This is a genomic window from Sphingopyxis sp. PET50 (assembly GCF_025244705.1).
In the GTDB taxonomy this organism is placed as follows: domain Bacteria; phylum Pseudomonadota; class Alphaproteobacteria; order Sphingomonadales; family Sphingomonadaceae; genus Sphingopyxis.
The window spans coordinates 2,701,276-2,757,691 of the sequence record NZ_CP104207.1 but is presented as its reverse complement, the minus strand read 5'-3'; the positions used below and the strand labels follow the sequence as shown (position 1 = coordinate 2,757,691).

The following is a 56,416-nucleotide window of genomic DNA, read 5'->3' as shown; positions in this document are numbered from 1 at the left end:
GCTCCATTCGGTGGGCGTATTGACCCACGAACCCTCGATGCCGCTGGTCACGCTGTGCTCGCCGATGCCGCCGCTTTCGTGGCTGCTGACCCAGCCGAAGCCCTGCGCCGCCAGATCGCCGCCCGCGGGCGCCGCGCCGAGCAGCGAGGCGTCGCCGTTGCCGTGCGCCTTGCCAAAGGTGTGGCCGCCCGCGGTCAGCGCGACGGTTTCCTCATGGTTCATCGCCATGCGCTCGAAGGTTTCCTTGATGTCGCGCGCCGACTGCAGCGGGTCGGGGTTGCCCCCCGGTCCTTCCGGATTGACGTAGATCAGGCCCATCTGGATCGCGGCCAGCGGGCCTTCGATCGCATCCAGCCCCTTGTCCGGATCGATGCGCGTCTGGACGCCCTCGTTGACCCATTTGTCTTCCGAACCCCAATAGATGTCGCGTTCGGGCTCGAACACGTCGGCGCGGCCGCCGCCGAAGCCGAACACCGGGCCGCCCATGCTTTCGATCGCGACATTGCCGGTCAGGATGAACAGGTCGGCCCAGCTGATCTTGTTGCCGTATTTCTGCTTGATCGGCCACAGCAGGCGGCGCGCCTTGTCGAGATTGCCGTTGTCGGGCCAGCTGTCGAGCGGCGCGAAACGCTGCTGTCCGCTGTTGGCGCCGCCGCGGCCGTCGGCGGTGCGATAGGTGCCCGCGGCGTGCCAGGCCATGCGGATGAAGAAGGGACCGTAATGGCCGTAATCGGCTCGACCACCAGGGCTGGCTGTCGGTCATCAGCGCGGTCAGGTCATCCTTCAGCGCCTGATAGTCGAGCGATTTGAACGCCGCGGCATAGTCGAAATCGTCACCGAGCGGGTTCGACGATCCGTTGGGGTTCAGGATTTCGGTCGCGAGCATGTCCGGCCACCAATCCTTGTTGGTGCGGCCGAGCAGCGCGCGCACGCCGCCGGGCTGGTGGACCGGGCAGCCGCCCGCGGCATCGATGGGGGTCTGGTCGTTCATGCAGTCTCTCCTTTGATGGCTTTTTTGATGGCTTTTGCCCGATGAGCGTGGCGCCTTGCGATGACCGGCGCATGACGTGCGCCGGGCGCGGTGGACGCGCACAACGGTTCGACAGGGGCTGGCCGCGAGTCGATGGGATCATCCTTTCGCCTTGGGAAGGAAAGGATAGGTCGCCCCCTTCAATCGACATAACCGAATAAGCTGAATTCAGTCATTGAACGAACCGATTACAGATGCAGGGGCTGCCGCAAGGACATGATATTGATCGCGACGCCGCCACGCCCTGACGAAAGACCCCCGGAGCGATGCAACGCCGGGAGGGCGCCGCGGGTTGGCCCGGTGTCACGCGCCCCCGACGTGACGCAAGGAGAGAGAAAGTGGCGAACCAGAATCCCAATGAGCAGCAGCAGCGCGAGGAAGAACAGCGCCGCAAGCAGCAACAGCAACAGCAGGGCGGCCAGGACCGCCAGCAGGGCGGGCAGCGGCCCGACGGCGGCCGCGACGATCCGCAGCAGCGCTGACGGTAGGCTGCACGAAAAGGGGCCGCTCCGGCTGGAGCGGCCCCTTTTCTTTTGACCTCGTTGTTCCCCGGCGAAAGCCGGGGTCCAGATGGCGAGACCTGCCTTCCAGGCTGGGCCCCGGCTTTCGCCGGGGAACAGGTTTAGAAGCTGACCTTGATCGTCCCGCCCCAGGTCCTGGGATCGCCGGGAGTCCCGGCGATCAGGCCCACATTGCCGGGCGCGACTTGCAGCAGTTCGATGTAGTTCACGTCGAAGGCGTTGCGGACCCAGCCGAACACGTCGATGCCGTCGCCGCGGAAGCCGACCCGGAAGTTGGTCAGCGCATAGCCCTTGATATTGGTGTAGATCGACGGCGACGCGTTCGAATTCCAGTTCGAACGATAATTGCCGTCGACGCCCAGATAGACCTGCCCGTCCTTCGCCAGCAGCGTGACCGGCACATTGGTCTCGGCGCCGTAGGAGAAGGCCCATTTCGATACGCCGGGCAGCCGCTGACCGGAAATGTCGCACTGCCGCGGGCTGAGCGCACCGGGGACGCCGGGCTGCGAATAGTCGGGCGCGACATTCCCCGGCTGGAACGTGCCGCCGGAAAGCTCGGGCGGGCACGGCGCGCTGGTGAACTTCTTGTATTTGGCGTCGGTGTAGGCGGCATTGGCATAGGCCGTGAAGCGGTCGCTGGTGCGGATCTTGAAATCCGCCTCGACGCCCTGCGAAACCACCTTCTCGGCGTTGGCCAGATAACCGCGCACCGTGCCGAACTGGCCCCCGTTCACCGTCGCCTGGAAATTCTTGATCTCGGTGCGGAAGGCCGAGAGGTTGAAGGTGGCCAGGCGGTTCAGGAACTGGGTCTTGATGCCGATCTCGTAATGGTTGACCGATTCCGGCTTCACCGTGCTGGCGCTCAGCACCGGCTGGTTGTTCGTATCGAGCGGCAGGCCGTTCTGGTTGATGCCGACGGTCTTGAAGCTCTTGGCATAGGTCGCATAGGCCAGAATGTCCGGCGTGATCTTGTAGTTCACGTTCAGGTCGTAGCTGAAGTTCCAGTCGCTGACCGAAGGCTGGGTGAGCTGCGGCTGGTAGACGCCGCACTGCGCCGTAAGCACGGCATTGCCCTGCTGCGCCGCGGTGCTGCAATCCGTGATGACCTGTCCGGCGCCGGTGGTCACGACGCGCTGGTAGAAACCGTCCTTCTTGTCATAATTGACGCGGATGCCCGGCTGGATCGTCAGTTCCGGCGTCAGCTTGTAGCTGAGCTGACCATAGAGGGCGGCGCTGTCGGCCTTCAGATATTGGGTATTGATCGCGGTCAGGCCGTTCAGCACCTCGGGCCGGTTGTAGACATTGGTCGGATCGGTCGACGGGGCCAGGCTGTAACGCGTGGCGTCGATGCCCTGCTGCTCGGTCCCCTGCGTGTCGATCCGCTGCCGGAATCCGAACAGGCCGACGACGAAGTCGATCTTGTCGCCTTCGTAATTGTAGCGGAATTCCTGGCTGTACTGGTCCTGCTGCGACGGGTTCTGCGACTTGGAAACGACCGAGGCGCCTGTAAAGTCGCGGTCGTTCTCGGGCTGCCAGTCCCAGAAGCGCCAGGCGGTGATCGAGGTGAAGGTGCCGGGGCCGACATCCCACTTCACGCGCAGCGAGGCGCCGCCGATCTTGTTGCCGGCGCTGAGGCTGGCGTCGATGTCGGTCAGGCGGTCATAGACGTTGCGGCTCGGCACGATGTAATTGTAGCCGGGGTTGGCGGCGGCCAGCCGCGCGATGATCGCGTCATACTGGCGGTTGAGCGCCCGCTGCGTCGTCCCGACGCGCACGAAGGCGGTGCCGCAGCATTCGGGATCCTGCTCGCTATAGTCGTCGGCCAGCGTGATCGAGAGGTCGTCGTTGGGCTGGAACAGCAGCTGGCCGCGCAGGCCCAGATTGTCCTGCTCGTTGATCCAGCGGTCGGTTCGCGTGTTGAACAGCGTGCCGCGGCGGCTGGTCGCCGCGATCGCGATGCGCGCCGCGACCTTGTCCGACAGCGGGCCGGAGACCGCCGCCTTGGCTTGCCGGAATTTGAGGTTGCCGACACTCACCTCGGCCCGGCCCTCGAAATCGAAGGTCGGCTGGTTGGTCGTGATGTTGATCGCGCCCGCGGTGGTGTTCTTGCCATAGAGCGTGCCCTGCGGCCCGCGCAGAACCTCGACCTGGTCGACGTCGAGAAAGTCGAAGGTCGCGGCGGCGACGCGCGAATTGTAGACGTCGTCGACATAGATGCCGACGCCCTGTTCGAAACCGTCGCTGGTGAGCCCGAAGGGCACGCCGAGACCGCGGATGTTGACCGAGGTATTGCGCGGATTCGAGGTGTAGACCTGAAGCGTCGGGGCGAGCTGCTGCAGTTTTACGACGTTGAAGTTCCCCGTTGCCTCGATCGAATCGCCGCGGATCACGGAGATGGCGACCGGCACTTCCTGCGCGGTTTCCTGGCGGCGGCGCGCGGTCACGATGATGATGTCGCCGCGGCTGAGATCGTCGTCGGCTTGGGCGGCGCCGGCGTCCGCAGCGGCTGCTGCAGACGCGGCTTCTTCGTCGATCGTTTCGGCCGCGGTGGTCGGCTGCGCCGCGAAGGCAAGGAGGAGCGAGAGGGCGAATGGTGTGGCCCGCGCACGACGGCGGGCGGAAGGATATCGGGCTGTCATGGCAATTTCCTGTTGCAAAAGAAAATTGCCACATCCGGTGGTCCGGTCTGCGGCATGTAGAGCGGGGCAAAGGCTAGCCCCTTTGGGAGATGGCTTAGTTCGGGTAGCGGTGCCGCTCGGTCACATCGACCTGCACCAGCTTCCCCTCGTGAACCGTGAGCTGGATCGCGCCGAAGCGCAGCTTTTCGAGGGCGTCGAGCACCGTCTGGACAGCGCGCGATGTCGCCTCTGGACTGCCGGTCGCCCGGTTGGATGAAGCGGACATTGTTTTCCCTTTCCCTGAACGATTCGCCTCCAGCATATGCCAATCAATTTAGTTGACAATGATTGATTTGCTTTCTGCGCCGAAAGGTTCGGTTCGCGCGCCCAAACGAAACGCGGCTGCTCCGCCGCATTTCCGCGCGTCACGACGCCAGGGATTGCGCGCGAGTCGCAGTGCTGGCAAAGGCGTGGCCATGACAAAAATTAACGATCTGATGGCGCGGGGAACCGCGCTTCTGGGTAGCGAATATGCGATTTTATGCGGTGCGATGAGCTGGGTTTCGGAACGGAACCTGGTCAGCGCGATCAGCAATGCGGGGGGGTTCGGCGTCATCGCCTGCGGCGCCATGACTCCCGAATTGCTCGATGGCGAAATCGCCGCCACCAGGGCGCTGGCGACCAGGCCCTTCGGCGTCAACCTGATCACCATGCATCCGCAATTGTTCGAGTTGATCGACGTTTGTGCGAGGCATGGCGTCGGCCATGTGGTGCTCGCCGGAGGCCTGCCGCCCAAGGGCAGCCTGGAGGCGATCAAGGCGTCGGGGGCGAAGGTCATCTGTTTCGCGCCGACGCTGGCGCTGGGCAGGAAGCTGATCCGCTCCGGCGTCGATGCGCTGGTGATCGAGGGCATGGAGGCGGGCGGCCATATCGGGCCGGTGTCGACGGGCGTGCTGGCGCAGGAAATATTGCCTGGCGCTGGCGGACGAGGTGCCGGTGTTCGTCGCGGGCGGCATCGGCCGCGGCGAGGCGATCGCCGCCTATCTCGAAATGGGCGCGTCGGGGGTGCAACTCGGCACGCGCTTCGTCTGCGCGGCCGAAAGCATCGCGCATCCCCATTTCAAGAAGGCCTTTCTCCGCGCCAGCGCGCGCGATGCGGTGGCCAGCGTGCAGATCGACCCGCGCCTGCCGGTCATCCCGGTGCGCGCGCTGAAGAACGCCGGGACCGAGGAGTTCACCGCGAAGCAGCGCGAGGTCGCCAATTTGCTCGACGAGGGCGGCATCGACATGGTCGAGGCGCAGCTGCAGATCGAACATTATTGGGCGGGCGCGCTGCGCCGCGCGGTGATCGACGGCGACGTCGAGAACGGCTCGTTAATGGCAGGGCAATCGGTGGGTATGGTAACCTCCGAAGAGCCCGTGGGCGAAATTATCGCGTCACTGGTGCAGCAGGCCGAAGCGGCCTTGCACGCGCGGGGTTGATGCCGCATTCTTTGCGGCAGGGGAGTGGAGCATGAAATTGTTGCGGAAAATCATCGTCGTCGGACTGCTCGCGAGCATTGCGGGCTGCACCAAGCCGCCGCCGCCTCCCCCGCCGCCGCCGCCGCCCGTGCCGCCGGTCGTGATCATCGTGCCGCCGCGGCCGCTGCCGCCGGGCAATGCCTCGACGACGCAGATCCTGCCCGGCCGCGCGCTCGACGGCCGCTTCGTCACCGCGAACAGCAACATCACCGGCGACCGCGCTTTCTGGCAGCTCAAGATCGGGCTGAACGTCGCGGCGATCGGGTGCCGCGGGCTGGAGGAAGCGACGATGGTGTCGTCGTACAACGCGATCATCAAGAACCACGCAAAGGCGATCAAGGCGACCGAAAAGACGGTGATCACGCAGCTGGGCAAGGAAAACAAGACCAACGGCATCAAGGAACGCGATCGCCTGTCGACGCAGTTGTTCAACTATTTCGCCCAGCCGCTCGGCGCAGCGCGAATTCTGCGCCCGCGCCAACGAGATCGCGGCGCTGGTATCGACGACGCCCGCCGCCGAAGTCGTCGCGCAGGCGCCGGGCCATCTCGCGCGCCTCGACCAGCCCTTCGTCGATTTTTACGAGGCCTATGCCCGATATCAGGCGGACGCGATGGAATGGGATGCCAAATATGCGCCGCCGCCGCCCGTCATGAGCGCGCTGGCGCCGCTGACCACCAACCCCGACGTGCTTTACGCGCCGGCGACGGCCGCGACGCCGGGCACGGTCTATGGCCCGACGACGGCGACGCCAACCAACCCAGGCGGTTAGGAAAATTGCACGCGCGCCCTTGGCGTCGGGGCGCGGCATCTGGTAGCACCTTCGGGACATGACCAATGCCCCGCCTCCGCCATCGACCGCAGCCCAGTCGGCGCGCACCATCCTGACGCGGCTGCACGAGGTGATGGCGGCGCGCACCCATGCGCAGGGCAAGCTGAACCAGGTCGTGGGCATCATCGGCGAATGCCTCGATAGCGAGGTCTGCTCCATCTATCTGCTGCGCGAAGGCGCGCTCGAACTTTATGCGACCCGCGGCCTGAAACAGGAGGCTGTGCACGTCACCCGCCTCGCCCTCGGCGAAGGCCTCGTCGGCACGATCGCCGAGCAGATCGAGACGCTGAACCTTGATGAGGCGGCGGCGCATCCCGACTTTTCCTATCGGCCCGAAACGGGCGAGGAATTGTTCCACAGCTTTGCCGACGTGCCGATCATCCGCCGCGAACGCGCGGTCGGCGTGCTCTGCGTCCAGCACTCCGATCCGCGCCGCTATGAAGAAATCGAGATCGAGACGCTGCAGACGGTGGCGATGGTGCTGTCCGAACTGATCGCCAATGCCGACCTGGTCGACACCACCGCGCGCATCGATGCCGCCGAGGCCGACCAGTCGAGCCAGCGGCTGGCGGGGCAGAAACTGGTCGACGGCATGGGACAGGGCATCGCCGTCTATCACCAGCCGCGCATCACCATCGAACATACCGTTGCCGAAGATACGGAGGCCGAGCGCCACCGCGTCTATGCCGCCTTCGACAAGATGCGCGAACAGATCGACCGCATGGCGAGCCAGGCCGAATTCGGCGTCGGCGGCGAGCACGAGGAGGTCATCGAGACCTACAAGATGTTCGCCTATGACGAGGGCTGGTCGCGGCGGATCAACGAGGCGATCGACAGCGGCCTGACCGCCGAGGCGGCAATCGAGCGCGTCCAGCAACGCACGCGGATGCGGATGCGCCAGATCGACGACCCGCTGCTGCGCGACCGCATGCACGACCTGGAGGATCTGTCGAACCGGCTGCTGCGGATCGTGTCGGGCCAGATGGGGACCGCCGCGCAGATGGGCCTGCGGCAGGATTCGATCCTGATCGCGCGCAACCTGGGTCCCGCCGAGCTGCTGGAATATGACAAGCGCCGGTTGAAGGGCGTGGTGCTCGAGGAAGGGTCGCTGACCGCCCATGTCATCATCGTCGCGCGCGCCATGGGCGTGCCGGTGATCGGCCGCGTCCGCGACGTCCGCACCTCGATCCGCGAAGGCGACCTGCTGCTGCTCGATGCCAGTGCCGGGGCGCTGCACGTCCGCCCGACGCCCGCGGTGCAGGAGGCGTTCGACGCCAAGCTGGAAATATCGCAAAAGCGCCGCTCCAACCTTGCGGCCCTGCGCGACCTGCCCGCGGTGACCAGGGACGGCGTGCCGATCGACCTGATGATCAACGCCGGGCTGCGCGAGGATGTCGCGGCGCTCGACCTGACCGGCGCCCGCGGCATCGGCCTGTTCCGTACCGAATTCCAGTTCCTGGTGTCGGCGACGCTGCCCGCGCGCGAACGCCAGCAGCGCCTCTATCGCGACGTGCTCGACGCGGCGGGCGACCGGCCGGTGATCTTTCGCACCGTCGATATCGGCGGCGACAAGGCGCTGCCCTATATGAACACCGACACCATGCTGGAGGAAAATCCGGCGATGGGGTGGCGCGCGCTGCGCCTCGCGCTCGAACGCGACGGGCTGCTGAAGGTGCAGGCCCGCGCGCTGATGGAGGCGGCCGCCGGACGGACGCTGAACGTGATGTTCCCGATGGTGTCCGAACCCTGGGAATATGAAGCCGCGCGCGACATCTTCATCGCGCAGCGCGCCTGGCTGGCGAGCCACAACAAGAAATTGCCCGCCGCGATCCGTTACGGCGCCATGCTCGAAGTGCCGGGACTGGTCGAAACGCTCGACCTGATGCTGCCGCATCTCGATTTCCTGTCGATCGGCACCAACGACCTGACGCAATTCCTGTTCGCCGCCGACCGCGCCCACCCGCGGCTCGCCGAACGCTACGACTGGCTGTCGCCGACGGTGATGCGCTTCCTGTCGCGGGTGGTGAAGGCCGTCGCGGGATCGAAGGTGACGCTGGGCGTGTGCGGCGAAATGGGCGGGCGGCCGCTGGAGGCCATGGCGCTGCTCGGCATCGGGATCGAGCGGCTGTCGATCACCCCGGCCGGCGTCGGGCCGGTGAAGGCGATGATCCGCTCGCTCGACCTCGCCGCGCTGCGCCGCGACATCCCGGCGATCCTCGCGCAGCCAACGGCGAACCCGCGCGGACAATATGCGGATTGGGCGAAGGCCCACCAGGTCGATCTTGGCGACTGAACTTCGGTTCGAAACCCGCGTGATCCCGGCCCCTTCTAAGGGGTTGTTAACCAATTACGACTAGCTCCCGGAAAGGAATTCGGTGGGGCTAGACGGGGATTTTCCGACAGATGTTCATGCGCGTGGGCCAGTTCGATGTAGCGAACGACGTTCCCGGGAACGAGGCGACGATCCGGGTCGCGGTGCTGCTTCCCTGTTACAACGAGGGCTTGGTACTGCGAACGGTGATCGAACGATTCCGCGCCGCACTGCCCGATGCGACCATCTATGTTTATGATAACAACAGCTGCGACGATTCGATCGCGGTGGCCCAAAGCGCCGGCGCCGTGGTTCGTTCGGAAAAGCGGCAGGGCAAGGGCTTTGTGGTCCGCCGCATGTTCGCCGACATCGACGCCGACATCTACATCATGTGCGACGCCGACGAGACCTATGACGCGTCGGCCGTGCCTTCGCTTGTCGCCGCACTGATCGACGACGGGCTCGATATGGTCGTCGGCACCCGCGTCGATCCGAGCGGTACGGCCTATCGCCCGGCGCATCGTTTCGGCAACTGGATGCTGACCTCGCTGGTCCGGACGATGTTCGGCGGCGGTTTCAGCGACATGCTGAGCGGCTATCGCGTCTTTTCGCGCCGCTTCGTGAAGTCGTTTCCACTCATGTCACAAGGCTTCGAGATCGAAACGGAACTCACCATCCACGCGCTGCAACTGGAAATGCCGGTCGCCGAAATGCCGACGCGGTTCAAGGACCGGATCGAGGGGTCCGAAAGCAAGCTGCAGACGGTATCCGACGGCATCCGCATCCTGTGGACGATCGTCACGCTGCTGAAGCAGGAGCGCCCCTTTTTCCTGTTCGGCATCGTCGCACTCGCGATGATGGGGCTGTCGCTGCTGCTCGGCTATCCGGTGATCACCGAATATATGCGCAGCGGCACCGTGCCGCGTTTGCCCACGGCGATCCTGGCGACGGGAACGATGATCCTCGGCTTCCTCAGCCTGTTCTGCGGCCTGATCCTCGACACGGTGACGCGTGGCCGCAAGGAAGCGAAGCTGCTGCGGTATCTGCAGTGCCATAGCGTCCACGCAATGCGCGACCGGCTATCGCATATCGGCAGTAGCGGAGCGATTGAATAGGCCGAACGCGCTGAACAGCATGACCGCCAGAGTGGCGGGAATGTTGACGATACGCAGGACGAGGATAGCCAGGATCACCGATCCGCCGGGAACATCGAGCAATTCGGCAACCGCCGCCCAGCCCCATTCCGTGATTCCAAGATTGCCTGGGGTCAGCGCCGCAAGTGCAGACCCCTGGACCACAGCGAACCCCCAGGAAGCCGAGGTCACCGTCAGTCCGGTTCCGATCAACAGCACTGCGGCAACGGAGCGGAGACCAATGAACAGGTATCGCACGATGCTGAGCGAGAGGAGGCGGACCGTCGTTTCTGGCGCATCCAGCCCCTTGTCGCGAGCGAACTGCAAAGCCTGACGAACCCTGTCCAATCCTGGCACGCCGAGCAGGCAGGAATCTGAGCATGGCGGACAAAGGCGGTATCGACCGGAACAGCAGAGGGGAAATCAACAGGGTGCAAGCCAATGCAAGCGCGACGATGGCGATTACAGTGGCTAAGCTGTACCCCGAGCAGAAACAGCGACAGACAGGCAGTGGTGCAAAGAGCCAACACCGCCACGTCGAACAGTTGGTCATAGATGGTGATGCCTGCACCCTGAAGGAAACTTCCCTCCAGATGAAAGCGGGTGACGGCGCCACGGATCATTCCGCTCGCCAGAAATGTGGGGATCACTTGCCCGACAAGCGCGGTCAGAGCCGAATAGAAAACGAGCATTCTTGGCGAAGAAGCCTCGCTTTCGCCATTTGCAAGACGCCGTTGCAGCAAGCGCCATTTCAGCGCGCCGACAATCGACTGCCCCCCGATCGAGACGATGCCGATCACGAACAATATCACGCCATGCTCGCGAACCGGCTTGGCGATGTCATGCCAACGCAGATCGCCGAAACGCATCGCGAGGCCGACCAGAAGGATCGCCAGCAGGATAGCTGCTGCGGCCGCGCCCCAGCGCCCCGCACGCATTCCTTCCCATTTTCCCGGCTGCCGCGTCATTTGTAGAGCCCGGACACTTTCACAACAATCGCTTTCCATTTTTCGCAGCAGCGCCAATAGAGGCATATGCCCGAATTGCTGATGATCTCCAGCCATTTCATCGACCATGGCGGCGGTCTCGAACGTGTCGCGGATGACCTCGCAAGGCAGTTGGCAGAGGATGATCGCTTTGTCGTGACGCTGGCCGCGCACGGTCCCGCCCCCGCCAGGCTGGGCTATGGAACGCTATGCTTGCGTGCGAGCGGCATGGCCGAGCGCGTGACCGGCCTTCCCCTTCTCTTTCCTCATCCCACGGACCTGGGCGCGCTGGCGAAAGCGGTACGGAAAGCCGATGTCGTTGTCCTTCACGACAATCTCTATCTCGCAAATCTGATCGCCCAATGGGTCGCGCAACGGCGAGGCATACCGACGATCTTGATCAAGCACAGCGGCTGGGTTCACAGCCCGTCGGCACTCATGCGGATCGCTCAATCCATCGCGAACCGGTTGGTTCTCGGCCCATCGTTGCGTTCGGCAACCCGCTGCGTAGCCGTCACGGCGGCAAAGCGCGACAGCCTGTCGCATCTGGCAAGAGGCCGGAACATCGAAATCATCGAGAATGGCATCGACACTTCTCTCTTTTCCATCCGGAACATGGAGCGGGATATTGACGTCCTTTTCGTCGGCCGCTTCGTTGACAAAAAGGGGATCGGGCTCGTTGAACGTCTCGCCGCACAAATGCCCGAATGCCGCTTCTTGTGCGCGGGCTTCGGCCCCGCAGCGCCGGATCGAGGGAAGCATGGCAATATCGATGTCGTGGAACGCCCCGACCCGGCCGAGATCGCGCGCCTGTATGCCCGTGCACGGGTCGTCATCGTTCCCGCCCACAGCGAAGGCACGCCCCTTGTCGTTCCTGAGAGTCTGGCCTGCGGCACCCCCGTCATCGCGAGCAGGCAAGCCGCCCATCCAGATCTGCCCGTGGCAATCGCCTTGCCGATTGATCTGGACTGGCCGGATGCCATCGTGTTGCAATGGAAGGCGGCGATTGCCGTCACATTGGCCGAAAAGACCGACCCCCGCTCCCTTCACGAAGCGGTCAACGCTCATTTCAGCCTGGCTGCGACAACCCGGCGTTATACCGCATTGATCGAAGAGATCATCGACGCTCCGCACAACCACTCTCCGCAGCGGGCAATGCACCCGGAGGCGTCAGCCGACAATTTCGCATCCGGCGCGTCGTAGCATCTGCTCCAGTTTCCGATTGGCAGCGTCGCCTTCCTTGTCGCCGCCGAAGCCATAATAAGCCAGGACCGGTTCGACCACGTCGCTGCCGATCAACGCGACTGAGGATCGCTCGGCGCACATCGCCCGCGCAGTCGCAGGGTCGATTTTTTCCCGCAACAGGCGAAGCGGTCGCCGGTCCAGATATGGCGAATTGATCACCAGGTCAGACGAAAAGTGGGCGTCGCTTCCACCGATAACGGCATAGTCGGCGTTTACCCGATCGATCTGCTTTGAAATGCGGGCCGGGGCGGCATAAAATGCATGTGCCATCCACATCTGCACGGGTAGCAGAACCACTAGGCCCGCGAGGGTCGTGCGAATGAGCAGCGGCCGCCAGCGAGGCAGATCCGCGCTCAACGACCTCCAGCCGAACAGGGCGATGAGGATGAAATTGCCTATGAACCCGTGCAGATAACGATAGCCGAAGCCATGCCCCTGATAGGGCAGTATCACGGTCATGGTGCCGATCGTCAGCAAGAGCCCGGCTGTCAGCGCTCCGGCGAGGCGATCCCGGCGAGCCATGCAGAAACCGGGGATGAGCAACGGGATCAGCAAAAGATGTTGCCATGCGGCGAAGCGCAGCAGGTTGGAGGCCATATTTGCGAGCCGCATCTCGTCACCCATCGCCAGCGCATTCATCAGCCGCGTCAAATAGCCAGCGTCGCTCGCCGAATGCACGATGCCGTCGGCCTGCACGAGTGTCGAGATCCAGTGCGGCCACCACATCCAGAACAGGCCGATTGCGGCATAGCCAAGCAAAATATAGGGCAGCCCGGCCCCAGCTTCTTTCCAGCAGCAAAAGAAAGAGGATGGGGCTGAGCGAACATCGGATGCATGAGTGGCTGGTGAAGGCCGACGGCGATGAAACCGACCATCAACGCCGCCATATCACTTTGCCAACGCCGCCACAGAAACAGCCACAGCCACCAAAGGTTGAGCGTCAGATGTGCAGGCATCGCATAGGCGGTCATGCCATTCAAAAGAACCTGGGCGGAACCCGCATATAGCAGGAGCGCCACGACTGCCGCCTCGCGCTGTTCCGGCCAGATACGCCGGGCACAGAGCCACAATGCCGGAGCGCCAAGCAGCGTCATCAGGGGGCCGGTCAATGCCGGCGTCGCTATCAGTCCGAGCAACGCCCGCAAGGCGGCATTGAGCGGCAGATAATCGGAAATCCAGGCTGCGCGAGGATTCGCAGGATATATGAATTTCGTATTCAGTGCATCGGCATGGTCGCGCCATATGTCGGACAGCGGGGCAACCAGCGAGCCACGAGCGAAAACATCGGCATCGAACGTCGCCATCTGTTCATCACGACTGAGATCATAGCCTGAGAGGATCAGGTAATGGCCTGCGAAAGCGGTGAAAGCCATGAGGGTGCCGACGAACAGTGCCAGTCGCCAGCTGCCCGAGAATGCAGTGTCACGCGGTGTCAGGCGCCACAGGCAGAGTGCTGTCAGAATCATTCCGATCAGCAGGAGCCACCGGTCCTGGCGATAGAGATAGAAAAGGCTGAGATTGGCGGTGCCGCCGAACGCAAGCAGCAACAGCATCGCCGCCGCGGCAAGCGCAGCCATGCACAATAGCGGCGAACGCGCGGACCGGGTCGGTGACGCTGTCATGCCGTTCGAAACCACCATCGCCCTTCTCGCCCCCTGTGGCGCGCGTCGCACGATCATGCCTAATTTGACGTTAATTTTACCCGCCGTGACACGCCTGTACATAATCGGTGTTTCCGTTATGTTCCATTCATCGATTCGAGAGGAGAGAGACGATGAGCGATTCCCCCACCCGCGCCACCGGCCAGTGCCATTGCGGCGCGATCCGCTATTCGATGCCGACGACCGTGGTCCATCATGCGCTGTGCAACTGCCAGGATTGCCAGCCGGCACGCTCGGCGCCCCGATCGTCGGCTGGGCCCTGGTCGGGCAGGACGAACTCGAGGTGACGGGGACGCCGAAAATCTATGCATCGTCCGAACATGGCCGCCGCCATTTCTGCGGCGATTGCGGCACCGGGCTCTTCTACACCAGCGACGCGGTGTTTCCGGGCCAGATCGACGTGCAGTCGGCGACGCTCGACGACCCCGACCTGATCCCCGCGCAGGCCCAGATCCAGACCGCCGAGCGCATTCGCTGGATGGACAATCTGGCCGACCTGCCCGCGTTCGAGCGCTATCCGGGTTGAGGAATGGCCCGGCCCGGCGGTTGATGGACGGTTCGGGCTGTTCTTTGTTGTTCCCCGGCGAAAGCCGGGGGCCATGAGGTCGAGGCAGCCCGTGCCATCTGGACCCCGGCTTTTGCCGGGGAGCGGGCGAGGCTGAAACCGGACGGAGGCGGGCACCCCGGATCGTCCCCGCGAGCGGGGAGGATCCGGGGTGCCCGCCTCCCATGCCGGTCCTTCCATCGCCGCACTTGCCCCTTTCGCCAAACCGGCATATATCCGCCGCCAATGTCCGGCCGCCCCGCGAGGGGCGGCCCTTATTATTTCCGCTCCGCGAGGGGCGGGGCTTTCATTTGCGCTTTTGGAGAGCAGTCATGGCCAATGCCGATGCCACCCCGTTGATGCCGCACGCGACCGCCGCCTGGCTGGTCGACAACACCGGCCTCACCTTCATTCAGATCGCCGAATATTGCGGCATCCACATCCTCGAGGTTCAGGCGATCGCCGACGAGACCGCCGCGACCAAATATACCGGCCGCGACCCGGTGCGCGCGCACGAGCTGTCGATGGAAGAAATCGAAAAGGGGCAGGCCGACCCCAACTACAAGCTCAAGATGAGCAAGCAGGCGCAGGACACGATCCGCCGCACCCGCGGCCCGCGCTACACCCCGGTCAGCAAGCGCCAGGACAAGCCCGACGGCATCGCCTGGATCCTGAAGAATCATCCCGAAGTGTCGGACGGCGCGATCGGCAAGCTGATCGGCACGACGCGCAACACGATCAACGCGATCCGCGAGCGCAGCCACTGGAACAGCGCGAACATCGTGCCCAAGGATCCGGTGACGCTCGGCCTCTGCTCGCAGCGCGAGCTCGACGCGCTCGTCGCCAAGGCGGCGAAGAAGGCCGGCATCGCCGCGCCGACCGACAATCGTTTCGAGGGCGACCGCGAGGCCCTGCTCGAGGAGCTGCGCGCCGAACGCAGCGCCGCCGCCGAAGCGCGCGCCGCCGAGGAAGCCGCCGCGACCGACGAAACGGCCGCCTGAGGCGTGGCGTCGGTCAGCGACGAGGAGGGCATTCCGGCGGCCAGCGGCTCGCCGGACGCCTCGCTGACGCAGGACGACAGCTTCACCGCGACGAGCCATGCCGGGCTGACCTATCCCTGGGGCGATGCCGCGCCGGGGGCGGGCGAGACGATCCGTATCGCGCCCGGGATCCGCTGGGCGCGCATCCCGATGCCGGGGTCGCTCGGCCATATCAACAGCTGGCTGCTCGACGACGTTTCGAGTGATGGGGGGGAGGGCGTCGCGGTGGTCGACACCGGCGTATGCCTGACCATCTGTTCGGACGCGTGGAAGGCGCTCTATGCCGGCGCGCTCAAGGATGTGGCGATCACCCGCGTCATCGGCACGCATCTCCACCCCGACCATATCGGCCTCGCCGAGCTGGATCGCGAAGAAGAAGGACGTGCAGCTGTGGATGACGCGCGGCGAGATGCTGACCGCGCGGATGATCGTCGGCGACACCAGCGAGACGGTGCCCGACGAGGCGCTGGTCCAGTGGCGCGGCGCCGGCTGGGACGCGGAGCAGATCGAGACGCAGAAGAGCGGCGGCTGGGGCCGCTTCGGCCTCGTGACCTATCCGCTGCCGCGCAGCTACCGGCGGATCAAGGACGGCGATCTGCTCGACATGGGCGCGCGGCAATGGCGCATCGTCACCGGGTCGGGGCACAGCCCCGAACATGCCTGCCTGTGGAACGAGCGCGAGGGCGTGCTGGTGTCGGGCGATCAGGTGCTGCCGCGGATCAGCTCGAACGTATCGGTCAACATCACCGAACCCGACGCCGATCCGCTGGGCGAGTGGCTCGATTCGATCGACAAGCTGATCGCGACGGTGCCCGCCGACGTCATCACCTGCCCCGCGCACGGCCAGCCGTTCCGGGGGCTGCACGTCCGCCTGACGGCGCTGCGCGACGAGCACCGGATGCGGCTCTACAATCTGTCGGAGGCGATCGCGAAGGCGCCGATGCGCGCGGTCGATTCTTTCCCGCTGCTGTTCAACCGGCCGATCGGGCCCGAACAGCTTGGCATGGCGACCGGCGAGGCGCTCGCGCACCTCAAGCGGCTGGAGGTCGAGGGGCGGATCAAGCGCGAGGATCGCGACGGGGTGTGGTGGTACCACGCCGCCGCCTGAGCACGCTTGCCGCGCTGATCGCCGGCCTGCTGGCGGTTGCGGCGCCGCGGGCAATGGCGACGGAGCCCGATCCGGCCGAAACCGCCGACGAAATCGTCGTCACCGCGCGCCGCTCGGGCGCGCCGATGTGGACGATCCAGACCTCTGCCGGTGTGGTCATCCTGGTCGGCGAAATCCGCAACGTGCCCAAGGCGACGCCCTGGCGGCCCGAACGGTTGCAGGGCGCGACCGAGCGCGCGCAGCGGGTCATATTGGGGACGAAGGCGAAAGTATCGCCGGGCGACATCTTCCGACTGATCTTCGCCGGCGGCAAGCTGACCAGATTGCCCAAGGGGCGCGTCGCCGCCGACTATCTCGATACCGCACAACTCGTGCGGCTGAACGCGCTCGGGGCGAAGTTCGGACAGGATTATTCGCGCAAGAATTTCCTGATGACGGCGTTCGACCTGCTCGCCAAGCGGCTCGCCTTCAACCGCGACACCGCCGACGACGCCTCGGACATCGTGCGCAAGGCGGCGGACCGCGCCGACATTCCGGCGCAGCCGGTCGGCGAGGTGCGCGGCGAGGATATGATCGACAATCTGTTCGCGGCGGCGCCCGAAACGCATCTCGCCTGCCTCGACGCCGCAATGACCGCCGCCGAGGCCGGGCCCGGCATCGTGACCGCGCGCGGGGAGGCGTGGACCGAATTCGATGTGTCCGCGGTAATGGCGAATCCGCTCGAAAAGGCGCTGGGGCGCTGCTGGCCGTGGACCAACGACGGCTTCGGGCCCGCGCTGCGCCAGCAATGGGTCGGCGCGATCAACGATGCGGCGGCGAAGCCCGGCGTGACGCTGGCGGTCGTGCCGCTGCTCGTGCTGGCCGAACCCGACGGCGTGCTCGACCGGCTACATGCGCAGGGGCTGCCGATCGCCGGTCCCGCCTGGACGGGATCCGCTATTTCGGCCGGTTCATCACCCAGCTGAACGCCATCGCATTGAAGATGGTGTAGAGACCGTAGAGCAGGAGCGCGGTGAACCAGTTACGCGTCGCGATCGCCATTGCGCCGACAAGCAACAGGAATTCGAAGACATAAGTAATGTTCGGCCCGACCTTGTCGGCCAGCGGCTGTACCATCTGCCGGATCAGCGGGTCGTCGCTTTCCATGAAGGCGCGGTGCATCGCGAAATTGCCGACGCCGAGCCCCGAAAATGGCGATGATCGCGATCCACATGGGTTGCAAATGGCGCGCGCGGGGTGGAAATGCCAGCGCCTTTTGGGGTAGGAGGGTCACGGGCGCGGCGTGATGCCGCGTCCCCACGATCGACCGAACCGGCACCCGCCCGCCCCAGCGAAGGACCCTTTCGATGCCCGCTCTCCCCCGCCTGACGGCGCTTGCGCCGATGCTCCTCTTTGCGGCGCCCGCGCTGGCCGAGCCGCCGGCGCCCGTCTCGACCGACCCCGTGCTCACCAATCCGATGCCCGAGGTGCCGGTCGCGCCCGCTCCCACGCTGCCCGACCCGGTGCGCGCGATGATCGAGGCGGCGATCGCGGGCGGCAAGGAAGCCGATGTCGAGACGATCGCCCGGCTGGCAAAGGGCACCAACCCCGATGCCGCGGCCGAGATCGACCTGATGGTTGCCGATTTCCAGCAGTCGCGCAGCAAGGCGAAAGAGGCCGCAGCCGCGGCGGCGCAGGCAAAGCTGGCCAGCGCGAAATTCTGGCAGAACTGGAAGGGCGAGGGACAGATCGGCGGCTCGCTGAGCAGCGGCAACACCAAGTCGGCGGGGCTGAGCGCCGGGCTGGCGCTCGCGCGCAAGGGGATCGACTGGACGCACAAATTGCGCGCGCAGGCCGATTACCAGCGCACCAACGGCAAGACCTCGGTCGAACGCTATCTGGGCGAGATCGAGCCGCAATATCGGCTGGGCGATCGCGGCTTCGTCTATGGGCTCGCCCGCTGGGAGCATGACCGCATCCTCGGCTATGACGCGCGCTGGAACCTGTCGGGCGGGCTCGGCTACAAGCTCGTCGACAGCAAGCGGCTTGCGCTCAGCCTGAAGGGCGGGCCGGCGTGGCGGCGCACCGATTTCGTGAACGGCACCGGCGACGACGAGCTGACCGCGCTCGCGGGGCTGGATTTCGGATGGCAGATGTCGCCGACGCTGCGGCTCACCCAGGTCGCCTCGACAGTCGTCGGCGAGGCGAACAGCTCGACCAGCTCGCTGACCGCGCTCAACGCGAAGCTGACCGGCAAATTGTCGGCGCGGCTGGCCTATGCCGCCCAGATCGATTCGAGCCCGCCGCCGGGGGTCGAAAGCGTCGATACCCAGACGCGGTTTACGCTGGTGTACGGCTTCTAGATCGTGATCGACTTTGAATGAAACACAGCTGTGTCCCCGCGAAGGCGGGGACCCATCTCCGGCCGGTTCAACATGGCGCTTAGGCAGGAGATGGGCTCCCGCCTTCGCGGGAGCACAGGCTTTCTCTCTCAAAGATGATCATGCTTTAAGCGTCGTCATTGCGACCCCGGTGAAAGCCGGGGGAAGCAATCCAGAGCGGTTTACGCACCTCTGGATTGCCGCGTCGCCTTCGGCTCCTCGCAATGACGAAGTGCAGGAGGGGCGCAGCTAGAGCATCGAGCCTTAAATCTGACCCACCGTCCCGTTCGTGTCGAGCGAAGTCGAGACACCCATCGGGTTGGCGCAAGGCAGATGGGTGTCTCGACTTCGCTCGACACGAACGGGCAAGGGGCGTCGCAGATTAAACGCACGCCGCTCTAATCGAACACCGCCGCTCCGCCGATCTTCTCGCCTTCCGCCAGAAGGCCCGCGCCCGGCACATGGTTGAACTCGATCCGGATGCCGTCGGGGTCCTCGAACAGGATCGAATAATAGCCCGGCGCCCAGGGCTCCTCCTGCGGGCCGTGGACGAAGGCGATGTCGTTGCGGTCTTTCAGAAAGGCGTGAATGGCATCGACCGCGGCGCGGTCGCGGAGGCGGAAGCAGATGTGGTGGAGACCGGGCGCGCCCTGGTCGAAGCGCCTGCCGGCGTTTTCCGGGGTGCCGGTGCGGATGCCGATCGCGGTGCGCCCGCCGACGCCATAGAGCATGGCGTCGCTGTCGAGCACGATCTTGAGATCGAGGTAGCGAATGACGTCGCGCCAGAAGGCGGTCGAGCGGGCGAAGTCGCCCGCGGTCAGGATGACATGCGCGACGCCGTTGAGGTCGCTCATTATTGGATCGCCGCGAGCGTGTAGAGGAATTCGGCATAGCCCATCGTCGCGTCGACGATGCCGCCGACCTTGGGGTTGGACGAGATCGATCAGATAATATTCGTCGGGCGCGTGCGCGCCCGCGCCGTGGCCGATGCCGAAATGGCCCGCCGGGATCGACACCGGCGGCGCGGTGAAGGTCGCGCCGGGCCAGCTTCCCGCAAGCCGCGCATTGAGGTTCGTCGTCACGCCGAGCGCCTTGTACGCCGCAAGGCCGGTGCGGATCAGGCGGCTGTCCTCGGCGACCTCGGTCGGGTCGTAACCGCCCGACACATGGACCTCGACATCGGGGAAGCCATGCTTGTCGAGGTGGGCGCGGAGCTTCTTCTCGGCCTCGGCGCGCGTCTGGTCGGGGACGAGCCGCAGGTCGAGCTTGGCGACCGCCTTGCCGGGCAGCACCGTCTTGCCGCCGGGTCCGGTGTAGCCCGCGACCAGCCCCTCGATATTGACCGTCGGTTCCTGCGCGAGGCGGATCAGCGCGTCGTCGTAGGACAGGTTGTCGATCCAGTGGGTGACGCCCAGCGCCGCCTTCTGCTGCGCCTCGTCGCCCGCCCTGGCGGCGGCGCGGATCAGCTCCTTCTCGCGGTCGGTCAGCGGACGCACATTTTCGAACCAGCCCTCGATCGCCGGCGTGTTGCCGTCGGGCGTGACCAAAGTCTGCAACGCCTGCACCAGCCGCCAGGCGGGCGAATCGATCATCGCCTTCAGGCTCGAATGCACGTCGCCCTTCGGCCCGCGGCCCCATTTTTCGCCGCTGGCGATCAGTTCGAGCTCGATGATGCCCTTCGACCCCAGGTTGACCGTGACATTGCCGGTGCGGTCCTGCGAGGCGAAGGGGATGAAGATGCCCTCGCATTTCTGGAGCGCGGCGAGAATATTGGGCTTGGTCGCGATCTGGCGGAAGTGCGGCGATCCGATCTCCTCCTCGCCCTCGCAGACGAGCACGATGTTCACCGGCAGCTTCGCCTTGGCGGCGCGGATCGCGTGGAGCGCGGCGAGGAAGCTCGCCTCCGGCCCCTTCTGGTTGGTCGCGCCGCGGCCCATGATCGCCGTGCCCAGGCCGGGGCGGTCGACGAGGCGCCCTTCGAGCGGCGGCGACGACCATTCGGCGGGGTCGAACTGCTTGACGTCGTACATGAAATAGATGCCGAGCGTGCGCTTGGCGCCGACGTCGATCGTCCCGAACACCCCGGGCTGGCCGTCGGTCGGCACGACCTCGACATTGGTGAAGCCCGCGTCCCTCGCGAGCTCGGCCGTATAGGCCGCGCCCTCGGCCATGTTGCGGTTCTCGGCGGCGATCGAGGGGAGCGCGATCCAGTCGCGCAGCCGCTTGACCGACGCCTCCTTGCCCGCCTCGGCGGCCCTGCGGATCGCGGCCATCGGGCCGGTCGCGGCGAAGGAGGCGAGCGGGCGCATCAGCATCGCGCCGACGCCGAGCATCGCCGTGCCGCGAATCAGATCGCGGCGGTTCCAGTCGTTGACGTTACGGAAATCCATGGCGCGTCCCCTTCAGCTGTTCGTATGCGAAGCAGTTTGGCGTTTCGGCGCCGGAACGCAAGCCGCGCGCCGATCAGTCCCGCTTCGTCCAATAATCCGCCATCAATGCGCGCGACCAGCCGGGCTGGCGCAGCTCGCCGCGCGGCAGGAATTCGGCCATCACCGGCTTGATGTCGAGCACCGGCGTGCCGTCGATCGCGTCGAGCCCCTCGACCTCGACCGACAGGCCGTCGACCGCCACGATGCGGCAAGTGGTGAGGCCGAGGCGGTTGGGGCGGTTCTTGCCGCGCTGCGCGAAAATGCCGACCAGCGGCCAGTCGGCGCGGCCGCGCGGATGGCGCGCCCCGGTCTCGATCCTTTCGGGCGGCACCTTGTCGAAGAGGAAGATCACTTCGGCATGGCTGAAGTCGGCGAGGCCCGCGAGCGCATCGGGGGTGAAGCTTTCGGAATCGAGGACGATGGCCGCCCGGCTGGCGCCCCAATCATCGTCGACCGCCTCGGCGCGCCCGCCGCGTATATGGCCGATGGGGGTGAGGGTGAAGCTCATGGGACCTCCTGTGTGCGATTGACGCCGCCGCCGCGCCGCGCATAGCCTTGCCGGGGCGAGGAGGCGAGCGATGGATTTTGCGGGCAGGAGCGTTGTCATCACCGGCGGGGCGACGGGCATCGGCTTCGCGCTCGCGAAGCGGCTGGGCGCGGCGGGGGCGCGGGTGATTATCAGCGAACCGCGCGCCGACAAGCTGGCCGAGGCCGTGGCGGCGCTCGATGCCTCGGGAGTCGAGGCGCTGTCCTTCACCGGCGACGTCACCGATCCGGCGTCGGTCGAGGCGCTTGCCGGCTTTGCCTGGGATGCGCATGGCCGCGCTGACGCGGTGATCGCCAATGCGGGCGTGGGCGGGCCGCGGACCAGCGTGATCGACAGCGACCCCGACGCGGTGCGGGCGCTGTTCGAGGTCAATTTCTGGGGCGTGTGGAACTGCATCCGCAGTTTCGGGCGGCGCTTCCGGGCCGACGGCCTTCCCTCCGCCATCTATGCCACCGCGTCCGAAAACGCGCTGTTCAACGCGGTGCGGACCGGCGGCGGCGCTTATGTGGCGAGCAAACATGCGGTGCTCGGGCTGATGGACATGCTGCGGGGCGAGGCGCCCGCGTCGATCGAGGTCGGCGTTATCATTCCCGGCTGGGTCAAGTCCGACATGACGCGCCATGCCGAACCGGCGATGGACGCCGACGCCTTCGCCGCGCGGATCGTGCCGCAGATGGAGGCAGGCGGGGTTCTACCTCGTCAGCCATCCCTATAATGTCGTGCGCATGGAGGAACGCTGGGCCGAGGCCTATGCGGCGTTCGCCGAATATGCACCGCGCGAGCCCGGCGACGAGGCGATGGACGTGCAGACGGCGATCGAAAGCCGTGCTGACCGGTGAAACGGCCGGATTAGGGGATGTCGCCCGCGGCGACCGGCTCGGCATCGCTGACCCATTCCCAGCAGCAGCGGCCCTTCGGAGTCAGCTTGAGCGCGGCGTTCAGCGCCTCGACCGCGCCGTCGGGCAAGGCGCTGATCCATGCGCCCTGATCGGTCCACAGCCAGGCGAAGCGGCGGCCGGCCTTGGCGGCATCGAGCCGGAGCGCGAGCGCGTGCTGGATGTGTGTGCTCGCATATTTCACGTGACCGTTATAGGTCAATGTGAGCGGGTCCCCGTTGACGATCATGGCAACGCGAGTTGGCACTGCCCATTCGTCGGCGGGCCACGGCATGCTGTCCGGCGCGATACCCGATACCTGTAGCGCTCCGCCTGCTAGTCGTTCGAGATCGGCGATCTGTTCGCGCAAATATTCGGGATATTGCTCGGCATCCGATTCGAGCATGACCAGATTGGCCATGAAGCGCGCCGGGTCGGTGCCGGGATGATAATAATCGAGTTCGCCGAGCGCGGCGAGGATCGTGTCTGGCTTCACGCTCTCGTCCATCTCGGCGACACCCGGATAGAAAAGCGCCGCATCGGGCACCTCGGGCGCGAAGACACCATGTTCCGCCATGACGCGGACGACGCGGCGAACGTCAGCCTGGCGCGAGGGCAACAGTTCGGGGAGCGCGCCCTTATGGTGCACGGGCGCGGAGGTGCGCGCTACGCCCTGCTTCCGCGCCACCTGGCCGGCGCGTTCGAGCGGCCCGGGGATCCAGCCCTTGTAGACCGCCCCCGCGAGCGCGAGCAGCAGCGCCACGAGGCCGAGGAAGAAAACGGCGCCGAATGTCTGGCCGAAGGCGAGGCAGACCGATCCGAGGACGACCGCTATGGCGACCGTGCGGCCAGGGAATGGGCAGCAGGTCGCCGTTGGCCTTGCTCATCGGATCAGGCCTTCTCCAGCAGCCCCTCGTCCTTGATCCGTTTCTGCCACAGCGCCGGCGCATTGACGTGGACGTTCTGGCCCTCGCTGTCGACCGCGACCGTCACCGGGAAGTCCTGCACCTCGAATTCGTAGATCGCCTCCATGCCGAGGTCGGCGAAGCCGACGACCTCGCTGCCCTTGATCGCGCGCGCGACCAGATAGGCGGCGCCGCCGACCGCCATCAGATAGGCGCTCTTGTGCTTCGCGATCGCCTGCGTTGCGGCGGGGCCGCGCTCGGCCTTGCCGACGCAGGCGAGCAGGCCCTGTTCGAGCATCATGTCCATGAACTTGTCCATGCGCGTCGCGGTCGTCGGGCCGGCTGGGGCCGACGATCTCCTCGCCGACCGGATCGACCGGGCCGACATAATAGATGACGCGGTCCCTGAAGCTGACCGGCAATTGCTCTCCCCGCGCCAGCATGTCGGCGATGCGCTTGTGCGCGGCGTCGCGGCCGGTGAGCATCTTGCCGTTGAGGAGCAGGCGGTCGCCCTGTTCCCAGCCCACGACGATCTCGGGGGTGAGCGTGTCGAGGTCGACGCGCTTCGCCGCCTTGTCGGGCGCCCAGTCGATCGCGGGATAATCGTCGAGCTTCGGCGGCTCGAGATAGGCGGGGCCGCTGCCGTCGAGCGTGACGTGCGCATGTCTTGTCGCGGCGCAGTTCGGGATCATCGCGACGGGCTTCGACGCGGCGTGCGTCGGCCAGTCGGCGATCTTGACGTCGAGCACGGTGGCAAGGCCGCCAAGCCCCTGCGCGCCGATGCCGAGCGCGTTGACCTTCTCATACAGCTCGATGCGCAATTCCTCGGTCGGGTTCGACGGGCCGCGCGCGAGCAGCTCGGTCATGTCGATCGGGTCCATCAGCGACTGTTTCGCGAGCAGCATCGCCTTCTCCGCGGTGCCGCCGATGCCGATGCCCAGCATGCCCGGCGGGCACCAGCCGGCGCCCATCTGCGGCACCATGTCGAGCACCCAGTCGACGATGCTGTCGCTGGGGTTCATCATCTTGAACTTCGACTTGTTCTCGCTGCCGCCGCCCTTTGCGGCGACGTCGATCACGACCTTGCTGCCCGGCACCATCTCGACGTTGAGGACCGAGGGCGTGTTGTCCTTGGTGTTCACGCGGCTGAACGCCGGGTCGGCGAGGATCGAGGCGCGCAGCTTGTTGTCGGGGTGGAGATAGGCGCGGCGCACGCCCTCGTCGACGACCTGCTGCAGGCTGCGGGGGGAGTCGAGCTTGCACTCCATGCCCCATTTGACGAAGACGGTGACGATGCCGGTGTCCTGGCAGATCGGGCGGTGCCCCTCGGCGCACAGGCGGCTGTTCGACAATATCTGCGCCATCGCGTCCTTCGCGGCGGGCGACACCTCGCGCTCATAGGCGGCGGCGAGCGCGCGGATATAGTCCATCGGGTGGAAATAGCTGATGTACTGGAGCGCGTCGGCGATGGTTTCGACGAGGTCCTCTTCGCGGATCGTGACGGTCATGTGCAGCCCCCTTTTCGCAGGAATTGCGACTCCCCTAGGCCCCGCCGTCCGCCACGAAAAGGGGTTAGATGCCGCGATCGTCCCCGCGGCGCCCGAAATGCCGCATGGCGGCCGGGGGCGAGCGAGACTTCGGGTTCGGGCCGCGGGGGCTCGCGGCGCTGCGGCGCGCCGGGTTCGAAATCGACGAGCGGCTGGCCCCGGCCGAGCGCGTGCCAGCTGCCGATCGCGGCGGTGACGAGCAGGCCGAGCCACCCGGCGCCGATCGCCGCGGTCAGCGTCCAGCCGAAGGCGGCGGGGGCGATCAGCGCCATCACGGTCGCGAGGCAGGGGATGAGGATCAACGTGCCGGCGAACCGCCAGCCGCGCCCCATCTGCGCCAGCGCGGTGCCGACGGCGATGTTGGTCGCGGTCAGCGCGAGGAACTTGGCCGCGACGGGCCAGGGCAGGCTTGGCCATTGCGGGCGAATAGTCGCCGAGCGTGAAGGCCGCCTGGATGTCGAGCAACAGCCAGTTTTCATAGGCGTCGCAGAGCGCGGCGAAGACCGGCAGCGCGACGGCGGCGAGCAGCCAGCGCAGGCGCAACTCGCGCCACAGCGCGTAGCAGCCGCTGGCGAGAAAGGCGCCATAGAGCAGCATGAAGACATAGTCCTGCTCGTTGCCCGCGCGCATCGCCGCGAGCCGCGCGACCTGCAGCGGGTCGCCCTCGGCACCGAAGACCGCGAGCAGGTCGGCCTCGCCGCGGGCGAATTCGAAGGCGATGACGGGCGTGCCGTACCCGGGATGGATCGCCGCGGCCCCGGCCGGAAAGACCTGCCCCAGATGGAGGCCGAAGATCAGCGTGAACAGGCCGAGGATGAAGGCCGCATACCACCAGGGGGTCGGCGCGGGCGGGCCGGTGCGCTGGGCCTCGATCCAGCCGTGAAATCCGCCCGCCATTTACCGGCCCGGCGTCGTCGCGCCTATTGGCACTCGGCGCATTTGCCGCGCACTTCGATCACCGGGCGTTCGGCGGCGAAGCCGGTCGCGCCGGCCGCGGCGCGCACGCCGTCGGATAATGTGTCGTTGTCGATGTGCACCGCGCTGCCGCAGCTGTCGCAGATCAGGAAGATGCAGTCGTGCAGGCAGCCGGGGTGGCTGTTCGCGACGAAGGCGTTGGCGCTCTCGACCCGGCGGACGAGGTTGTTGGCGACGAACAGGTCGAGGATGCGATAGACGCTGTTGGGCGCAACGCGCTTGCCCCGCTTCCGCGACACGATGTCGGCGATTTCATAGGCGCTCGCGGGCTTGCCGATTTCGGCGACGGCGTCGAAAATCTGCGCGCGCATGTCGGTCCAGGCCTCGCCCGCCGCTTCGAGCGCGCTCTGCGCCGCGCTGGCGAGCGAGGCGCCGCTGGCCTCGACGTGCGGATGGTCATGCTTGCCCATTGGCGTTTCCTCTGGCGCGGCAGGTCGCGCATTCAGCCCCTGTACGGGACAATGTAGGCGGTTTGCCGGGTGCCCGCAAGCGGCGGACCGGTCCGTTATGGCGCCGGCGCTAGCGCCGCGCGCGGCGGTTGAGGTCGTGGCCGAGCGCGACGACGGCGACGCCGATCATCGTCGCGAGCACTTCGCTGCCGTCGTGCGGCCGCGACAGCGCCCCCGCCATCATGCCGAGCCCGAAGCTGCCGACGCCGAAGGGCATCAGATAGCCGTGGCTGAGCACGCCCGACACCAATGTGACGAGCGCGAAGCCGATCGCGATGACCAGCCCGACCTCGTGGAACAGATGATTGTCGAGAAACACCCCGCCGACCGAAGCGAGCGAGGCGACGAAGACCGTGGTCGCAAGGCAATGGACGAGGCACAGCCCCGACAGCCCCATCGCCAGCTGGTCGCCGCTGAGCGAGGTCAACGGCCGCGAATCGCGCGCAGCCCGAACCACCGCGCCGAGGCGCGACAGGACAGGGGCAGGCTTGGCGACGTCGGTCACCCGATTCTCCGTTGGGGCAATTGCTCGGGCCGGATATGGCATATCATGACAAAGGTTACAATGTCTCATCGGCGATTTCTTATGCGACGAAGCCGGTTTCGGGCGGTGACGAACATATCTTAGCTGATCCCCGGCGAAGGCCGGGGTCCAGAGCGTAACAACGCAGCGCCAGCGTTCTACTGCTCTGGACCCCGGCCTTCGCCGGGGAACGGGAATAAGCTGACAGTCGGAGATTACGGTGACAGATTACGGTGACCGTTTACTGGGATTATGGTGACAGGTGCAATAACCCCTAAACTCTAATTAGGGGTTTTCGCACCTGTCCCCGTAATTCTCTGTCCCCGTAATTCTAGGCTGCTTCCCGGCGAGGGTTGTCCGCCGTCAGCGCCAATGGCACAGATTTGAGGTTGTGATTTAAGGAGGATTTGGGCTTCGTCGTAGTGACGAAGGAACGAAGATGAAGCCCAAATCCTCCTTAAAAAAATCGCCGCCCAAGGCTCCCGCGGAGCGGGTGGTGAAGGACATCCGGCGTGCGACGCGTCGGCACTTCTCGGCCGAAGACAAGATCCGGATCGTGCTGGAAGGCTTGCGCGGCGAGGACAGCATTGCCGAGCTGTGCCGCAAGGAAGGGATCGCCCAGAGCCTGTATTACACCTGGTCGAAGGAGTTCATGGAGGCCGGCAAGCGGCGCCTCGCCGGAGACACCGCCCGCGCTGCGACCACCGGCGAAGTGCATGACCTACGCCGCGAGGCCCGAGCCCTGAAGGAATGCGTTGCCGACCTGACCTTGGAAAACCGCCTGCTCAAAAAAAGCATGATCGCGGATGGGGGCGACGACGAATGAGGTATCCGGCATCCGAGAAGCTCGAGATCATCCGGATCGTCGAGCAGTCGCACCTGCCCGCCAAGCGCACGCTGGACCAGCTGGGCATCCCTCGCCGGACCTTCTACCGCTGGTATGATCGCTTCGTCGAAGGCGGGCCGGAGGCGCTGGAAGATCGACCATCGGCGCCGAGCCGGGTGTGGAACCGCATCGGCGACGATATCCAGCAGCAGATCGTCGAGATGGCGCTGGATTACAGCGAACTGTCACCGCGCGAACTGGCGGTGCGCTTCACCGACGAGAAGCGCTACTTCGTGTCGGAAGCCACGGTTTACCGTCTGTTGAAGGCCCATGATCTGATCACCAGCCCGGCCTATATCGTGATCAAGGCCGCCGATCAGTTCCACACCAAGACCACGCGGGTGAACGAAATGTGGCAGACCGACTTCACCTACTTCAAGATCATCGGGTGGGGCTGGATGTACCTGTCGACCGTGCTCGACGACTTCTCACGCTACATCATCGCCTGGAAGCTGTGCACCAACATGCGGGCCGAGGATGTCACCGACACGCTGGACCTCGCGCTCGAGGCCTCGGGTTGCGACAGCGCAACGGTGCTGCACAAGCCTCGGCTGCTGTCGGATAATGGCCCGAGCTACATCGCGGGTGAACTGGCGGAATATATCGAGGCCCGGAAGATGAGCCATGTGCGCGGCGCTCCGATGCATCCCCAGACTCAGGGCAAGATCGAGCGCTGGCATCAGACCCTCAAGAATCGCATCCTGCTCGAAAATTACTTCCTGCCCGGTGACCTTGAGGCTCAGATCGAAGCGTTCGTCGAGCATTATAACCACCGACGTTACCACGAGAGCCTGAACAACGTGACGCCCGCCGACGCCTACTTCGGCAGGGCCGATGCCATCGTCAAACAGCGCGAAAGGATCAAACGGAAGACCATCGAACATCGGCGCTTGCTGCACCGCAAGATCGCCGCTTAATATCAACCCCAGGACGAGGCCCGCACTCCGCTAATTTACGCCGCGAGTTGTGCCAAATGTTCTGACGACGGACAAATAGGATATGATCATGAGTGGGCCTGTTTTTTTATTGTCAGCTTTAATATCTCTTGTGTCCATTTTGGCTATTAATTTAATCTGGCCGAATAGAGATTCATATAGCGTTGTTGGAATATTGTCGCTTATTTTTCTATTGGTTCCTATTTGCCTTAGGTCTATCTTCTTAAAATTATCACCGATTCTTCCAATATTATTCACGATATGTGGTGCATATTTTCTGGTTGTGTATATACTATTGGACGAAAATCGTTCAAATTCTGTTTTCTAATAAGTGCTCTCGTCATCAACGACGACGTAGCAGGATGAGAGCATCCTGATGAGCTTGCCAGAATTACCAGAATTACGGTGACAGGAGAATTACGGTGACAGGTGCGAAAACCCCCAAATTCGACGGTCGCCGGAAAGCCCTTTCCTAAAATATCCCGCTATGCTCCAAGCTGATGGATGACCCGCCAGGATCTCCTTGCCGCGTCCAGACCGCACGCTTCGGCCACCCATGCCGCATTGCGGCCCTTCGACGACGCTCAGGGCAGGCCCTTCGACGATGGTCAGGGCAGGCTTAAAGCGACAAAGGAGACATTTCCGGCACGCACATGCGTATCCTTTGTCTCCTTAAGCGCGACTTCGCTCCGCTATGCGCTCGCACCATGCACAATGACCGCGCCATTCCGCATGGCGGCCCTTCCGGAAAACAGGCGTGCGCAAAACTGATTCGCGCGTGAAGTTCGGCGCTTTCCTGCCGCTTTTCCTCTTTCCTTGAAACCTTCGGCTACGGTGATGAGCGACTCGACCCGAACAGGACAGCCTTTAGGCGCTCTCTTCCGCCCGCAACGCCTTCCGGTCGAGCTTGCCGATCATCGTCTTGGGCAGGCTCGCCCGCACCTCGACCGCGCTCACCCGCTCGTGCTTGCCGAGCCGCGGGTTGAGCCAGGCGGCGAGGGCTTCGCCCGACACGTCGTAACCGTCCTCCAGCGTCACGAACGCCTTGGGGCTTTCGCCGCGATAGGGGTCGGGGACGCCGAGCACGATCGCCTCCTTGACCGCGGGATGCTCGTGGAGATGCGCCTCGATCACGCTCGGATAGACCTTGAAGCCGCCGACCGCGATCATGTCCTTCAGCCGGTCGACGATGCGGATATAGCCGTCGCCGTCGATCGTCGCGACGTCGCCGGTGCGCAGCCAGCCGTCCTCGGTGAAGCTGTCCCCATCGGTCTTTGGGTCGGCGGCGGGGCGGTTCCAGTAGCCGCGCATGATCTGCGGCCCCTTGACCACCAGCTCGCCGGGCTCGCCCGCCGGGGCGTCCTTCATCGGGTCCTCCTTGTCGACGAGGCGGATGTGCGTCGCGGGAACCGGCTGGCCGATCGTCCCCGCCTTGACCGGGCCGTCATAGGGGTTGGTCGACACCACCCCCGAGCTTTCGGTGAGGCCATAGCCCTCGACGAGCGCGGCGCCGGTCGCGGCGACGAATTTCTCGCGCAGCTCGGCGGGCATCGGCGCCCCGCCCGAGATGCAGACGCGCAGCGAGGAGAAATCGGTCTTCGCAAGGTCGGGATGATCGAGCAGCGCCTGGTACATCGTCGGCACGCCGGGCAGTGCGGTCGCCCGGGTGCGGGTGATCGTCTCCAGCGCCTGTTTGGCGTCGAAACGCGGCAGCATCGCGATCATGCCGCCGTTGAGGATGGTGCGGTTGAGCACGCAGGTGTTGGCGAAGACGTGGAAGAAGGGGAGGACGCCCAATATGCGGTCGTCGGCCCCGGTGTCGGGGTCGATGCTGTTGACCTGCCGCGCGTTGGCGGTGAGATTCTGGTGCGTCAGCATCGCGCCCTTGGGGGTGCCGGTGGTGCCGCCGGTATACTGGATCAGCGCGACGTCGGCCTCGGGGTCGATCGTCACGGGATCGGGTTTCCCGTCATTGTCGATGAGCGCCGAAAAGCGGGTGACGCGGCCGTCGTCGGGGAAGGCGGCGACCTCCTTGCGGCGGAGCATGCGATACAGCAGCGACTTGGCGCCGGGCAGCGCCCCCGCGACCGACCCGACGATCAGCTGCCCGAGGCTCGATTCCTCGAGCACGCGCAGCGCGGTAGGCAGCAGCGCCGCCGCGCTCATCGTGAAGAGGATGTCGGTGCCCGAATCCTCGACCTGCGCCTCCAGCTCGGCGGCGGTGTAGAGCGGCGAGAAATTGACCACCGTCGCCCCGGCGGCGAGCGCGCCGTAATAGGCCGCGACATAATGGGGGACGTTGGGAAGGAAGAGGCCGACGCGCGTGCCCTTGCCGACGCCGCGCTGCTGCAGCCCCCTGGCGACGCGGGCGACGCCGCGGGCGACCTCGCTGTAGCCGAAGCGGCGGCCCATGAAGTCGAGCATCGCCGCGTCGCCCTTTCGCGCGACGCTGGCGGCGAGCATGTCGGGGAGCGAGAGCGGCGGGAAATCCTGATCCCATGGCGTCGGGTGGTTGTAGTTGGTCGACCAGGAGAAGCCGCTATCCATTGGAATGACACGTCCTTTCGGGGGTGGGGACTTCCTGACACTAGGGTAAGCAGGCCGCCGCCGCAACCGGTGCGGCTTGCAGCGGGACGGCGGCGCGGCTAGGCAGGGGCGGTTTCCGTTTCAGGGGGTTTCGATGCTGCATCCGTCCGTCCGGCTGATCGCGCCGCTCGCCATTTTCGCCATCGCCGCCGGGACTCCCGCCGCCGCCAGGGACAAGGCGCCGCCACCGCTTCCGGCGCAGATCCAGGAACTCTATGCCTGCCGCGACATCGCCGACTCCTCCGCACGCCTCGCCTGTTTCGACCGCGAGGTCGGCGAACTGGCGGCGGCCGACGAGGCAAAGGAAATCGTCTTCACCGACAAGGAGACGGCCAGGAAAACGCGGCGCGGCCTGTTCGGCTTCTCCTTTCCGAAGCTCGGCGGAATCTTCGGCGGCGACGAGGACGAGATCAAGGAAATCGAAACGACGATCCGCGCAGTGAGCATGGACCGGTCGGGCAAATATACGCTGGTGATGGAGGATGATGCGGTGTGGGTGCAGATCGACACCACCAAGCTGCCGCGCCAGCCCAAGCCGGGGCAGAAGGTCAAGATCAAGACCGCGACGATGGGCAGCTATTTCGCGACCATCGAAGGCGGGCGCACCTTCCGCATGAAACGCGACCGCTGATCGCGGCGCGGGGCCGACCCGCCGTTCGGGGATGAGCGAAGCGACCGTCTTGCCGATTCCCGGCGCGGGATGCGCGCCCTTCGTGCTGCTCGACGATGCGCGCGCCGAGGGTGCGGTGCCGGCGCGGCTGTTCCGCGATCCGGTGGAGGTCCTGCGCGCCGACGACGCGGCGGACATTCCGCGCCTCCTCGACGCGGTCGAGGCGGCGGCGGCGCGCGGGCTGCACGCGGCGGGCTATCTCGCTTACGAGAGCGGCAAGGGGCTGGCGCCGGCGTGGCGCGGCGCGGCGCCCGCCGCGACCGGATCGCCGCTCGGCTGGTTCGCCCTGTTCGAGCGCGTCGAGCGGATCGCCGCCGACGCGGTGCTCGGCGCGGCTCCCCCATCCGGCGGCGAGCTGGATCGGCGCCGTCGAGCCCGGCGTGCCGCGTGCCGATTATGAGGCGGCGGTCGAGGCGGTTCTGGCCTATATCCGCGCCGGCGATATCTATCAGGCGAACCTGACCTTTCGCGCCTCGGTGCCTTTGCTCGGCAATCCGCTGGCGGTCTATGCGCGGCTGCGGCGGACGGCGCGCGCCGGCTATGGCGGCTTCATCTGGACGGGGAGCCAGGCGATCGCGTCGCTGTCGCCCGAACTCTTCTTCGCGCTGCGCGGGCGCGAGGCGATCGCGCGGCCGATGAAGGGGACCGCGGCGCGGCTCGCCGACGCCGAAGCCGACGCGGCGGCGGCGCGCACGCTGGCGGCCGACCCCAAGCAGCGCGCCGAAAATCTGATGATCGTCGACCTGATCCGCAACGACCTGTCGCGGGTGGCGGTGCCAGGGTCGGTCGCGGTGCCCGACCTGTTTCGCGTCGAAAGCTTTCCGACGATCCACCAGCTCGTGTCCGACGTCACCGCGACCCTGCCCGCGGACAAGGGCGCGGTCGACGTGCTGCGCGCCGCCTTTCCCTGCGGCTCGATCACCGGCGCGCCCAAGGTGCGCGCGATGGAGATCATCGACGAACTGGAGGTGGACGCGCGCGGCCTCTACACCGGGTCGATCGGCTTCATCGAACCCGGCGGCGATGCGGCGTTCAATGTCGCGATCCGCACGCTGCTGTTTCCCCCGTCAACCGGCTTGCAGGATTTGCCGATTCGCGCCACGCTGGGACTGGGATCGGGCATCGTCGCCGACAGCCTGCTCGGCCGAGGAATGGCAGGAATGTCTGGCCAAGGGGGAATTTGTGGGGGCAGCGCGCGAGAGTTTCGACCTCATCGAGACGATGCATTTCGACCCGGTCGAAGGCGTGCAGCGGCTCGAGGGGCATCTCGCGCGGTTGAAGGCGAGCGCGGCGGTGCTGGGCTTCGCCTTCGACCGGCACGGCGCGCGCAACAGCCTGCAGTCCGCGACCTTTCGCCTGCGCAGCGCGGCGCGGGTGCGGATGCGGCTGGCGGCGTCGGGGGCGCTGGCGATCGAGGTGTCGCCGCTGCCGCGCCTTGCCGAACTGCCGGTCCCGGTGGCGGTTCGCCCGGCGCCGATGGCGGCGGACGACTTCCGCCTCGCGCACAAGACCAGCCTGCGCGCCGCCTATGACGAGGCGCGCGCCGGGGCGGGCACCGCCGAGGTGGTGTTCGTCGACGAGCCGGGTTTCGTGACCGAGGGAAGCTGGAGCAATATCTTCGTCGAGCGCGAGGGCGTGCTGCTCACCCCGCCGCTGTCGCTCGGGCTGCTCCCCGGCGTGCTGCGCGCCGAGCTGATCGAAAAGGGCCGCGCGGTCGAATCGCACCTGCGCGTCGCCGATCTGGCGGACGGTTTCTTCATCGGCAATTCGCTGCGCGGGCTCATCCCGGCGCGACTTGCGGACGCGGCGGACTGAACCCGGGAAAATATTCGCCCGCATAGGTAAATTATCCGCACATCGGGTTGCGATTTGCGGAACGAGGCTTTAGGCGCGGCCCCGCGCAATTTCCTGCCAATTCACTATCTGTCCGCGCAAGCCACGGAAAGCCGCACCATGTCGCTGAAGCCCCATGTCTCCGCCGCCCTCAACCGCATCCAGCCGTCGGCGACGCTGGCGATGACCGCGCGGGTGACCAGGCTGAAAGCCGAGGGCGTCGATGTCATCGGTCTGTCGGCGGGCGAACCCGATTTCGACACGCCGGACTTCGTCAAGGAAGCCGCGATCGAAGCGATCCGGAACGGCCAGACCAAATATACGCTCGTCGACGGCACCGTCGCGCTGAAGGAAGCGATCCGCGGCAAGTTCCGCCGCGACAACGGGCTCGACTATGGGCTCGACCAGATCACGGTCAATGTCGGCGGCAAGCATACTTTGTTCAACGCGCTCGTCGCGACGGTCGACCCGGGCGATGAGGTGATCATCCCCGCGCCCTATTGGGTCAGCTACCCCGATATCGTCGCCTTCGCCGGCGGCACGCCGGTGATCGTCGAGGGCACCGCGGCGCAGGGCTACAAGATCACCCCCGAACAGCTCGACAAGGCGATCACCCGGAAGACGCGCTGGGTCATGTTCAACTCGCCGTCGAACCCCTCGGGCGCCGCCTATTCGGGCGAGGAACTCGACGCACTGGGCGAGGTGATCCGCCGCCATCCGCACGTCATGGTGATGACCGACGATATGTACGAGCATGTCTGGTACGCCGATTTCGCCTTCACCACCTTCGCGCAGCGTTGCCCCGACCTCGCCGACCGCATCCTGACCGTGAACGGCTGTTCGAAGGCCTATGCGATGACCGGCTGGCGCATCGGCTATGCGGGCGGGCCGGCTGTGGATCATCAAGGCGATGGGCAAATTGCAGTCGCAATCGACCTCGAACCCCTGTTCGATCGCGCAGGCGGCCGCCGCCGCCGCATTGGGCGGGCCGCAGCAGTTCCTCGACGACCGCAACGCCGCGTTCCGCAAGCGCCGCGACGTGGTCGTCGCGATGCTCAACGACGCGCCGGGGCTGAGCTGCCCGGTGCCCGACGGCGCCTTCTATGTCTATCCCGACGCGTCGGACTGCATGGGCAAGAAGACCCCCTCGGGCCATGTCATCGATACGGACGAGGCGTTGATCGACTATTTCCTCGATTCGGCGCGCGTCGCGGCGGTGCATGGCGGCGCGTTCGGCCTGTCGCCGGCTGTTCCGCGTTTCCTATGCGACATCGGAAGCGGTGCTGAAGGAAGCCTGCGTGCGCATCCAGCAGGCCTGCGCGGCGTTGAGCTGACCCTGCTCCCCTCCCGCTTGCGGGAGGGGGTAAGCTGAACCCCGCACAACCACCCGGTTCACCGGAAAGTAAGGCCTGCCGCCTAAGGGTGATCGCCGTCACTGACGGACGGCTCGGGGCGCGTCATATCCTTCGGTGCAACCCATCGGGCTTCGGCCACGAACAGAAGACATGACAGGACCCAAAGATGCTCTCCATGCTCCGCTCCGACTGGTTTCCGACCATGCTCGCCGGTTTCGCGATCGGCGCCGTCTTCGTGATGACGCAGCAGCCGGCGCTCGCGATGGCGCTGTGACTGTGCGGCGCGCATTCGGCGCGTTGCTGGCCGCGGCCGTGGTCGCGCAATGCGCGCTCGGCGCCCGCGAGTGCGGAGACCGCGATCAAGCTGCCCGCCGCGGCGCTCGATCCCGCGGTCAAAGCGAAACGCGCAACCGCGGTGCTCGTCGCGCGGCTGTTTCTGGGGCATCGAAGGGGTGTTCCAGAACGTCAAGGGCGTGATTTCGGTCGAATCGGGCTATCATGGCGGCAGCAAGGCGACCGCCAGATACGAGCTGACCCACGACGGCAAGTCGGGCCATGCGGAGGCGGTGCGCATCGTCTATGATCCCGGCCAGGTCAGCTACGGCACCTTGCTGCGCATCCTCTTTTCGGTCGGCGCCGACCCGACGCTCAGGAACCGCCAGGGGCCCGACGTCGGTCCGCAATATCGCGCGGCGATCGTGCCGATGGACGCGACCCAGCGACAGGTCGCGACCGCCTATCTGGCGCAGATCGGCAAGGGCAAATATTTCGCCAGGCCGATCGTCGTGCCGATCGAGGCTTACAAGACCTTCTATCCGGCCGAGGCCTATCATCAGGATTTCATGAAGCGGAATCCCGCCCACGGCTATATTGTCCGCTGGGACGCGCCCAGGGTCGCGGCGCTCAAGCGCTTCTTCCCCGACAGGATCCGGGCGACCCCGGCCCCTTAATCGCGGCGACAGGTTCCGCGCCTTATCGTGCGCAGGGAATCGTTCGTCGCAAAGGGCTGGCCCGTGCCGGCCTGCTGCGGGACGGTCGCCACCGGCCAATTCGGGCCGGGGGATGGAATGGCGGTCGAGAGCCGTGTCGGGATTCGCATGACATTTGAGGTTTCGGGCAAGCCGGTGCTTGCCATGGTGATGGGTTCGGCGGTGCTGGCGGGGTGCGTCAGCAGCGCCGCGGTCGTACCGACGCCGCGCGCGCAGCTGGCGCCGGTACGCGGTTCTACGGAATCGGTCACCGTTCCGATCGGGGCCCCGGTGCACGCCGCCACGCCCGCGCCGCAAATCCCCGCCGACCCCGGTTTCCGTCGTCCGCCACCGGGTCTCGACGACCGGCTGTTCCAGATATGGAAGGCGTTTCCGGGCAAGACCGGCATCGCGGTGCAGCGTATCGACGGCGAATGGCTGCTGACGCAGCGCGGCAACGAACTGTTCCCGCAGCAGAGCGTGTCGAAGCTGTGGGTGACGCTCACCGTGCTCGACGCGGTCGACAACGGCCAGCTCAGCATGGACCAGAAAGTCCGCATCGGCCCCGAGGATCTGACCCTGTTCCACCAGCCGCTCGCCGACCGCGTCCGCGCCGCGGGTTCGGTGACGATGACCGTCCGCGAACTGATCGAAACGGCGATCACCCAGAGCGACAATACCGCGAACGACAGCCTGCTGCGGACCGTCGGCGGTCCCGACGCGGTGCGCGCCTTCATCCGCAAGAAGGATCTGGGCGCCATTCGGTTCGGCCCCGGCGAGCGGCTGCTCCAGGCCGGCGCCGCGGGGCTGAAGTGGCAGCAGAGCTATTCGATCGCGCGCAATTTCCAGACGGCGCGCGCCGCGCTGCCCGAAGCGACGCGCAAGGCGGCGATGGACGCCTATCGCGCCGATCCGCCCGACGGCGCCAGCCCGGCGGCGATCGCCGGCGCGCTCGGCCGGCTGGCGCGCGGGACCTTGCTCTCGCCCGAATCGACGCAATTTCTGCTCGGCGTGATGACGCGGACCAAGAGCGGGCCGCAGCGGCTCAAGGCCGGACTGCCCGCCGGCTGGACCTTCCTGCACAAGACCGGCACCGGGCAGGATTACAAGGGCATGACCATCGGCTATAACGACATCGGCATCGCGACCGCGCCCGACGGCACGCGCTATGCGATCGTCGTGCTGATGGGCGAGGCCAGCTCGCCGGTGCCCGCCCGGATGGCGACGATGCAGTCGGTGTCGCGCGCGGTCGCGGAATTTCATGGAAGGTAAGGCGATGAAGAAATGGCTGTTCGTGCCGGCTGCCGCCGCGCTGGCGCTCGCCGGCTGCGCGACGCCCGAGACGCGGCTGCGCAACGGCCTCCACAATGCCGGGCTTTCGGAAGCGATGTCGGCGTGCATGGCCGAGCGCATGGTCGACCGGCTGTCGCTGCTTCAGCTCCGCCGCCTGTCGGCACTCGGCAGCCTGAAGGACAAGCGGATCACCGACCTGTCGCTCGACCAGTTCCTGCACAAGGTGCGCGCGCTGAAGGATGCGGAGATCCTGGCGGTGTCGACCAGCTCGGCGGCGATCTGCGCTTTGCGCTGACGGAAAGGCCGTCGGCTTTCGCCGATAGAATCTCTTGTTGCCGCAGGGGTAGCCACGCCGCCTAACTTGTGCTTAGGCGGCGCCGATCTTCTCCCGCTCCAGAGTCGAAAGGCCCGGCAGACCCCATGAACATCCACGAATATCAGGCGAAAGAACTGCTCGCGAAATTTGGCGTTGCGATCCCCAAGGGCATCGCCGCGATGAGTGTCGAGGAAGCGGTCGAAGCCGCGAAGCAGCTCCCCGGCCCGCTCTATGTCGTGAAGTCGCAAATCCACGCGGGCGGCCGCGGCAAGGGCAAGTTCAAGGAACTCGGCCCCGACGCGAAGGGCGGCGTCCGCCTCGCCAAGACGCTCGAGGAAGTCGAGAGCCACGCGCGCGAAATGCTCGGCAACACGCTGGTGACGATCCAGACCGGCGAAGCGGGCAAGCAGGTCAACCGCCTCTACATCACCGACGGCGCCGACATCAAAAAGGAATATTATCTCGCCCTGCTCGTCGACCGCGCCACCAGCCGCATCGCGGTCGTCGCCTCGACCGAGGGCGGCATGGACATCGAAACCGTCGCGCACGACACGCCGGAAAAGATCCACACCATCACCGTCGACCCGGCGACCGGCCTGATGCCGCATCACGGGCGCAGCGTCGCCGCGGCGCTCGGCCTGTCGGGCGACCTCGCCAAGCAGGCGGCCAAGGTCCTGTCGGGCCTTTATGACGCCTTCCTCGCGACCGACGCCGAGCAGATCGAGATCAATCCGCTCGCGGTTTGCGAAGGCGCCAACGGCGACGAGCTGCTCGTCCTCGACGCCAAGCTCGGCTTCGACGGCAATGCGATGTTCCGCCACAAGGATATCGCCGAGCTGCGCGACCTGACCGAGGAAGACCCGGCCGAGGTCGAGGCGTCGGAATATGACCTCGCCTATATCAAGCTCGACGGCAACATCGGCTGCATGGTCAATGGCAGCCAAGCCTCGCGATGGCGACGATGGACATCATCAAGTTGAACGGCGAATTCCCCGCCAATTTCCTCGACGTCGGCGGCGGCGCCAGCAAGGAAAAGGTCACCGCGGCGTTCAAGATCATCCTCAAGGACCCCGCCGTGAAGGGCATCCTCGTCAACATCTTCGGCGGTATCATGAAGTGCGACATCATCGCCGACGGCATCGTCGCGGCGGCGAAGGAAGTGAATCTGTCGGTGCCGCTGGTCGTCCGCCTCGAAGGCACCAACGTCCAGGAGGGCAAGGATATCCTGGCCAATTCGGGCCTGCCGATCGTCGCCGCCAACGATCTGGGCGATGCGGCCAAGAAGATCGTCGCCGAGGTCAAGAAGGCGGCGTGATTGAAGTCTACCCCTCTCCCCTTGCGGGAGAGGGTTGCGAAGACTTGGCGGCTCGCCGCCTAGTCGAAGCTGGGTGAGGGGTTGCGAGCCACGGGCTCGCGCGGCGCCAAGGCGCCGCCCACCCTCATCCAAGTCCGCCTAATCGCCTGCGGCGATAAGGCTCCCTATCCTTCTCCCGTCAAGGGAGAAGGGGTTTAGGGGACTGCTGGTTGACGTTTACGTAAACGCCAATTATGGCGCGGTGCACAATTTTTGAGAGGAGCTTTTAGTCCATGAAAATCCTCGTCCCCGTGAAGCGGGTGCTCGATTACAACGTGAAGCCGCGGGTGAAGTCCGACGGCACGGGCGTAGACCTGGCGAATGTGAAGATGTCGATGAACCCGTTCGACGAGATCGGTGTCGAGGAAGCGATCCGCCTCAAGGAAAAGGGCGTCGCGACCGAGATCGTCGCGGTTAGCGTCGGCCCGGCCAAGGCGCAGGAAACGCTGCGCACCGCGCTGGCGATGGGCGCCGACCGCGCGATCCTGGTGCAGACCGATGATGCGGTCGAACCGCTCGCGATCGCCAAGATTCTGAAGGCGATCGCCGACGCCGAGCAGCCAGGCCTTGTCATCCTCGGCAAGCAGGCGATCGACGACGACAACAACCAGACCGGCCAGATGCTCGCCGCGCTCACCGGCTGGGCGCAGGGCACCTTTGCCAGCGCCGTCAATGTCGAGGGCGACAGCGTCAATGTGACGCGCGAGGTCGACGGCGGTCTCGAGACGGTGAAGCTGAAGCTTCCCGCGATCGTCACCACCGATCTTCGCCTCAACGAGCCGCGCTATGCCTCGCTGCCGAACATCATGAAGGCGAAGTCTAAGCCGCTCGATGCCAAGACCCCCGCCGATTACGGCGTCGACACGACCCCGCGGGTGAAGGTGGTCAAGGTCGGCGAACCCGCCGCCCGCTCGGCCGGCGTCAAGGTCGCCGATGTCGATGAACTGGTTGCCAAGCTCAAGGCGATTGGCGTCCACAGCTAAGTCACTCCACCCCCGTTCGCCCTGAGCTTGTCGAAGGGCTGTTCTTTTTCGGGAAACGTCGAAAGAAAGGGCAGGGCTTCGACAGGCTCAGCCCGAACGGATTAGAGGAAGTCTAGATATGAAAACTCTGGTTTGGGTCGAACATGACGGCAGCGCCGTCAAGGACGCCACGCTCGCGGTGGTCACCGCCGCCTCGAAGCTCGGCGAAGTCCATCTGCTCGTCGCCGGCGAGGGCGTCGACGGCGTCGCCAAGGCCGCGGCGCAGATCGCCGGCGTCGGCAAGGTGCATGTCGCCGACAATGCCGCCTTCGGTCACAACCTGCCCGAAAATGTCGCGCCGCTGATCGCCGATCTGATGGCCAGCCATGATGCGTTCCTCGCGCCCGCGACGACCACGGGCAAGAATATCGCGCCGCGCGTCGCCGCCTTGCTCGACGTCATGCAGATCAGCGAGATCCTGTCGGTCGAGGGCGAGAAGAGCTTCACCCGCCCGATCTACGCCGGCAATGCGATCGCGACGGTCGAAAGCTCGGATCCGAAGCTGGTCCTCACCGTCCGCGGCACCGCCTTCGAAAAGGCTGCCAGCACCGGCGGTTCGGGCACCGTGGAAGCCGTCTCGGCGGGCGGCGACGCCGGCCTTTCGAGCTTCGTCGGTGCCGAGATCGCCAAGCAGGATCGTCCCGAGCTCACCTCGGCGAAGATCATCGTGTCGGGCGGCCGCGCGCTGGGGTCGAGCGAGAAGTACGAGGAAGTCATCGTGCCGTTCGCCGACAAGCTGGGCGCCGCGCTCGGCGCCAGCCGCGCCGCGGTCGACGCGGGTTATGTTCCCAACGACTATCAGGTCGGCCAGACGGGCAAGATCGTCGCGCCGGAGGTTTACTTCGCGATCGGCATCTCGGGCGCGATCCAGCACCTTGCCGGAATGAAGGATTCGAAGACCATCGTCGCGATCAACAAGGACGAGGACGCGCCGATCTTCCAGGTCGCCGACTTCGGCCTCGTCGCCGATCTGTTCTCGGCAGTGCCGGAACTGACCGGCAAGATCTGATCTTCGGTCACGAATAGGAATGCAAGAGGGCGGTCCCGGTGGGGCCGCCCTTTTTCTTTGGCGGTCAGAAGGTACAAGCAAGACCGAAAAATAAAAGCGCCTGGGCTCCCGCGAAGGCGGGAGCCCATCTTCTGCCGGTGGCATGTTGCGACGTCCGGAGATGGGTCCCCGCCTTCGCGGGGATACGAACAGGGAGAGATCGGATGCGTAAGTTGACTGTCGCGCTGGCACTGGTCTTGGCGCCGCTAATCCTTCCCGCATCGATCGCCGCGAAACCCTCCGCAGCGGCTCAAACACTGGTGATCGACAAGCAACGCATCGACGCGGCGCTGGCGCAGATGATCGCCAGCGATCGCGCCGGTGGCGTTTCGGCGCTGGTGTGGCAGGACGGGCGCGAGGTCTATTATGGCAGCGCGGGGTTCGCCGACCGCGCCGCGAACCGCCCGATGGCCCGCGACACGATCGCGCAAATCTATTCGATGACCAAGCCGGTGACCGGCGTCGCGCTCATGCAGCTTTGGGAGGCGGGCAAGTTCCGCCTCGACGATCCGCTGGCGAAATATCTCCCCGAATATGCGAACATGCGCGTCTATGCGGGGAAGGACGATGCGGGGCAGCCGCGCTATGTGCCTGCTGACCGGCCGATCACCATCCGCGATATCCTGCGCCACACCGCAGGATTCGCTTATGGCGCCGGGCCGACAGCCGGCGCATGACGCTTATGTCGCCGCCGCGCCGCTGGCGCTCGACATTGACCTGGCCGAAGCAAGCCGCCGCCTTGCGACGGTGCCGCTGCTGTACCAGCCCGGAACGCAGTGGGACTATAGCATCGCGGTCGATATGCAGGCGGCGCTGGTCGAGAAACTGTCGGGCCAGCCCTTCGCCGATTATGTCCGCGCGCATATCTTCGAACCGCTGAAGATGACCGAGACCGCGTGGCGCCAGCCCGATGCGCGGCTGCCGCGCTTCGCCGCCATGTACGAGAAGAAGGACTGCAGGATGGTGCAGCAGGACGCCGCGACCGCGCGGGTGCTGAATTTCCAGGATCACAAGCTGACCCCCGGCGGCTTCGGTCTTGCTTCGACGCTCGACGATTATCAGCGTTTCGCGCGCATGCTGCTCAACGACGGGCAACTGGACGGCGAGCGTATCCTCAAACCCTCGACCGTCCGCCTGATGGCGAGCGACCAGCTCGATCCCGCGATCGGCGAGCGCTCGTGGCTGCCGAGCAAGGGCCATGTCGGTTTCGGGTTCGACTTCGCGGTGCGCAAGGGCCAGCCGCTGACCGCCGCGGAGAGCCGCGGTGCGACGGGGGAATATTTCTGGGACGGCATGGCCTCGACATTGTTCTGGGTCGATCCCGCCAACCGGCTGACCGCGGTCTTTTTCGTCCAGACCGTGCCCTATGACGGCACGCTCCACCGCGATTTCCGCGCCGCGGTGTACGGGCCGGACTATCGAGGACCGGTCGGCGACTGATTGTCATCTTCCTGTCATCGGCATAGCCTTGGGCCGTCGCAGGAGATTTCGCCATGGCCCAGGCCGACAAACGCGCGCTGCTCGCCGAAGGGCTCGCCGCCGGGGACGATGATGCCGCGCTGCTCGCACGGCTCGTCGCGGCGGGCGTGTCGGCGGCGTCGGCGAAGTACGAGATCGACCGCCTCGGCAAGGACCCGATGGCGGCGATGCTGCGGCGGCAGGCGGCGCGGATGGCGAAGCAGAGCTGGCTGTTTGCGAACCAGCGGCGCCTCGCTTTCGAGGCCGAAGGCGGCTTCGCGCTCGACACGCTGGACAAGCCCGACCCCGGCTTCTTCTATCGATATCATTATGAGGCTAACCGCCCCGCCAGGCTGACCGGGCTGATCGATCATTGGCCCGCGCTCGCCCGCTGGTCGCTCGACCATTTCGCCGCGGTCGCGGGCGATGCCGTCGTCGAGGCGCAGGTCGAGCGCGAGCGCGACCCCGATTACGAAGTCGCCAAGGACGATCACCGCCGCCGCGTGCGCTTCGGCGAAATGATCGATTGGCTCCGCAAGGACGAGCCGAGCAACGACGTCTATCTCACCGCCTACAACAGCGGCACCAACGCCGCGGCGCTGGCCCCCTTTGTGGGACGATATGGCGCCGATCGCCTTGCTCGATCCGCGGCCGCGCGACGGCTTTTTCTGGCTGGGGCCGAGGGGGACGCTCACCCCCTGGCACCACGACCTCACCAACAATCTGCTGGTGCAGGTGCTGGGCCGCAAGCGTGTGCGGATGGCGCCGCCCTGGGCCTTTGCGCGGATGCGGAACAGCCAGCACTGCTTTTCCGACTGGGGCAATGAGGCGCTGCCGCCGGGCGAGGGCGATGCCGATACGCCGCCGGTGCTCGAAACGATCATCGGTCCCGGCGAGGCGGTGTTCCTCCCCGTCGGCTGGTGGCACCAGGTCGAGGCGCTCGACCTGTCGGCGAGCATGAGCTTCACCAGCTTTCGCCGCTCCAATGCGCATGTGGAGGATTATGCCTCTTACGGAGAAATCGGCTGATGTCCCTCGTCCTCATCACCCGCGACGATGCCGTCGCCACCATCACCCTCAACCGTCCCGAAGCGATGAACGCGCTGTCGAAGGCGCTGCGCGCCGACCTCGCCGCCGCGATGCGCGCGGTCGCCGCCGATGAGGGCATCCGTGCGATCGTGCTGACCGGGGCGGGGACACGCGCCTTTACCGCCGGACTCGACCTCAAGGAACTCGGCGCCGACACGAGCAACCTCGGCGCCGCCAATGCGACCGCCGCCGACGAGAATCCGGTCAAGGCGATCGAGCTGTGCCCGCAGCCGGTGATCGGGGCGATCAATGGCGTCGCGATCACCGGCGGGTTCGAGGTCGCGCTGGCGTGCGACATCCGCATCGCCTCGACCAATGCGCGCTTTGCCGACACCCATGCGCGCGTCGGGGTGATGCCCGGCTGGGGGCTGTCGCAGAAACTGCCGCGGCTGATCGGCATTTCGCGCGCCAAGGAATTGTCGCTGACGGGCAATTTCCTCGATGCCGACACGGCGTGCGCCTGGGGGCTCGTCAACCGCGTCGTCGCGCCGGGCGAACTGCTCCCCGCCGCGCAGGCGCTGGCGCGCGATATCGCGAGCGCCGATTCCGGCATGGTGCGCGCCTACAAGGCGCTGATCGACGACGGCTATGCGCTGCCGTTCGGCGAAGCGATGGCGCTGGAGGCCGAACGATCGTCGGCGGCGAACCGCGCGGTCAGCGCCGACGAAGTCGAGGCGCGACGGCAGGCGGTGATGGAGCGCGGGCGCGAACGCGCGGGGTGAACGGCGTTTATTTCGGGATCTGCCAGCGGATGCGGTTGACGTAGAAACTCGTCACCGGCTTGTCGTTGGCGTCGCGCGCGGGTTTGAATTTCGCGCGCTGGCGCATCAGCTTGCACGATTGCTCGTCGAGCACCGCCGAATCGCTACTGAGCAGGATCAGGCAATTCTCGACCGCGCCGGTGGCGTCGAGCTTGAGCTGGAAGGTCACCGTGCCCTGGATTTCGCGATGCATCTCGCGCATCGGATAGTCCGCGTTGGTGGCCCAGCGGCCCGGCGAACCGATGGGTTGCGGCTGCACCTTCAGCGCGCGGATTTCGGCGATATTGGCGCCCCAGCTTTTGAGCAGGTCGTCGTGGCACGTCTGCAATGCCGCAAGCGCGGCCTTGCCGTCGGACCACCGCATCACGACGTCGAGCTTCTTGTCCGCCAGCAGCCGGACCTGCTGGTCGTCGGTGATGCCGGCGAGGATTTCGGGGCTTCCGTCGTACCAGCGGATGAATTTTTCGGGCCGGTTGGGCACGCCCATCGAATAGCCGTCGAATTCGGCGAGTGTGCCTTGCGGCTCGAGTTTCATCGTCACCTTCACCTCGTCGCCGAGCCGGGGCACCTTCGTGCCGGCGATGACCATGTCGAAGCTCTGGACACCGGATCCGCGCGCGAGGCGCATCGTCACGGCATTCTCGCCGGTGCCGAAGGTGCGCAGCAGCCGACACTCCTCCTTGGCATAATCGACCTTCCACGGCGTCGCGGGGGCGAGCACGGGGCTGTCGGCCGCATGCGCCGGGGCTTGGCACAGCAGCAGGGCGGGCAGCACGAACGGCTTGAAGGAAAAGCTATCCATCGCGCCTGCTTCCGCAAAGCGGGCGGGCGCGTCAAGTGCGGGCATCATTATCGGGACGGTAACCGCCGCCGCGCTACACGGCGCGCGAAGGGGCGGGCATCATGTTCATGAGCGACTATCAGGAGCGGCAGATCCGCGATGGCGAACTCCGGCGGTTCGAGCGCTGGTTCCTCTATACGCCAGCGGGGCCCGCCTATCGCGGCCGCGACGGGCGGGTGCGCGGGGTGAAAGCGGAGGAGGTCGCGCGGTGGCGCGCAGACCTCGAAAGCCATATCGACGCGATGATCGCCGGCTTGCCGGTGCAGGCGATGTGGGCGGTCGGCGGCCTGCTCGCGGTGGTCTTTCTCGGCGGCTGGCTGCTCGACACGCTCGGCATCGCGAAGCATCTGCATGGCCCGGCGATCGGGCTGGCGATCTTCATCGTCGAGGCCGGCACCGTCGGCATCGAGGCGTGGGACTATATCGGCGGCTGGCGGACGCGGCGCGACGGGATCGAGGCGGCGGTCGCGGCGCGCGCGCCGCTGCCGGTCGATCCGCAGACTCTGGGCAGCGGGCACAACTGGTATCAGATCGGCGTCTATGTCGTGATCGCGCCGGTGATCCTGCTCGCGCTGTTCGGGCATCTGGGCGGCGATGCGATGATCGAGACCGTGCCGATGGGCTGGTTCCTCGCCGCGGTGCCGCTGGCCTGGGGACTCCACTTCGCCGCGAAATGGCACGACAGGCGCGCCAGGGACCGGTTCCGGCGCTGACCGGCGGCGGACCCGCGCATCCGATTGCGTCCCCTAAAACAGTGCGATAGGATCGCGCCATGGGAAGCAGGATGGGAATGGCGGGCCTCGCTCCGCTGCTCGTTGCGATGCCGTCGATGGCGGCCGAGAAGGCGCCGATCGGCCTTGCGCTCGGCGACGCCGTGGAATGTCCATTATGCCGACGATTATTGCCGCCTCGCGCGTATCTTCGGCGCTGACAAGCAGAAGGTGACGTTGTCGCTCGAACAGGATTCGCCGGGGGCCAGCTTTCGCATGACGCTCGCGGGGACGCTGTTCGGCGGGCAGCGCGACAAGGGCGACGCCAGCATCACCTTCGGCGCCCTGCCCGAGCAGAAGATCCTCTACTTTCCGGGCACGATCGGCGCAGGCAAGGATGGCCAGCCCGCGTGGATTTTCGGCGATTCGGTGCGGCTGAAACCCTATTCGGCCGCCGAGACCGAGGCGGCCAGGGAAAATGGCTATTCCGCCACGTTTGACACGCCAGTCACCGAGGCCGACGAGGCGGCGGTGACCAGCCTGCTCATCGGCCGCCCGCTGCGTACCCCGGTGCGGCTGAAGACCGGGCCGATGAACGCCGCTTTCACCGCGATGCGCAGTTGTACCGACGAATTGCTGAGCCACTGGGGTATCGACGTTGCGCGCCACCGAGAGCTGTCGCGATGGGCCTTGCCCGTCGGCAATCCGGGGAAATGGCTGAAGAGTGGCGATTATCCCGCCGACATGCTCGCCAAGGCGCAGCCCGGCATCGTCCGCTTTCGCCTGTCGGTCGGCCCCGACGGCAAGCCGACGGAGTGCCACATCCAGCGTTCGACCAACAGCAAGGGGTTCGACGACGCCGTTTGCAAGGGTGTGATGCGGCGGGCGCGGTTCGAACCGGCACTCGACAAGGATGGCCAGCCGCTGGCCTCTTATTATGTCAATTCGGTCCGGTTCCAGTTCTGATGCCATGGCAGGCCTGCTTGTCGCATTGAAAGCCGAAAACGGCTTGCAGCGATCCGAAATACTTAGCATCGGCAACTAATGACCGATCTCGCCGCCCCGCTCGCCGCCTTCATGACCCGCGCCATCGGACCCGGCGACATCGCCGCGCTCGGCCGCCTGTCGGGCGGCGCCAATATGGAAAGCTGGGCGTTCGACTGGACGGGGATGCCTTATGTGCTGCGGCGCGCACCGTCGGCCGAATATATGGAGGGGCGCCCCTATGGCCATCCGACCGAGGCGGCGCTGGTGATGGCGGCGCACGACGCGGGGGTGAAGGCGCCCGAGGTCGTCGGGGTGCTCGCCGACGGCGACGGCATGGGCACCGGCTATGTCATGCGGCGCGTGATCGCCGAGGTCAGCCCGGCGAAGATCCTCGCCGCGCCGCCGCCGTCGCTGATCGCCGATCTGGGGCGCGAACTCTCGCGCATCCATGCGATTCCGGCCGAGACGATTCCCGACGCGATCCCGCACATGGACACCGCCGCGGCGCTCGCCGAGCTCAAGTCGCGCTTCCTGAGCTATGGCGGCGACCGGCCTGCGATCGCGCTGGCGATCAGATGGTGCGAGGATCATCTGCCCGACCCCGCACCGTCGGTACTCGTCCATGGCGATTATCGCATGGGCAATATCATGGTCGACGGCGACGGCCTCGCGGTGGTGCTCGACTGGGAACTCGCGCATCGCGGTGACGCGCACGAGGACCTCGCTTTCGGCTGCATGACCGTGTGGCGTTTCGGCTAGGCTCGACAAGCCGGCGTTCGGCGTCGGCAGCCTCGAAGACTATTTCGCGGCTTATGAGGCGGCGGGGGGCACGCCGGTCGATCCGGCGCGCTTCCGCTTCTGGCTCGTCTATCGCACCCTGTGGTGGGCGCTCGGATGTCTGCAGATGGGTCAGGCGTGGCGCAGCGGCGCCGACACGACCGTCGAGCGCGTCGTGGTCGGGCGGCGCACCGCCGAGCAGGAACTCGACCTGATCCTGCTGCTGGAGGAGGAAGCGCCCGAAGCCGAGCGCGCGCGGGCGCTGCCTCCTTCGCCGCCCGCTACGGCGGCGCCGGTGGGCGAGCCGACCAACCGCGAAATCGTGCAGGCGGTGCGCGACTGGATCGAAGGGGCGATCAAGCCGCACGCCGAGGGGCATGCGAAGTTCGAGGCGGTCGTTGCGATGAACGCGCTGGGCATCGTGATACGCGACCTCGACGCCGGAACGCGTGCGGAGGACCGGGCGCTCGCCGAGGCGCTGATGGCGGGCACCACGACGCTCGCCGAACCCGGCCTGCTCGCCCGGTTGCGACGCGCGGTGCTCGACAAATGCGCGGTCGACAGCCCCAAATATGCGGCGCTCGCCGCGGCGCGCACGCGCTGGGGTGGATGAGCGCCGCAGAGCATCCGCTCTGGATCGCTCTGCGCGATTATCGCGTCGGTCCCGCCGGTGCGGCACTGACCTTCGAGGCGAAGCTCGCGCGCGAGCATGGCTGGTCTGCGGACCATGCGGCGGCGGTGATGCACGAATATCGCCGCTTCCTGTTCCTCGCGATGACCATGCGGCCATATGGCGGTGCCGTCCGAAGCGGTCGATCAGGCATGGCACCTGCACCTGACCTATAGCCGCGACTATTGGGACCGGCTCTGCGGCGAGGTGTTGAAGGCGCCGCTCCATCATGGCCCGACCATGCGGCGGCAGGGAGGAAGGCGCGCAATATTTCACGCTCTATGCCGAAACGCTGGCGAACTACGAACGGTTGTTCGGCGAGATTCCGCCCGCCGCGATCTGGCCATCGGGCTGGCAGCGGTTTCATGTCGACCCGCGGACGCGGCGGGTGGCGCTGAATGATGTGTGGATCGTGCCGAAGCGCCGCGTGCGGCTTGGCTTGCTGATCGCCGCCGTGATAGTGGGAGGCGGGGTCGCGCTCCATTGGCTGACATGAGCGGGAGGCGCATGCGATGAATCCGTTGAACTGGGATGGGCCGACCTTCATCGCCGCCTATCTGATGGCGCTGCCCGTCGCGATGGTGCTGGGGCTGATCCTGCCGCGGCTGTTCCGTCCGTCGGGGCGGGCGCAGCCGGTGGCCGATGCCGACAGCCTCGCCTATCTGGCCGGGCGCGAGACGCGTTTCGCCGAGGGGGTCGCGGCGCGGCTGCTGTCGAACGGCGCGCTCGAACTGGAGGACGGACGGACCTTCCGGCACGGCTCGGGCCAGGCCGCGCTGGCGAGCGATCGCCCGGTGCTTGCGCTGGCCTCGCCGTTCGGCTGGGCCGATGTGCTGCGCGTGTTGCGGCCCGAGGCGCAGATCCTCGAACGGCGGCTGGTGTCGGGCGGCCTGCTGCTCGATGCCGGCGAACGCAGCCGGCTCGCGCTGCTGGCGGCGTCGCCCTATATCCTGCTTTTCGGACTGGGCGCGCTCAAGCTGCTGGTCGGGCTGGCGCGCGGCAAGCCGGTGCTGTTCCTCGCCGTTCTGCTCTTCATCACCTTCGTTTGCGGTTTCATCCGCTGGGCCACGGTCGATGACCAGACGCGCGCCGGGCGCGCCGCGCTCAAGGCCGCGCGCCGCCAGCACGACCGGCTGCGCCGGGCGCCGACGACGCGCGAGAACGACCTCGCGGTGGCGCTGTTCGGTCCCGCCGTGCTCGCGGGTTCGGCCTTCGCCGCCTTCCACCTGATGCGCGCGCCGGCCAACGACAGCGGTGGCTGGTCCAGCGACAGCAGTTCGAGCAGCGGATGCAGCAGCGGCGACAGCGGGTGCGGCAGCAGCGGCTGTGGCGGATGCGGCGGGGGCGGGGACTGATGCTCGAGCCGGAAAAGATTAGCCAGCGAAGCATATTGCCCTTTTGCCGCCTGCCGAACACTGGCAAGGCAAGGCGACAAGCCAAGGGAGAGAGACATGGATTTTGCGGTTCCAGCCGACCTGCAGGCCTATCTGGACGAACTCGATGCCTTCATCGAGGCGGAGATCAAGCCGCTCGAAAATGCCCACGACAATATCCGCTTCTTCGACCACCGCCGCGAGCACGCCCGCACCGACTGGGACAATCAGGGCCTGCCGCGCCACGAGTGGGAGGCGTTGCTGAAGCAGGCGACGCGGCTGGCCGATGCCGCGGGCCACTGGCGCTTTTCCGCGCCGAAGAAATATGGCGGCAAGGACGGATCGAATCTGTGGATGGCGGTGATCCGCGAGCATTTCGCCGCCAAGGGTCTCGGCCTCCACAACGACCTACAGAACGAGCACAGCATCGTCGGCAATTTCCCCTTCGTCGAAATGTTCGAACAGTTCGCGACGAGCGAGGAGCAGAAGCAGGAATTCATTCTCGGCGGCTTCGAGGGGAAACGCCGCACCGCCTTCGGCCTGACCGAGCCCGAGCATGGCAGCGACGCCACCCACATGGAAACGCGCGCAGTGCGCGAGACGCGCGATGGCGTCGAGGGCTGGCGGATCAACGGCGAGAAGATGTGGACGACCGGCATGCACGTCGCGACCCACTGCGCGACCTTCTGCCGCACCAGCGGCGAGGACGGCAGCGCCAAGGGCATCACCTGCCTGCTCGTTCCCAATCCTTCGCCGGGGCTGGTGATCGAGGAATATCTGTGGACCTTCAACATGCCGACCGACCATCCGCGCGTCAGCTTCACCGATGTCTGGGTGCCCGACAGCGCGCGGCTCGGCCCGGTCGATGGCGGCCTGTCGATCGCGCAGAGCTTCGTGCACCAGAACCGCATCCGCCAGGCGGCGTCATCGCTGGGCGCGGCGGTCTATTGCATCGAGGAAAGCGTGCGATATGCGCGGGAGCGCAAGCCGTTCGGCGAAGCGCTGGCGAAGAATCAGGCGATCCAGTTCCCGCTCGTCGAACTGGCGACGCAGGCCGATATGCTGCGCCTCCTCATCCGCAAGACGGCATGGGAAATGGACAATATGCCGCACAAGGAGGTCGAGCATCGCCTCTCCGACAAGGTCAGCATGTGCAATTACTGGGCGAACCGCCTGTGCTGCGAGGCCGCCGACCGCGCGATGCAGGTGCACGGCGGCATCGGCTATTCGCGCCACAAGCCCTTCGAGCATATCTATCGCCACCACCGCCGCTATCGCATCACCGAGGGCGCGGAGGAGATTCAGATGCGCAAGGTCGCCGCCTATCTGTTCGGCTATCTGGGGCCGCGGCGCGAGACGCTGGGGAAGATTTGAGGATCAGATAAAGTCGTGCTCCCCCGCGAAGGCGGGGGACCATCTCCGGTCGGTGCTATCTTGAACCAACAGGAGATGGGTCCCCGCCTTCGCGGGGACACACCATAAAAAGGGAGGAACTCTACCGCTTCTTCACGAACTCCGTCCGCAGCACGAGGCCCTTGATGCCTTCGTAGCGGCAGTCGATTTCCTCGGGGTTGCCCGTCAGGCGGATCGACTTGATGACGGTGCCGACCTTCAGCGTCTGCCCCGCGCCCTTCACCGGCAGGTCCTTGATCAGCACCACCGAATCGCCGTCGCTCAGCACATTGCCGACCGCGTCCTTCGCTTCGGGCAGCGCGTTGGCGGCTTCGGCGCGCGCGCGGGCTTCGCTGGCGGGCAGCCATTCGCCGCTCGCCTCGTCATAGACATAGTCTTCGTCGTCGTTGCTCATGCGGCGTCCCCTGCGCCCGGGCGGAGGCGGGGTCAAGGCCCTTGGCATATCGCCATTCCATGATAGGTTTCTCCCTGAAACCAAAAAATCGGGAGAGCGGACATGCATGATCTGGTGATTCGCGGCGGCACGGTCGTCGACGGAACGGGCGGCGAAGCCTTTGTCGCCGATGTCGCGATCGACGGCGACCGCATCGTCGCGGTCGGGCAGAATCTCGGCGCGGGCCGCGAGGAGATCGACGCCGCGGGCAAGATCGTCACCCCCGGTTTCGTCGACGTCCACACCCATTACGACGGCCAGGCGACGTGGGATGCCGAAATGGCGCCGTCGAGCTGGCACGGCGTCACCACCGTCGTGATGGGCAATTGCGGCGTCGGCTTCGCGCCCGCGCGGCCCGACCGGCATGACTGGCTGATCGGCCTGATGGAAGGGGTCGAGGACATCCCCGGCACCGCGCTCGCCGAAGGCATGTCGTGGGACTGGGAGACCTTCCCCGAATATATGGACGCGCTCGAAAAACTGCCGCGTACGATCGACGTCGCCTGTCACGTCCCGCACGGCGCGGTGCGCGCCTATGTGCTCGGCGACCGCGAACAGCCGGGGGCGGTGCCGACCGCCGAGGACATCGCCGAAATGTCGCGCATCGTCGAGGAAGGCGTCCGCGCCGAGCGCGCTCGGTTTCTCGACCAGCCGCACCGTCATCCACAAGTCGGTCGACGGCGAGGTCGTCCCCGGCACCACCGCGACCGCAGAGGAACTGATCGAGATCGGCCGCGCGATGGGCCGCGTCGGATACGGCGTGTTCGAAATGGCGAGCGACCTCAACCGCGAATGGAACGAGTTCGACTGGATGGGGAAACTCAGCCGCGAAACCGGCCTGCCGGTGACCTTCGCCGCGCTCCAGTCGATCGCCAAGGAACAGCCGCTCGACGAACAGATCGAACGGATGCGCGCCGAAAATGCGAAGGGAGCGAACATCGTCGCGCAGATCGCGCTGCGCGGCAACGGCATCATCATGGCGTGGCGCGGCACGGTGCATCCCTTCCGCTTCCGCAAGTCGTGGCAGGCGATTGCCGACCTTTCGTGGGAGGAGCAGAAGGCGAAGCTGCTCGACCCCATGTTCAAGGCGCGGCTCTTGTCGGAAGAAAACGACTTCACCGGCGCGCCGCAGGACATCATGGGCCTGCTGATGGTCGTCGCGGGCGGCTGGACGATGCAGTTCGAGATGGACGCGGATTTCGACTATGAGCCCGGTCCCGATGCCAGCATCGCCGCGCGCGCCGCCGCCGCCGGGGTCGATCCGGCCGAATATGCCTATGACCTGCTCTGCCGCGACGACGCGGCCGGCTTCGCCTATCTGCCGATCCTCAACTATGCCGACGGCAATCTCGACTTCCTCGAAGCGCTGCAGGACGCGGGCGACACGGTGAACAGCCTGTCCGACGGCGGCGCGCATTGCGGGACGATCTGCGACGCCGCGTCGCCGACCTTCATGCTCCAGCACTGGGTGCGCGATCGCAAGCGCGGCCGCCGCATTCCGCTCGAACGCGCGATCAAGCGCCAGTGCCGCGACACGGCGCTGCTCTATGGGCTCGAGGATCGCGGCCTCGTCGCGCCGGGCTATCTCGCCGATCTCAATGTGATCGATTTCGAGCGCGTGAGGCTTGGCAAGCCCTGGCTCGCCTTCGACCTGCCCGTCGCGGCGGCAAGCGGCTGTTGCAGAAGGCCGACGGCTATGTCGCGACGATCAAGTCGGGAGAGGTGACCTTCCGCGACGGCGCAATGCAGGGGCCGACCCCCGGCGGCGTGATCCGCGGGCCGCAGCGCGTCGAATTGGCGATGGCGGCGGAATAGGCCGCCGCGCGCTAAAGCCCGCTCCCATGCCCCGCATCGCCGTGGCGGATGCTCGGCCGCTTGACGCCATATTCGGCGCCCCAGCGGTCGGTCATCGCGGCGCGCACCGCCCAGAGTTCGGGGAAGAAGCGGTGGCGCGCGCCCGCGTCGAGCAGATCGACCGCGCGGCCGCTGATCGCCTTCGATCCCATGCCGATCGAGCGGTGGACGAGGTAGATGTGGTGGGCGCGGAATTTCTGGAACAGCTCGTCGAATTCGATCAGCGCCTCGGCGACCATATAGGCTTCGTCATGCACATAGCCGGTGTCGTAGATATCGGCGAGGGCGCGACCGGTGGGTTCGAGATAGAGCGCGCGGTAGCGCTCCCACAGCGGTGCGGGCAGCGTCAGCAGCAGCTGGAAACCCGGACTTTCCTGCCCCGATCCGTTGCCGAGCTGGAGCCGGATCGCCTGATAGTCATAGGGGCTCATCGTCTCGATCAGCGCGAGCTGTTCGGTCATCATGCGCAGCAGCATATGGACGCGGCCGAACAGGGTCAGCGCGCGCATGATCTGTCCTTCGGCGAGCAGGCCGTCGATCTCCCCAAGCGTGAAGGCGGCGAGCTTCATCCACAATTCCTCGACCTGATGGACGATCTGGAACTGCAATTCGTCGGGGGTGGCGAGACTGGCAAGCGGTTTCTGGCAGTCGAGCAGGCGGTCGACGGCGAGGTAGACGCCATAATCCTTCATCACGGGGGCTTCGAGGCGGGCGTGGAGGTCGGTCTTGTCGAGCATGGGCTTATCCCTTGCAAAATGGCACGGAGGAACGATCGGCGCGGGCGCGCCAAAGGCTCAACCGCGCGGCATCACCCCCGCCGCGCGGGCGGCGGGGCGAACCCGACTGGCCGAGCCAGAGCAGGGCCGGTGCCGTACTCACCGCGCGAGCAGGTCCGACGGCAGCGTCGGCTCGCCGATGATCAGCGCGAAGCGGCGCCAGATCTCGTCGCGGTCGGGATCGCCGCGCTCGATATAGGCGCGCACGATCTCCTCGCCGAGGCCGTAATTGATCACATAGCTGCGATACTGGTCGGTGAAGGCGACCGACTGTTCGGCGCGGGCGGGCGAGACGAGCAGATATTTTTCGGTCAGCGCGACGGCGGTCGGACGGTCGATTGCGCCGTCGAGATATTGCTGCGCGATCGTCAGCCGCGCCCCGGTCAGCGCCTTCATCGCGTCGAGCAACTGCCAGTAACGGTCGTCCGACGGCGGCTCGATCCCGGCGAGCGGCATCAGTACGTCGCGCTCGGTGTCGGGGCGCGTCTGGCCGGGGAAGGCGAGGTCGATGCCGTAATTGGCGGTGCCCTCGGCGATCAGGCTCTGCGGGCTGTAGAGCGGATAGACGCTGAACTCGATCCAGCCGCGCCCCTTCACCATCTGCTCCTCGAGCTTCATGTTGAGCAGATGATGCCCCGGATAGCCCTCGTGACAGCCGAGGTCGAGCGCGCGCGACAGGCGGATCGGCAGGTCGGTGTTGACCTGGATGATGCTGTGATAGCCGCCCTGGTAATAATTATAGCCGCTCCAGCTCTTGCCGGTGACGAACTGCAGCTCGAAACTGTCGCCCGGCGCCAGCGCGACATGCGCAACGGTGCGGCCGCGGCAGCGCGAGATGGCGGCGTCGAACACGCGCTGCAACCGGTCCTTGGGGATCGTGAAGCGGTCGAGATAGGCCTCGACCCGCGTCGCCAGCGGGCCTTCGCCGGGGACGAGCGCGTCGACCGTCGCGAGCGCGCCGTCATAGCTTGCGAGCGGGCGCAGCACCGGGCGCACGCCGAACAATCGTTCGGCCTCCTCGGCGAAGGAGAAGCGCGCGCCGCCCATCATCATCAGCCGCGTCTCGGCGGCGCGGAGCTGCGCGGCGAGGAAGGCGCGGCGCTGGCGCTCGATCGGGTCGGACAGGTCGGGCGCGATCTCTTCGAGCTTCGCCATCAGCTGGCGGGTCGAAACGAGCAGCGCCTTCTGGTCGCGCGGCGCAGCGATCGAGGCGTCCATCAGCCCCTGCGGCCCGTAATAGGCGTCGATATAGCCCTTCTCGTGCGTCCCGATCTCGAGGCTCAGCGAAACATAGGCGGTCGCGATCGCGTCGACGGTCTGCCCGGCGAGCGCGGCGGTGGCGGGGTCGGTCGCCGCGGCGCGCACCGGCCAGTCGGCGGCGGGGGCGGGCGGGGGCGGCAGGTCGGGGGACGATCCCGACGGCGGCGGCAAGGCGGTCAGGCCGGGAACGATCGTCGCGCGCGGTTCGCCGCTCTCCGTCCGGGCCGCCGCGGGGGCGCCCGATGGCGGCGGCAGCGCGGTCATGCCGGGCACGACCTCGACCCGGCGCACATCGACCTCGGGCACCGATGCCGCGGCGGTCGGTGCGGCGGCTGCGGGCACCGGATCGGCGTTCGGCGCGCGCGACTGTTCCTTGCGCGCTTCGACGCTGCGCTTCATTTCGGGGTCGAGCGCATAGCAGCCCGACAGCGCGGCGGCGGTCAGCAAGGCGAACAGGGGCAAGCGCAGCGGGCGCATCATGCGGTCATATGTCCTTCGGCTTCGCAGGTGTCGCCGACGTCGCCATCGGCGGCGATTTCCCGGTCCGACGCGGCTTCTACCGCGTCGTGCCGCGGGTGCAATGGGGCAAG

At 66.3% G+C, this 56,416-nt stretch carries 49 protein-coding genes and 9 pseudogenes (2 of these 58 running past the window's edge); 37 read left to right on the top strand and 21 right to left on the bottom strand.

Annotated elements, in window-relative coordinates:
* Nucleotides 1-991, bottom strand: a pseudogene (gene katG / locus N0A20_RS14440) (catalase/peroxidase HPI); it reaches 1,209 nt to the left of the window's first position.
* Between the two features lie 377 nt (nt 992-1,368).
* Between katG and N0A20_RS14435 the strand changes: the two are divergent.
* Nucleotides 1,369-1,512 (top strand): hypothetical protein, encoded by a 144-nt coding sequence (locus tag N0A20_RS14435; protein WP_260581040.1) that lies wholly within the window; start codon nt 1,369-1,371, stop codon nt 1,510-1,512.
* A 140-nt stretch (nt 1,513-1,652) separates the two neighbouring features.
* On the opposite strand, the gene N0A20_RS14430 is transcribed toward N0A20_RS14435, so the two are convergent.
* Both N0A20_RS14430 and N0A20_RS14425 read right to left on the bottom strand, forming a co-directional pair.
* The gene (locus tag N0A20_RS14430) at nt 1,653-4,190 is read right to left on the bottom strand and encodes a TonB-dependent receptor (RefSeq protein ID WP_260581039.1); all 2,538 of its coding nucleotides are present in this window, start codon (nt 4,188-4,190) and stop codon (nt 1,653-1,655) included.
* 94 nt (nt 4,191-4,284) lie between these two features.
* Nucleotides 4,285-4,455 carry a YezD family protein gene (locus N0A20_RS14425; protein ID WP_260581038.1) on the bottom strand — a complete coding sequence of 57 codons (171 nt, stop codon included), beginning with the start codon at nt 4,453-4,455 and terminating at the stop codon, nt 4,285-4,287.
* Nucleotides 4,456-4,645: 190 nt separating this feature from the next.
* Between N0A20_RS14425 and N0A20_RS14420 the strand changes: the two are divergent.
* From N0A20_RS14420 to N0A20_RS14405, 4 genes and pseudogenes are all read left to right on the top strand, one after another.
* Nucleotides 4,646-5,651: pseudogene (locus N0A20_RS14420) on the top strand (NAD(P)H-dependent flavin oxidoreductase).
* 31 nt (nt 5,652-5,682) lie between these two features.
* Complete coding sequence (locus tag N0A20_RS14415) at nt 5,683-6,522, top strand: hypothetical protein (protein ID WP_260581037.1); 840 nt, start codon at nt 5,683-5,685, stop codon at nt 6,520-6,522.
* Nucleotides 6,519-8,813: a phosphoenolpyruvate--protein phosphotransferase gene (gene ptsP, locus N0A20_RS14410; protein WP_260581036.1), complete on the top strand. Its 2,295-nt coding sequence runs from the start codon at nt 6,519-6,521 to the stop codon at nt 8,811-8,813. The genes N0A20_RS14415 and ptsP overlap by 4 nt, the downstream gene beginning before the upstream one ends.
* 116 nt (nt 8,814-8,929) lie before the next feature.
* On the top strand, nt 8,930-9,946 hold the full coding sequence (locus N0A20_RS14405) for a glycosyltransferase family 2 protein (protein ID WP_260583922.1): 1,017 nt from the start codon (nt 8,930-8,932) through the stop codon (nt 9,944-9,946).
* Here the strand turns inward: N0A20_RS14405 and N0A20_RS14400 are convergent.
* The gene (locus tag N0A20_RS14400; RefSeq protein ID WP_260581035.1) at nt 9,911-10,177 is read right to left on the bottom strand and encodes a hypothetical protein; all 267 of its coding nucleotides are present in this window, start codon (nt 10,175-10,177) and stop codon (nt 9,911-9,913) included. The genes N0A20_RS14405 and N0A20_RS14400 overlap by 36 nt on opposite strands.
* Entirely contained in the window at nt 10,174-11,040 is an 867-nt protein-coding gene (locus tag N0A20_RS14395) for a hypothetical protein (RefSeq protein WP_260581034.1), read from the bottom strand. The genes N0A20_RS14400 and N0A20_RS14395 overlap by 4 nt, the downstream gene beginning before the upstream one ends.
* On the opposite strand from N0A20_RS14395, the gene N0A20_RS14390 reads away from it, so the two are divergent.
* Nucleotides 10,999-12,153: a glycosyltransferase family 4 protein gene (locus N0A20_RS14390; RefSeq protein WP_260581033.1), complete on the top strand. Its 1,155-nt coding sequence runs from the start codon at nt 10,999-11,001 to the stop codon at nt 12,151-12,153. The two genes, N0A20_RS14395 and N0A20_RS14390, sit on opposite strands and share 42 nt — an antisense overlap.
* Here the strand turns inward: N0A20_RS14390 and N0A20_RS14385 are convergent.
* Nucleotides 12,121-12,891 (bottom strand): hypothetical protein, encoded by a 771-nt coding sequence (locus N0A20_RS14385; RefSeq protein ID WP_260581032.1) that lies wholly within the window; start codon nt 12,889-12,891, stop codon nt 12,121-12,123. The two genes, N0A20_RS14390 and N0A20_RS14385, sit on opposite strands and share 33 nt — an antisense overlap.
* A complete protein-coding gene (locus N0A20_RS14380; RefSeq protein ID WP_260581031.1) occupies nt 12,843-13,919 on the bottom strand; it encodes a hypothetical protein in 1,077 nt (358 codons plus the stop codon). The genes N0A20_RS14385 and N0A20_RS14380 overlap by 49 nt, the downstream gene beginning before the upstream one ends.
* Before the next feature lie 154 nt (nt 13,920-14,073).
* Here N0A20_RS14380 and N0A20_RS14375 point away from each other — a divergent pair, with 154 nt between their 5' ends.
* The 5 genes and pseudogenes from N0A20_RS14375 to N0A20_RS14355 all read left to right on the top strand — a co-directional run bounded on the left by N0A20_RS14375 (nt 14,074) and on the right by N0A20_RS14355 (nt 17,513).
* Nucleotides 14,074-14,382 carry a GFA family protein gene (locus N0A20_RS14375; RefSeq protein WP_312846548.1) on the top strand — a complete coding sequence of 103 codons (309 nt, stop codon included), beginning with the start codon at nt 14,074-14,076 and terminating at the stop codon, nt 14,380-14,382.
* Nucleotides 14,383-14,759: 377 nt separating this feature from the next.
* Complete coding sequence (locus N0A20_RS14370) at nt 14,760-15,401, top strand: DUF1013 domain-containing protein (protein ID WP_260583921.1); 642 nt, start codon at nt 14,760-14,762, stop codon at nt 15,399-15,401.
* 189 nt (nt 15,402-15,590) lie between these two features.
* Nucleotides 15,591-15,740, top strand: a pseudogene (locus N0A20_RS14365) (MBL fold metallo-hydrolase); the annotation flags it as partial.
* Complete coding sequence (locus tag N0A20_RS14360) at nt 15,721-16,548, top strand: MBL fold metallo-hydrolase (RefSeq protein ID WP_312846652.1); 828 nt, start codon at nt 15,721-15,723, stop codon at nt 16,546-16,548. The pseudogene N0A20_RS14365 and the gene N0A20_RS14360, both read left to right, overlap by 20 nt.
* Complete coding sequence (locus N0A20_RS14355) at nt 16,524-17,513, top strand: TraB/GumN family protein (RefSeq protein WP_260583919.1); 990 nt, start codon at nt 16,524-16,526, stop codon at nt 17,511-17,513. The genes N0A20_RS14360 and N0A20_RS14355 overlap by 25 nt, the downstream gene beginning before the upstream one ends.
* On the opposite strand, the gene N0A20_RS14350 is transcribed toward N0A20_RS14355, so the two are convergent.
* The gene (locus tag N0A20_RS14350; RefSeq protein ID WP_260581030.1) at nt 17,485-17,709 is read right to left on the bottom strand and encodes a hypothetical protein; all 225 of its coding nucleotides are present in this window, start codon (nt 17,707-17,709) and stop codon (nt 17,485-17,487) included. The genes N0A20_RS14355 and N0A20_RS14350 overlap by 29 nt on opposite strands.
* 185 nt (nt 17,710-17,894) lie before the next feature.
* Between N0A20_RS14350 and N0A20_RS14345 the strand changes: the two genes are divergently transcribed.
* Complete coding sequence (locus N0A20_RS14345) at nt 17,895-18,890, top strand: DUF481 domain-containing protein (protein WP_260581029.1); 996 nt, start codon at nt 17,895-17,897, stop codon at nt 18,888-18,890.
* Nucleotides 18,891-19,306: 416 nt separating this feature from the next.
* Here N0A20_RS14345 and N0A20_RS14335 read toward each other — a convergent pair whose 3' ends face one another.
* Both N0A20_RS14335 and N0A20_RS14330 read right to left on the bottom strand, forming a co-directional pair.
* Nucleotides 19,307-21,298 (bottom strand): M20/M25/M40 family metallo-hydrolase, encoded by a 1,992-nt coding sequence (locus tag N0A20_RS14335; RefSeq protein WP_312846547.1) that lies wholly within the window; start codon nt 21,296-21,298, stop codon nt 19,307-19,309.
* Between the two features lie 73 nt (nt 21,299-21,371).
* The gene (locus N0A20_RS14330) at nt 21,372-21,845 is read right to left on the bottom strand and encodes an SAM-dependent methyltransferase (RefSeq protein ID WP_260581027.1); all 474 of its coding nucleotides are present in this window, start codon (nt 21,843-21,845) and stop codon (nt 21,372-21,374) included.
* Nucleotides 21,846-21,915: 70 nt separating this feature from the next.
* Here N0A20_RS14330 and N0A20_RS14325 point away from each other — a divergent pair, with 70 nt between their 5' ends.
* Nucleotides 21,916-22,599 carry an SDR family NAD(P)-dependent oxidoreductase gene (locus N0A20_RS14325; protein WP_260581026.1) on the top strand — a complete coding sequence of 228 codons (684 nt, stop codon included), beginning with the start codon at nt 21,916-21,918 and terminating at the stop codon, nt 22,597-22,599.
* Nucleotides 22,600-22,733: 134 nt separating this feature from the next.
* On the opposite strand, the gene N0A20_RS14320 is transcribed toward N0A20_RS14325, so the two are convergent.
* The 4 genes and pseudogenes from N0A20_RS14320 to N0A20_RS14305 form a co-directional block, all read right to left on the bottom strand.
* Nucleotides 22,734-23,522 (bottom strand): hypothetical protein, encoded by a 789-nt coding sequence (locus N0A20_RS14320; RefSeq protein WP_260581025.1) that lies wholly within the window; start codon nt 23,520-23,522, stop codon nt 22,734-22,736.
* A 128-nt stretch (nt 23,523-23,650) separates the two neighbouring features.
* Nucleotides 23,651-25,172 (bottom strand): annotated as a pseudogene (locus N0A20_RS14315) (fumarate hydratase).
* Between the two features lie 959 nt (nt 25,173-26,131).
* Complete coding sequence (locus tag N0A20_RS14310) at nt 26,132-26,596, bottom strand: Fur family transcriptional regulator (RefSeq protein WP_260581024.1); 465 nt, start codon at nt 26,594-26,596, stop codon at nt 26,132-26,134.
* A gap of 109 nt (nt 26,597-26,705) precedes the next feature.
* Entirely contained in the window at nt 26,706-27,140 is a 435-nt protein-coding gene (locus tag N0A20_RS14305; RefSeq protein WP_260581023.1) for a MerC domain-containing protein, read from the bottom strand.
* A 457-nt stretch (nt 27,141-27,597) separates the two neighbouring features.
* On the opposite strand from N0A20_RS14305, the gene N0A20_RS14300 reads away from it, so the two are divergent.
* Nucleotides 27,598-28,961 (top strand): IS3 family transposase gene (locus N0A20_RS14300; protein WP_260581021.1). Its coding sequence is split into 2 segments (ribosomal slippage): nt 27,598-27,945 and nt 27,948-28,961, totalling 1,362 coding nucleotides; the frame shifts between segments, so codons are not numbered across the junction.
* An 885-nt stretch (nt 28,962-29,846) separates the two neighbouring features.
* Here N0A20_RS14300 and N0A20_RS14295 read toward each other — a convergent pair.
* A complete protein-coding gene (locus tag N0A20_RS14295) occupies nt 29,847-31,526 on the bottom strand; it encodes an AMP-binding protein (protein ID WP_260581020.1) in 1,680 nt (559 codons plus the stop codon).
* Between the two features lie 133 nt (nt 31,527-31,659).
* On the opposite strand from N0A20_RS14295, the gene N0A20_RS14290 reads away from it, so the two are divergent.
* From N0A20_RS14290 to N0A20_RS14240, 11 genes and pseudogenes are all read left to right on the top strand, one after another.
* A complete protein-coding gene (locus N0A20_RS14290) occupies nt 31,660-32,196 on the top strand; it encodes a hypothetical protein (protein WP_260581019.1) in 537 nt (178 codons plus the stop codon).
* Between the two features lie 31 nt (nt 32,197-32,227).
* Nucleotides 32,228-34,050: pseudogene (gene pabB / locus N0A20_RS14285) on the top strand (aminodeoxychorismate synthase component I).
* A gap of 138 nt (nt 34,051-34,188) precedes the next feature.
* Nucleotides 34,189-35,402 (top strand): annotated as a pseudogene (locus N0A20_RS14280) (pyridoxal phosphate-dependent aminotransferase).
* Nucleotides 35,403-35,875: 473 nt separating this feature from the next.
* Nucleotides 35,876-36,373: a peptide-methionine (S)-S-oxide reductase MsrA gene (msrA, locus tag N0A20_RS14275; protein WP_260581018.1), complete on the top strand. Its 498-nt coding sequence runs from the start codon at nt 35,876-35,878 to the stop codon at nt 36,371-36,373.
* A gap of 147 nt (nt 36,374-36,520) precedes the next feature.
* Nucleotides 36,521-37,663, top strand: a complete 1,143-nt coding sequence (gene bla, locus N0A20_RS14270) for a class A beta-lactamase (RefSeq protein WP_260581017.1) — start codon at nt 36,521-36,523, stop codon at nt 37,661-37,663.
* Nucleotides 37,664-37,667: 4 nt separating this feature from the next.
* The gene (locus tag N0A20_RS14265; protein ID WP_260581016.1) at nt 37,668-37,979 is read left to right on the top strand and encodes a hypothetical protein; all 312 of its coding nucleotides are present in this window, start codon (nt 37,668-37,670) and stop codon (nt 37,977-37,979) included.
* A 125-nt stretch (nt 37,980-38,104) separates the two neighbouring features.
* Nucleotides 38,105-39,315, top strand: a pseudogene (gene sucC / locus N0A20_RS14260) (ADP-forming succinate--CoA ligase subunit beta).
* Nucleotides 39,316-39,587: 272 nt separating this feature from the next.
* The gene (locus tag N0A20_RS14255) at nt 39,588-40,337 is read left to right on the top strand and encodes an electron transfer flavoprotein subunit beta/FixA family protein (RefSeq protein WP_260581015.1); all 750 of its coding nucleotides are present in this window, start codon (nt 39,588-39,590) and stop codon (nt 40,335-40,337) included.
* Between the two features lie 118 nt (nt 40,338-40,455).
* Nucleotides 40,456-41,385, top strand: coding sequence for an electron transfer flavoprotein subunit alpha/FixB family protein (locus tag N0A20_RS14250; protein WP_260581014.1), 930 nt, complete (start codon nt 40,456-40,458; stop codon nt 41,383-41,385).
* Between the two features lie 203 nt (nt 41,386-41,588).
* Nucleotides 41,589-42,101 (top strand): serine hydrolase, encoded by a 513-nt coding sequence (locus N0A20_RS14245; protein ID WP_260581013.1) that lies wholly within the window; start codon nt 41,589-41,591, stop codon nt 42,099-42,101.
* Nucleotides 42,073-42,864: a serine hydrolase domain-containing protein gene (locus N0A20_RS14240; protein ID WP_260581012.1), complete on the top strand. Its 792-nt coding sequence runs from the start codon at nt 42,073-42,075 to the stop codon at nt 42,862-42,864. The genes N0A20_RS14245 and N0A20_RS14240 overlap by 29 nt, the downstream gene beginning before the upstream one ends.
* A 14-nt stretch (nt 42,865-42,878) precedes the next feature.
* On the opposite strand, the gene N0A20_RS14235 is transcribed toward N0A20_RS14240, so the two are convergent.
* Nucleotides 42,879-43,376 (bottom strand): hypothetical protein, encoded by a 498-nt coding sequence (locus N0A20_RS14235; RefSeq protein ID WP_260581011.1) that lies wholly within the window; start codon nt 43,374-43,376, stop codon nt 42,879-42,881.
* Between the two features lie 127 nt (nt 43,377-43,503).
* Between N0A20_RS14235 and N0A20_RS14230 the strand changes: the two genes are divergently transcribed.
* The gene (locus N0A20_RS14230; RefSeq protein ID WP_260581010.1) at nt 43,504-43,911 is read left to right on the top strand and encodes a cupin-like domain-containing protein; all 408 of its coding nucleotides are present in this window, start codon (nt 43,504-43,506) and stop codon (nt 43,909-43,911) included.
* Nucleotides 43,911-44,693 (top strand): enoyl-CoA hydratase, encoded by a 783-nt coding sequence (locus N0A20_RS14225; RefSeq protein ID WP_260581009.1) that lies wholly within the window; start codon nt 43,911-43,913, stop codon nt 44,691-44,693. The genes N0A20_RS14230 and N0A20_RS14225 overlap by 1 nt, the downstream gene beginning before the upstream one ends.
* A 7-nt stretch (nt 44,694-44,700) precedes the next feature.
* Here the strand turns inward: N0A20_RS14225 and N0A20_RS14220 are convergent, their stop codons facing one another.
* Nucleotides 44,701-45,534, bottom strand: a complete 834-nt coding sequence (locus N0A20_RS14220) for an energy transducer TonB (RefSeq protein ID WP_260581008.1) — start codon at nt 45,532-45,534, stop codon at nt 44,701-44,703.
* Nucleotides 45,535-45,635: 101 nt separating this feature from the next.
* Between N0A20_RS14220 and N0A20_RS14215 the strand changes: the two genes are divergently transcribed.
* The 8 genes from N0A20_RS14215 (at nt 45,636) to N0A20_RS14180 (ending at nt 51,464) form a co-directional block, all read left to right on the top strand.
* Nucleotides 45,636-46,286 (top strand): hypothetical protein, encoded by a 651-nt coding sequence (locus tag N0A20_RS14215; RefSeq protein ID WP_260581007.1) that lies wholly within the window; start codon nt 45,636-45,638, stop codon nt 46,284-46,286.
* Nucleotides 46,287-46,430: 144 nt separating this feature from the next.
* Nucleotides 46,431-47,249, top strand: coding sequence for an energy transducer TonB (locus tag N0A20_RS14210; RefSeq protein WP_260581006.1), 819 nt, complete (start codon nt 46,431-46,433; stop codon nt 47,247-47,249).
* A gap of 78 nt (nt 47,250-47,327) precedes the next feature.
* Nucleotides 47,328-48,029 carry a phosphotransferase family protein gene (locus tag N0A20_RS14205; RefSeq protein ID WP_260581005.1) on the top strand — a complete coding sequence of 234 codons (702 nt, stop codon included), beginning with the start codon at nt 47,328-47,330 and terminating at the stop codon, nt 48,027-48,029.
* 145 nt (nt 48,030-48,174) lie between these two features.
* Nucleotides 48,175-48,660: a DUF6285 domain-containing protein gene (locus N0A20_RS14200; RefSeq protein ID WP_260581004.1), complete on the top strand. Its 486-nt coding sequence runs from the start codon at nt 48,175-48,177 to the stop codon at nt 48,658-48,660.
* Entirely contained in the window at nt 48,657-48,893 is a 237-nt protein-coding gene (locus N0A20_RS14195; RefSeq protein WP_260581003.1) for a hypothetical protein, read from the top strand. Before N0A20_RS14200 ends, N0A20_RS14195 begins: the two co-directional genes overlap by 4 nt.
* Before the next feature lie 53 nt (nt 48,894-48,946).
* Nucleotides 48,947-49,213 carry a hypothetical protein gene (locus N0A20_RS14190; RefSeq protein WP_260581002.1) on the top strand — a complete coding sequence of 89 codons (267 nt, stop codon included), beginning with the start codon at nt 48,947-48,949 and terminating at the stop codon, nt 49,211-49,213.
* Between the two features lie 16 nt (nt 49,214-49,229).
* Nucleotides 49,230-50,072: a TIGR04222 domain-containing membrane protein gene (locus N0A20_RS14185; RefSeq protein WP_260581001.1), complete on the top strand. Its 843-nt coding sequence runs from the start codon at nt 49,230-49,232 to the stop codon at nt 50,070-50,072.
* Nucleotides 50,073-50,168: 96 nt separating this feature from the next.
* Nucleotides 50,169-51,464 carry an acyl-CoA dehydrogenase family protein gene (locus N0A20_RS14180; protein WP_260581000.1) on the top strand — a complete coding sequence of 432 codons (1,296 nt, stop codon included), beginning with the start codon at nt 50,169-50,171 and terminating at the stop codon, nt 51,462-51,464.
* A 121-nt stretch (nt 51,465-51,585) separates the two neighbouring features.
* On the opposite strand, the gene N0A20_RS14175 is transcribed toward N0A20_RS14180, so the two are convergent.
* Nucleotides 51,586-51,897, bottom strand: a complete 312-nt coding sequence (locus N0A20_RS14175) for an alkylphosphonate utilization protein (RefSeq protein WP_260580999.1) — start codon at nt 51,895-51,897, stop codon at nt 51,586-51,588.
* Between the two features lie 102 nt (nt 51,898-51,999).
* On the opposite strand from N0A20_RS14175, the pseudogene N0A20_RS14170 reads away from it, so the two are divergent.
* Nucleotides 52,000-53,662: pseudogene (locus N0A20_RS14170) on the top strand (N-acyl-D-amino-acid deacylase family protein).
* Entirely contained in the window at nt 53,614-53,751 is a 138-nt protein-coding gene (locus N0A20_RS20775) for a hypothetical protein (RefSeq protein ID WP_409574687.1), read from the top strand. Before N0A20_RS14170 ends, N0A20_RS20775 begins: the two are co-directional and overlap by 49 nt.
* Nucleotides 53,752-53,762: 11 nt before the next feature.
* On the opposite strand, the gene N0A20_RS14165 is transcribed toward N0A20_RS20775, so the two are convergent.
* From N0A20_RS14165 to nhaA, 3 genes and pseudogenes are all read right to left on the bottom strand, one after another.
* Complete coding sequence (locus tag N0A20_RS14165) at nt 53,763-54,527, bottom strand: tryptophan 2,3-dioxygenase family protein (RefSeq protein ID WP_260580998.1); 765 nt, start codon at nt 54,525-54,527, stop codon at nt 53,763-53,765.
* Between the two features lie 138 nt (nt 54,528-54,665).
* Entirely contained in the window at nt 54,666-56,306 is a 1,641-nt protein-coding gene (locus N0A20_RS14160; RefSeq protein WP_260580997.1) for a hypothetical protein, read from the bottom strand.
* A pseudogene (gene nhaA, locus N0A20_RS14155) lies at nt 56,303-56,416 on the bottom strand (Na+/H+ antiporter NhaA) (it continues 1,174 nt past the right edge of the window). Before nhaA ends, N0A20_RS14160 begins: the two are co-directional and overlap by 4 nt.

What these genes read in the sequence shown, in the direction of transcription:
- N0A20_RS14430 (WP_260581039.1), bottom strand. Translation starts at nt 4,190, where the DNA reads ATGACAGCCCGATATCCTTCCGCCCGCCGTCGTGCGCGGGCCACACCA.
- N0A20_RS14425 (WP_260581038.1), bottom strand. Translation starts at nt 4,455, where the DNA reads ATGTCCGCTTCATCCAACCGGGCGACCGGCAGTCCAGAGGCGACATCG.
- N0A20_RS14415 (WP_260581037.1), top strand. Translation starts at nt 5,683, where the DNA reads ATGAAATTGTTGCGGAAAATCATCGTCGTCGGACTGCTCGCGAGCATT.
- ptsP (WP_260581036.1), top strand. Translation starts at nt 6,519, where the DNA reads ATGACCAATGCCCCGCCTCCGCCATCGACCGCAGCCCAGTCGGCGCGC.
- N0A20_RS14405 (WP_260583922.1), top strand. Translation starts at nt 8,930, where the DNA reads ATGCGCGTGGGCCAGTTCGATGTAGCGAACGACGTTCCCGGGAACGAG.
- N0A20_RS14390 (WP_260581033.1), top strand. Translation starts at nt 10,999, where the DNA reads ATGCCCGAATTGCTGATGATCTCCAGCCATTTCATCGACCATGGCGGC.
- N0A20_RS14395 (WP_260581034.1), bottom strand. Translation starts at nt 11,040, where the DNA reads ATGGTCGATGAAATGGCTGGAGATCATCAGCAATTCGGGCATATGCCT.
- N0A20_RS14380 (WP_260581031.1), bottom strand. Translation starts at nt 13,919, where the DNA reads ATGTACAGGCGTGTCACGGCGGGTAAAATTAACGTCAAATTAGGCATG.
- N0A20_RS14370 (WP_260583921.1), top strand. Translation starts at nt 14,760, where the DNA reads ATGCCGCACGCGACCGCCGCCTGGCTGGTCGACAACACCGGCCTCACC.
- N0A20_RS14360 (WP_312846652.1), top strand. Translation starts at nt 15,721, where the DNA reads ATGCCGGCGCGCTCAAGGATGTGGCGATCACCCGCGTCATCGGCACGC.
- N0A20_RS14350 (WP_260581030.1), bottom strand. Translation starts at nt 17,709, where the DNA reads ATGCACCGCGCCTTCATGGAAAGCGACGACCCGCTGATCCGGCAGATG.
- N0A20_RS14345 (WP_260581029.1), top strand. Translation starts at nt 17,895, where the DNA reads ATGCCCGCTCTCCCCCGCCTGACGGCGCTTGCGCCGATGCTCCTCTTT.
- N0A20_RS14335 (WP_312846547.1), bottom strand. Translation starts at nt 21,298, where the DNA reads ATGGATTTCCGTAACGTCAACGACTGGAACCGCCGCGATCTGATTCGC.
- N0A20_RS14330 (WP_260581027.1), bottom strand. Translation starts at nt 21,845, where the DNA reads ATGAGCTTCACCCTCACCCCCATCGGCCATATACGCGGCGGGCGCGCC.
- N0A20_RS14325 (WP_260581026.1), top strand. Translation starts at nt 21,916, where the DNA reads ATGGATTTTGCGGGCAGGAGCGTTGTCATCACCGGCGGGGCGACGGGC.
- N0A20_RS14310 (WP_260581024.1), bottom strand. Translation starts at nt 26,596, where the DNA reads ATGGGCAAGCATGACCATCCGCACGTCGAGGCCAGCGGCGCCTCGCTC.
- N0A20_RS14295 (WP_260581020.1), bottom strand. Translation starts at nt 31,526, where the DNA reads ATGGATAGCGGCTTCTCCTGGTCGACCAACTACAACCACCCGACGCCA.
- N0A20_RS14290 (WP_260581019.1), top strand. Translation starts at nt 31,660, where the DNA reads ATGCTGCATCCGTCCGTCCGGCTGATCGCGCCGCTCGCCATTTTCGCC.
- bla (WP_260581017.1), top strand. Translation starts at nt 36,521, where the DNA reads ATGACATTTGAGGTTTCGGGCAAGCCGGTGCTTGCCATGGTGATGGGT.
- N0A20_RS14265 (WP_260581016.1), top strand. Translation starts at nt 37,668, where the DNA reads ATGAAGAAATGGCTGTTCGTGCCGGCTGCCGCCGCGCTGGCGCTCGCC.
- N0A20_RS14255 (WP_260581015.1), top strand. Translation starts at nt 39,588, where the DNA reads ATGAAAATCCTCGTCCCCGTGAAGCGGGTGCTCGATTACAACGTGAAG.
- N0A20_RS14250 (WP_260581014.1), top strand. Translation starts at nt 40,456, where the DNA reads ATGAAAACTCTGGTTTGGGTCGAACATGACGGCAGCGCCGTCAAGGAC.
- N0A20_RS14245 (WP_260581013.1), top strand. Translation starts at nt 41,589, where the DNA reads ATGCGTAAGTTGACTGTCGCGCTGGCACTGGTCTTGGCGCCGCTAATC.
- N0A20_RS14240 (WP_260581012.1), top strand. Translation starts at nt 42,073, where the DNA reads ATGGCGCCGGGCCGACAGCCGGCGCATGACGCTTATGTCGCCGCCGCG.
- N0A20_RS14230 (WP_260581010.1), top strand. Translation starts at nt 43,504, where the DNA reads ATGGCGCCGATCGCCTTGCTCGATCCGCGGCCGCGCGACGGCTTTTTC.
- N0A20_RS14225 (WP_260581009.1), top strand. Translation starts at nt 43,911, where the DNA reads ATGTCCCTCGTCCTCATCACCCGCGACGATGCCGTCGCCACCATCACC.
- N0A20_RS14220 (WP_260581008.1), bottom strand. Translation starts at nt 45,534, where the DNA reads ATGGATAGCTTTTCCTTCAAGCCGTTCGTGCTGCCCGCCCTGCTGCTG.
- N0A20_RS14215 (WP_260581007.1), top strand. Translation starts at nt 45,636, where the DNA reads ATGTTCATGAGCGACTATCAGGAGCGGCAGATCCGCGATGGCGAACTC.
- N0A20_RS14205 (WP_260581005.1), top strand. Translation starts at nt 47,328, where the DNA reads ATGACCGATCTCGCCGCCCCGCTCGCCGCCTTCATGACCCGCGCCATC.
- N0A20_RS14200 (WP_260581004.1), top strand. Translation starts at nt 48,175, where the DNA reads ATGGGTCAGGCGTGGCGCAGCGGCGCCGACACGACCGTCGAGCGCGTC.
- N0A20_RS14195 (WP_260581003.1), top strand. Translation starts at nt 48,657, where the DNA reads ATGAGCGCCGCAGAGCATCCGCTCTGGATCGCTCTGCGCGATTATCGC.
- N0A20_RS14190 (WP_260581002.1), top strand. Translation starts at nt 48,947, where the DNA reads ATGGCCCGACCATGCGGCGGCAGGGAGGAAGGCGCGCAATATTTCACG.
- N0A20_RS14185 (WP_260581001.1), top strand. Translation starts at nt 49,230, where the DNA reads ATGAATCCGTTGAACTGGGATGGGCCGACCTTCATCGCCGCCTATCTG.
- N0A20_RS14180 (WP_260581000.1), top strand. Translation starts at nt 50,169, where the DNA reads ATGGATTTTGCGGTTCCAGCCGACCTGCAGGCCTATCTGGACGAACTC.
- N0A20_RS14175 (WP_260580999.1), bottom strand. Translation starts at nt 51,897, where the DNA reads ATGAGCAACGACGACGAAGACTATGTCTATGACGAGGCGAGCGGCGAA.
- N0A20_RS14165 (WP_260580998.1), bottom strand. Translation starts at nt 54,527, where the DNA reads ATGCTCGACAAGACCGACCTCCACGCCCGCCTCGAAGCCCCCGTGATG.
- N0A20_RS14160 (WP_260580997.1), bottom strand. Translation starts at nt 56,306, where the DNA reads ATGATGCGCCCGCTGCGCTTGCCCCTGTTCGCCTTGCTGACCGCCGCC.